The sequence below is a fragment of the Rubrivivax benzoatilyticus JA2 = ATCC BAA-35 genome (assembly GCF_000190375.1).
In the GTDB taxonomy this organism is placed as follows: domain Bacteria; phylum Pseudomonadota; class Gammaproteobacteria; order Burkholderiales; family Burkholderiaceae_C; genus Rubrivivax; species Rubrivivax benzoatilyticus.
In genome coordinates this window covers 1-45,580 of record NZ_AEWG01000068.1, presented here as the reverse complement: position 1 = coordinate 45,580, position 45,580 = coordinate 1, and the positions used below count along the sequence as shown (strand labels likewise).

The 45,580-nt window shown below is 71.1% G+C and carries 43 protein-coding genes; 18 read left to right on the top strand and 25 right to left on the bottom strand.

Annotated elements, in window-relative coordinates:
- The 4 genes from mrdA to RBXJA2T_RS07600 all read right to left on the bottom strand — a co-directional run.
- Positions 1 to 1,962 (bottom strand): penicillin-binding protein 2 (gene mrdA, locus RBXJA2T_RS07615; protein ID WP_009856761.1); only part of this gene is annotated, 1,962 nt, incomplete at its 3' end.
- Entirely contained in the window at positions 1,959 to 2,480 is a 522-nt protein-coding gene (gene mreD / locus RBXJA2T_RS07610) for a rod shape-determining protein MreD (protein ID WP_009856760.1), read from the bottom strand. The genes mreD and mrdA, both read right to left, overlap by 4 nt.
- Entirely contained in the window at positions 2,477 to 3,394 is a 918-nt protein-coding gene (mreC, locus tag RBXJA2T_RS07605; protein ID WP_009856759.1) for a rod shape-determining protein MreC, read from the bottom strand. The genes mreD and mreC overlap by 4 nt, the downstream gene beginning before the upstream one ends.
- A gap of 86 nt (positions 3,395 to 3,480) precedes the next feature.
- Complete coding sequence (locus RBXJA2T_RS07600) at positions 3,481 to 4,524, bottom strand: rod shape-determining protein (RefSeq protein ID WP_009856758.1); 1,044 nt, start codon at positions 4,522 to 4,524, stop codon at positions 3,481 to 3,483.
- A 175-nt stretch (positions 4,525 to 4,699) separates the two neighbouring features.
- Here RBXJA2T_RS07600 and gatC point away from each other — a divergent pair, with 175 nt between their 5' ends.
- Genes gatC through gatB form a run of 3 tightly spaced genes read left to right on the top strand, consistent with a single transcriptional unit; the run spans position 4,700 to position 7,939 of the window.
- Positions 4,700 to 4,999, top strand: a complete 300-nt coding sequence (gene gatC, locus RBXJA2T_RS07595) for an Asp-tRNA(Asn)/Glu-tRNA(Gln) amidotransferase subunit GatC (protein ID WP_009856757.1) — start codon at positions 4,700 to 4,702, stop codon at positions 4,997 to 4,999.
- Complete coding sequence (gene gatA / locus RBXJA2T_RS07590) at positions 4,996 to 6,483, top strand: Asp-tRNA(Asn)/Glu-tRNA(Gln) amidotransferase subunit GatA (RefSeq protein ID WP_009856756.1); 1,488 nt, start codon at positions 4,996 to 4,998, stop codon at positions 6,481 to 6,483. Before gatC ends, gatA begins: the two co-directional genes overlap by 4 nt.
- 4 nt (positions 6,484 to 6,487) lie before the next feature.
- Entirely contained in the window at positions 6,488 to 7,939 is a 1,452-nt protein-coding gene (gene gatB, locus RBXJA2T_RS07585; protein WP_009856755.1) for an Asp-tRNA(Asn)/Glu-tRNA(Gln) amidotransferase subunit GatB, read from the top strand.
- A 48-nt stretch (positions 7,940 to 7,987) separates the two neighbouring features.
- On the opposite strand, the gene RBXJA2T_RS07580 is transcribed toward gatB, so the two are convergent.
- Together RBXJA2T_RS07580 and pyrE are read right to left on the bottom strand one after the other, a co-directional pair.
- Positions 7,988 to 8,689, bottom strand: a complete 702-nt coding sequence (locus tag RBXJA2T_RS07580; RefSeq protein WP_009856754.1) for a DUF4124 domain-containing protein — start codon at positions 8,687 to 8,689, stop codon at positions 7,988 to 7,990.
- Positions 8,690 to 9,361 (bottom strand): orotate phosphoribosyltransferase, encoded by a 672-nt coding sequence (pyrE, locus tag RBXJA2T_RS07575; RefSeq protein ID WP_138938810.1) that lies wholly within the window; start codon positions 9,359 to 9,361, stop codon positions 8,690 to 8,692.
- A gap of 12 nt (positions 9,362 to 9,373) precedes the next feature.
- Between pyrE and RBXJA2T_RS07570 the strand changes: the two genes are divergently transcribed.
- On the top strand, positions 9,374 to 10,159 hold the full coding sequence (locus RBXJA2T_RS07570) for an exodeoxyribonuclease III (protein ID WP_029718393.1): 786 nt from the start codon (positions 9,374 to 9,376) through the stop codon (positions 10,157 to 10,159).
- A gap of 276 nt (positions 10,160 to 10,435) precedes the next feature.
- Positions 10,436 to 11,098 carry a helix-turn-helix transcriptional regulator gene (locus RBXJA2T_RS07565; protein WP_230247138.1) on the top strand — a complete coding sequence of 221 codons (663 nt, stop codon included), beginning with the start codon at positions 10,436 to 10,438 and terminating at the stop codon, positions 11,096 to 11,098.
- Between the two features lie 13 nt (positions 11,099 to 11,111).
- Here the strand turns inward: RBXJA2T_RS07565 and RBXJA2T_RS07560 are convergent, their stop codons facing one another.
- Both RBXJA2T_RS07560 and RBXJA2T_RS07555 read right to left on the bottom strand, forming a co-directional pair.
- Positions 11,112 to 12,038, bottom strand: coding sequence for a M48 family metallopeptidase (locus tag RBXJA2T_RS07560; RefSeq protein ID WP_009856750.1), 927 nt, complete (start codon positions 12,036 to 12,038; stop codon positions 11,112 to 11,114).
- Positions 12,039 to 12,103: 65 nt separating this feature from the next.
- Positions 12,104 to 13,681: an AmpG family muropeptide MFS transporter gene (locus tag RBXJA2T_RS07555; protein ID WP_009856749.1), complete on the bottom strand. Its 1,578-nt coding sequence runs from the start codon at positions 13,679 to 13,681 to the stop codon at positions 12,104 to 12,106.
- Between the two features lie 66 nt (positions 13,682 to 13,747).
- Between RBXJA2T_RS07555 and trxC the strand changes: the two genes are divergently transcribed.
- Positions 13,748 to 14,182 (top strand): thioredoxin TrxC, encoded by a 435-nt coding sequence (trxC, locus tag RBXJA2T_RS07550; protein ID WP_009856748.1) that lies wholly within the window; start codon positions 13,748 to 13,750, stop codon positions 14,180 to 14,182.
- Between the two features lie 10 nt (positions 14,183 to 14,192).
- Here trxC and RBXJA2T_RS07545 read toward each other — a convergent pair whose 3' ends face one another.
- The 3 genes from RBXJA2T_RS07545 to RBXJA2T_RS07535 all read right to left on the bottom strand — a co-directional run bounded on the left by RBXJA2T_RS07545 (position 14,193) and on the right by RBXJA2T_RS07535 (position 18,866).
- Entirely contained in the window at positions 14,193 to 14,966 is a 774-nt protein-coding gene (locus RBXJA2T_RS07545; protein ID WP_009856747.1) for an N-acyl amino acid synthase FeeM domain-containing protein, read from the bottom strand.
- Positions 14,967 to 15,199: 233 nt separating this feature from the next.
- On the bottom strand, positions 15,200 to 17,035 hold the full coding sequence (locus RBXJA2T_RS07540) for an ABC transporter substrate-binding protein (protein ID WP_009856746.1): 1,836 nt from the start codon (positions 17,033 to 17,035) through the stop codon (positions 15,200 to 15,202).
- Positions 17,036 to 17,048: 13 nt separating this feature from the next.
- Positions 17,049 to 18,866, bottom strand: coding sequence for an ABC transporter substrate-binding protein (locus tag RBXJA2T_RS07535; RefSeq protein ID WP_009856745.1), 1,818 nt, complete (start codon positions 18,864 to 18,866; stop codon positions 17,049 to 17,051).
- A gap of 258 nt (positions 18,867 to 19,124) precedes the next feature.
- On the opposite strand from RBXJA2T_RS07535, the gene RBXJA2T_RS07530 reads away from it, so the two are divergent.
- Genes RBXJA2T_RS07530 through RBXJA2T_RS07520 form a run of 3 tightly spaced genes read left to right on the top strand, consistent with a single transcriptional unit; the run spans position 19,125 to position 22,809 of the window.
- Complete coding sequence (locus tag RBXJA2T_RS07530; protein WP_029718395.1) at positions 19,125 to 20,063, top strand: ABC transporter permease; 939 nt, start codon at positions 19,125 to 19,127, stop codon at positions 20,061 to 20,063.
- Between the two features lie 8 nt (positions 20,064 to 20,071).
- Positions 20,072 to 21,115 (top strand): ABC transporter permease, encoded by a 1,044-nt coding sequence (locus tag RBXJA2T_RS07525; protein WP_009856743.1) that lies wholly within the window; start codon positions 20,072 to 20,074, stop codon positions 21,113 to 21,115.
- Between the two features lie 26 nt (positions 21,116 to 21,141).
- Positions 21,142 to 22,809, top strand: coding sequence for an ABC transporter ATP-binding protein (locus RBXJA2T_RS07520; protein WP_029718396.1), 1,668 nt, complete (start codon positions 21,142 to 21,144; stop codon positions 22,807 to 22,809).
- A 3-nt stretch (positions 22,810 to 22,812) separates the two neighbouring features.
- Here the strand turns inward: RBXJA2T_RS07520 and RBXJA2T_RS07515 are convergent, their stop codons facing one another.
- Positions 22,813 to 23,283, bottom strand: a complete 471-nt coding sequence (locus RBXJA2T_RS07515) for an SET domain-containing protein (protein ID WP_009856741.1) — start codon at positions 23,281 to 23,283, stop codon at positions 22,813 to 22,815.
- Between the two features lie 65 nt (positions 23,284 to 23,348).
- Here RBXJA2T_RS07515 and mnmA point away from each other — a divergent pair, with 65 nt between their 5' ends.
- From mnmA to RBXJA2T_RS07490, 5 genes are read left to right on the top strand one after another with little or no spacing between them, the layout of a single operon-like run.
- Positions 23,349 to 24,440 carry a tRNA 2-thiouridine(34) synthase MnmA gene (gene mnmA / locus RBXJA2T_RS07510; protein WP_009856740.1) on the top strand — a complete coding sequence of 364 codons (1,092 nt, stop codon included), beginning with the start codon at positions 23,349 to 23,351 and terminating at the stop codon, positions 24,438 to 24,440.
- A gap of 23 nt (positions 24,441 to 24,463) precedes the next feature.
- Positions 24,464 to 25,684 carry an efflux RND transporter periplasmic adaptor subunit gene (locus RBXJA2T_RS07505; RefSeq protein ID WP_237704863.1) on the top strand — a complete coding sequence of 407 codons (1,221 nt, stop codon included), beginning with the start codon at positions 24,464 to 24,466 and terminating at the stop codon, positions 25,682 to 25,684.
- Positions 25,681 to 26,376 (top strand): ABC transporter ATP-binding protein, encoded by a 696-nt coding sequence (locus tag RBXJA2T_RS07500; protein ID WP_009856738.1) that lies wholly within the window; start codon positions 25,681 to 25,683, stop codon positions 26,374 to 26,376. Before RBXJA2T_RS07505 ends, RBXJA2T_RS07500 begins: the two co-directional genes overlap by 4 nt.
- 13 nt (positions 26,377 to 26,389) lie before the next feature.
- Positions 26,390 to 27,547 carry an ABC transporter permease gene (locus tag RBXJA2T_RS07495; protein WP_009856737.1) on the top strand — a complete coding sequence of 386 codons (1,158 nt, stop codon included), beginning with the start codon at positions 26,390 to 26,392 and terminating at the stop codon, positions 27,545 to 27,547.
- 6 nt (positions 27,548 to 27,553) lie between these two features.
- Complete coding sequence (locus RBXJA2T_RS07490) at positions 27,554 to 28,723, top strand: ABC transporter permease (RefSeq protein ID WP_009856736.1); 1,170 nt, start codon at positions 27,554 to 27,556, stop codon at positions 28,721 to 28,723.
- Here RBXJA2T_RS07490 and RBXJA2T_RS07485 read toward each other — a convergent pair whose 3' ends face one another.
- From RBXJA2T_RS07485 to RBXJA2T_RS07470, 4 genes are all read right to left on the bottom strand, one after another.
- Complete coding sequence (locus tag RBXJA2T_RS07485) at positions 28,724 to 30,424, bottom strand: AMP-binding protein (protein WP_029718397.1); 1,701 nt, start codon at positions 30,422 to 30,424, stop codon at positions 28,724 to 28,726. It lies immediately after the preceding gene.
- A 142-nt stretch (positions 30,425 to 30,566) separates the two neighbouring features.
- Positions 30,567 to 31,391 carry an HDOD domain-containing protein gene (locus tag RBXJA2T_RS07480; protein WP_009856734.1) on the bottom strand — a complete coding sequence of 275 codons (825 nt, stop codon included), beginning with the start codon at positions 31,389 to 31,391 and terminating at the stop codon, positions 30,567 to 30,569.
- Between the two features lie 339 nt (positions 31,392 to 31,730).
- A complete protein-coding gene (locus RBXJA2T_RS07475) occupies positions 31,731 to 33,344 on the bottom strand; it encodes a GMC family oxidoreductase (protein WP_037289912.1) in 1,614 nt (537 codons plus the stop codon).
- A gap of 72 nt (positions 33,345 to 33,416) precedes the next feature.
- Positions 33,417 to 34,055: a MarC family protein gene (locus RBXJA2T_RS07470; protein ID WP_009856732.1), complete on the bottom strand. Its 639-nt coding sequence runs from the start codon at positions 34,053 to 34,055 to the stop codon at positions 33,417 to 33,419.
- A gap of 336 nt (positions 34,056 to 34,391) precedes the next feature.
- Between RBXJA2T_RS07470 and rbp the strand changes: the two genes are divergently transcribed.
- Positions 34,392 to 34,868 carry an RNA-binding regulator gene (rbp, locus tag RBXJA2T_RS07465; RefSeq protein WP_029718398.1) on the top strand — a complete coding sequence of 159 codons (477 nt, stop codon included), beginning with the start codon at positions 34,392 to 34,394 and terminating at the stop codon, positions 34,866 to 34,868.
- Positions 34,869 to 35,041: 173 nt separating this feature from the next.
- Here rbp and RBXJA2T_RS07460 read toward each other — a convergent pair whose 3' ends face one another.
- The 4 genes from RBXJA2T_RS07460 to RBXJA2T_RS07445 are packed head-to-tail and all read right to left on the bottom strand — an operon-like array spanning position 35,042 to position 38,077.
- Positions 35,042 to 35,821 carry an SDR family oxidoreductase gene (locus RBXJA2T_RS07460; RefSeq protein WP_009856730.1) on the bottom strand — a complete coding sequence of 260 codons (780 nt, stop codon included), beginning with the start codon at positions 35,819 to 35,821 and terminating at the stop codon, positions 35,042 to 35,044.
- The gene (lptC, locus tag RBXJA2T_RS07455) at positions 35,818 to 36,510 is read right to left on the bottom strand and encodes an LPS export ABC transporter periplasmic protein LptC (RefSeq protein WP_009856729.1); all 693 of its coding nucleotides are present in this window, start codon (positions 36,508 to 36,510) and stop codon (positions 35,818 to 35,820) included. Before lptC ends, RBXJA2T_RS07460 begins: the two co-directional genes overlap by 4 nt.
- A gap of 6 nt (positions 36,511 to 36,516) precedes the next feature.
- The gene (locus tag RBXJA2T_RS07450) at positions 36,517 to 37,086 is read right to left on the bottom strand and encodes a KdsC family phosphatase (protein ID WP_009856728.1); all 570 of its coding nucleotides are present in this window, start codon (positions 37,084 to 37,086) and stop codon (positions 36,517 to 36,519) included.
- 1 nt (position 37,087) lies between these two features.
- On the bottom strand, positions 37,088 to 38,077 hold the full coding sequence (locus RBXJA2T_RS07445) for a KpsF/GutQ family sugar-phosphate isomerase (protein ID WP_009856727.1): 990 nt from the start codon (positions 38,075 to 38,077) through the stop codon (positions 37,088 to 37,090).
- Between the two features lie 37 nt (positions 38,078 to 38,114).
- Here RBXJA2T_RS07445 and RBXJA2T_RS07440 point away from each other — a divergent pair, with 37 nt between their 5' ends.
- The gene (locus RBXJA2T_RS07440; RefSeq protein ID WP_009856726.1) at positions 38,115 to 40,115 is read left to right on the top strand and encodes a monovalent cation:proton antiporter family protein; all 2,001 of its coding nucleotides are present in this window, start codon (positions 38,115 to 38,117) and stop codon (positions 40,113 to 40,115) included.
- 104 nt (positions 40,116 to 40,219) lie between these two features.
- Entirely contained in the window at positions 40,220 to 40,759 is a 540-nt protein-coding gene (locus RBXJA2T_RS07435) for an adenine phosphoribosyltransferase (RefSeq protein ID WP_009856725.1), read from the top strand.
- 107 nt (positions 40,760 to 40,866) lie between these two features.
- On the opposite strand, the gene mnmE is transcribed toward RBXJA2T_RS07435, so the two are convergent.
- The 5 genes from mnmE to rpmH form a co-directional block, all read right to left on the bottom strand.
- The gene (gene mnmE, locus RBXJA2T_RS07430) at positions 40,867 to 42,231 is read right to left on the bottom strand and encodes a tRNA uridine-5-carboxymethylaminomethyl(34) synthesis GTPase MnmE (protein WP_029718400.1); all 1,365 of its coding nucleotides are present in this window, start codon (positions 42,229 to 42,231) and stop codon (positions 40,867 to 40,869) included.
- A gap of 85 nt (positions 42,232 to 42,316) precedes the next feature.
- Entirely contained in the window at positions 42,317 to 43,975 is a 1,659-nt protein-coding gene (gene yidC, locus RBXJA2T_RS07425) for a membrane protein insertase YidC (protein WP_009856723.1), read from the bottom strand.
- Positions 43,976 to 43,984: 9 nt separating this feature from the next.
- A complete protein-coding gene (gene yidD, locus RBXJA2T_RS07420; RefSeq protein ID WP_009856722.1) occupies positions 43,985 to 44,287 on the bottom strand; it encodes a membrane protein insertion efficiency factor YidD in 303 nt (100 codons plus the stop codon).
- 1 nt (position 44,288) lies between these two features.
- Complete coding sequence (locus tag RBXJA2T_RS07415; RefSeq protein WP_029718401.1) at positions 44,289 to 44,744, bottom strand: ribonuclease P protein component; 456 nt, start codon at positions 44,742 to 44,744, stop codon at positions 44,289 to 44,291.
- 117 nt (positions 44,745 to 44,861) lie between these two features.
- Complete coding sequence (gene rpmH, locus RBXJA2T_RS07410) at positions 44,862 to 44,996, bottom strand: 50S ribosomal protein L34 (RefSeq protein ID WP_006299042.1); 135 nt, start codon at positions 44,994 to 44,996, stop codon at positions 44,862 to 44,864.
- A 212-nt stretch (positions 44,997 to 45,208) separates the two neighbouring features.
- Here rpmH and RBXJA2T_RS07405 point away from each other — a divergent pair.
- The coding region (locus RBXJA2T_RS07405; protein ID WP_009856720.1) for a DnaA N-terminal domain-containing protein at positions 45,209 to 45,580 on the top strand (372 nt) is incomplete at its 3' end.

The following is a 45,580-nucleotide window of genomic DNA, read 5'->3' as shown; positions in this document are numbered from 1 at the left end:
GATCGGGCCCTGGCCGGGCAGCGGCACGTCCTCGGCGCGCCGCGGCGTGCCGAGCGGCGCGCCGGAGCGGCCGCTGCGCACCGCGGCCAGGTCCTCCTCGCTCGGGTACTGGCCGAGCAGCAGGTAGTCGATGACGCGCCGCGCGATCGGCGCCGCCGACGCGGCACCGAAGCCGGCGTTCTCGACGATCACCGCCAGCACCACACGCGGCGCCTCCATCGGCGCCACCGCGGTGTACAGCGCGTGGTCGCGCTTGTGCTCCTCGAGCTTGGCGGCGTTGTACTTCTCGTTGGAGCGGATCGTCACCGCCTGCGCCGTGCCGGTCTTGCCGCCGCTGGTGTACGGCGCCCCGGCGAAGGCGCCGGCGCCGGTGCCCTCCAGCACCACGCCCTGCAGCGCGCGCATCACCACGGCGACGTTCTCGGGCTTGAGCGCCAGCGGCTCGCGCGGCTGGGCGGCGACCTGGCGCCGTTCGCGCGTGATGACGTCCTCGACCTCGCGCACCAGGTGCGGCGTGTAGCGCTGGCCGCCGGAGGCCAGCGTGGCCATCGCGTTGGCGATCTGCAGCATCGTGAAGTGGTTGTAGCCCTGGCCGATGCCCAGCGAGATCGTCTCGCCGGCGTACCAGCGCTGCTGGTCGGCGCGCTTGTAGGCGCGGCGCTTCCAGTCGGTGGACGGCAGCACGCCGGTGACCTCGCCCTCGAGGTCGATGCCGGTGCGCTGGCCGAAGCCGAACGGCGCCATCAGGTCGTGGATCAGGTCCACGCCCATCTCGTTGGCCAGCGAATAGAAGTAGACGTTGCTGGACTTGACGATCGCGCGGTGCATGTCCACCGGCCCGAGCGCGATGTCGCCGTGGCTGCGGAAGGTGTGGTTGCCGAAGGTCCAGCTGGCGTTGTCCTGGATGACCGTCGAGGCGCTGCGTTTGCCCGACTGCAGCGCGGCCATCGCCATGAACGGCTTGTAGGTCGAGCCCGGCGGGTAGGTGCCGCGCAGCGCGCGGTTGAGCAGCGGCCGGTCGATGCTCTCGTTGAGCTCGCGCCAGCTCTCGACGTCGATGCCGTCGACGAACAGGTTGGGGTCGAAGCTCGGCTTGCTGACGAAGGCCAGGATCTCGCCGTTGCGCGGGTCGATCGCGACGAGTGCGCCGCGGCGCTCGCCGAACAGCTGCTCGACCAGCGCCTGCAGCTTGATGTCGATGGACAGCACGAGCTTGTTGCCCGGCGTCGGCGGGTGGCTGGCCAGGCGGCGCACGGCGCGGCCGTTGGCGCTGGTCTCCACCTCCTCGAAGCCGGTGGTGCCGTGCAGCTCGCGCTCGTAGCTCTGCTCCAGGCCGAGCTTGCCGATGTACTCGGTGCCGCGGTAGTTGTCCTGCTGCTCCTCGGGCCAGTCGGACATCGCCTTCTTCTCGGCCTGGTTGATGCGGCCGATGTAGCCCAGCAGGTGGCCGCCGACCTCGCCCAGCGGGTACTGGCGGAACAGCCGCGCCTTGACGTCCACGCCCGGGAAGCGGAAGCGCTGGGCCAGGAACCGCGCCACCTCCTCGTCGCTGAGCTTGGTGCGGATCGGCAGCGACTCGAAGCCCTTGCTCTCCTCGAGCTGGCGCTTGAAGCGGCGGCGGTCGCGGGGCTGGATCTCGACGTGCTCGGCGATGCGGTCGATCAGCTCGTCGAGCTCGACGTCGCCGATGCGCGACGGCGTGATCTCCAGCGTGTAGGCCGAGTAGTTGGTGGCCAGCACGACGCCGTTGCGGTCGACGATCAGGCCGCGGTTGGGCACGGTCGGCACGACGGCGATGCGGTTGTTCTCGGCCTGCGTCGCCAGCTCGTCGTGGCGCACCACCTGCAGGTACACCAGGCGCGCGGCGAGCAGGCCGAAAGCGACGAGAACAAAGGCCGCGGCGGCGATCAGCCGGGCACGGAAACGCCCGAGTTCGAGCTCGAGGTCCTTGATCTCGGTCACAGCGGCCGATTCTCGTCCGGATCCGGCGCGCGGCGCTGCGGCGCCAGCAGCACGATCGTGACGAGCGGCCAGACGAGGGCCTCGATCACCGGCGCCAGGAACATCCACCAGCCGGGGAACATGCCGCCGGCGGCCAGGCGCACGACGAGCGCGACGAGGTGGGCGGCGAAGAACAGCGGCGCGATCTGCAGCGCCTGCTCGACGACCCCGAACCACAGCAGCCGGCGATGCACGAGGGTCGCGGCATAAGCCAGCAGCGAGTACGCCAGCGCGTGCTGGCCGAGCAGCGCGCCCTGGTGCACGTCCAGCAGCAGGCCGAAGAAGAAGCCGACGCCGACACCGACGCGGCGCGGCTGGTGCACGGCCCAGAACACCAGCACCACGGCGAGCAGGTCCGGGATCGCCGGGTGGCGCCCGAACGGCAGCAGCATGAAGGCGAAGGCCAGCAGCAGCGTCAGCGCGATGAAGAAGGGGTTGACCGGCAGCAGCAGCTGGTCGGAGCCGCGGGGCATGATCATCGGCGGCCGCTCCCCTTGCGCCGCGCGACCTCGGGCGCCGCCGGCGCCGGCTCGGGCCGCGGCGGCAGCATCGCCGCCAGCGGCTCCAGCACCAGCACGTGGCGCACGCCGTCGCTGCCCGCCGCCGGCGCCAGCGTGATGCGCGCGAAGCCCGATTCCGAGCGCCGTTCGACCGCCACCACCTTGGCCACCGGCAGGCCCGGCGGGTAGACGCCGTCCATGCCGCTGGTCTGCAGCTCGTCGCCGGCGCGCACGTCGTCGTTGGCCGAGGTGAAGCGCAGCTCCATGCCGCCGGCGACGCCGAAGGCGGCGCCGCGCTGCTGGGTGCGCACGTTGAGCACCGGGATCGCGGCGTCCTTGTCGACGAGCAGCGTGACCTCGGAGGTCAGCGCGAAGACGCGCGTGACCTGGCCGAGCACGCCGTGCTGGTTGACGACCGGCGAGCCGGCGACCACGCCCTGGGCCTGGCCGCGGTCGATGACGACCTTGCGCGAGTACGGGTCGGCAGCGTCGTACAGCACCTCGGCGGCCTGCGAGCGCACCGCCAGCGCCGGCTTCAGGTCCAGCAGCGCGCGCAGCCGGGCGTTCTCGGCGGCCAGCGCGCCGGCACGCGCCAGCTGGTCGGCGCTGAGCGCCAGCTGCGCCTGCGCCTCGCGCTCGGCGGCGCGTGCGGCCTCCAGGCCGCGCAGGTAGTCGGCGCCGCCGAAAACCAGTTCGACCGGCACCGCCAGCGCCCGCTGCACCGGCAGCAGCACGATGGCGATCGCCTCGCGCACCGGATCGGCAATGCGCAGCCGCACGTCGGCGACCATCAGGAAGAAGGCCAGCGCGGAGAAGAAGACGAGCTTGGTCAGCGCCGGGGTGCCCTGGCGGAAGAAGGGCGGCGGCGTGCGGTCGAGCGTACCCAGCGGCATGTCGGCTCGCGGCGGGTCAGGACAGGCGGCGCGCGCCCAACGGCCGGCCGGCCGTGCGGGGACACGCGTCGCAGGGGTTCACGCCGTCACTCGGACGTGAAGATGCTTCCCAGGCGCTCCATGCGCTCCAGCGCCATCCCGCAACCGCGCACGACGCAGGTCAGCGGGTCTTCGGCGACGAGCACCGGCAGGCCGGTTTCCTCGGCGAGCAGGCGGTCCAGGTCGCGCAGCAGCGCGCCGCCGCCGGTGAGCATCATGCCGCGCTCGGCGATGTCGGCACCGAGTTCCGGCGGCGTCTGCTCGAGCGCGTTCTTCACCGCGCTGACCATCTGGTTCAGCGGGTCGGTCAGCGCCTCGAGGATCTCGTTGGAGCTGATCGTGAAGCTGCGCGGCACGCCTTCGGAGAGGTTGCGGCCCTTGACCTCCATCTCCTTGACCTCGGAGCCGGGGAAGGCGCTGCCGATGTTCTTCTTGATCGCTTCCGCCGTCGGCTCGCCGATCAGCATGCCGTAGTTGCGGCGGATGTAGTTGATGATCGACTCGTCGAACTTGTCGCCGCCGACGCGGATCGAGCCCTTGTAGACCATGCCGCCGAGCGAGATCACGCCGACTTCGGTCGTGCCGCCGCCGATGTCGACGACCATCGAGCCCGAGGCCTCGGACACCGGCAGGCCGGCGCCGATGGCTGCGGCCATCGGTTCCTCGATCAGGTAGACGTCCGAGGCGCCGGCGCCCAGCGCCGACTCGCGGATCGCGCGGCGCTCGACCTGGGTCGAACCGCAGGGCACGCAGATGATGATCCGGGGGCTGGGCCGTGTCATCGACCGCGGATGCACCATCTTGATGAACTGCTTCAACATCTGTTCGGTCACCGTGAAGTCGGCGATGACGCCGTCCTTCATGGGCCGGATGGCCTCGATGTTGCCGGGCACCTTGCCGAGCATGGCCTTGGCTTCGGCACCGACGGCCTGGATGGTTTTCTTGCCATTCGGGCCACCTTCGTGGCGGATGGCGACGACGGACGGCTCGTCGAGCACGATCCCCTTGCCGCGCACGTAGATCAGCGTGTTGGCGGTGCCGAGGTCGATCGCGAGGTCCGTCGAGAAATAGCGACGCAGGGAGGCGAACATGTGGGGAGACGGCGGTCGGGAGGCGGCTGGATCGAAAGGCGGGGCCTTGGCGCCTGGAGCGCGGGCGACGCGGTCGCACGGCCGGCTACCGACGAGGCATGTGGGGTAACCATAGATAATACCTGATCACCCCCCGCGCTTGCCCTTGGGCAAGCGCCCATTTGCACCTGTTTCCATGGCCCTCACACCGCAGGACGTGAGCCGCATCGCGCATCTGGCGCGGCTCGAGCTTCAGCCCGACGAAGAGCAGCGCATGCTCGCGCAGCTCAACGACTTCTTCGGCATCGTCGAGAAGATGAGCGCGGTCGACACCAGCGGCGTCGAGCCGCTGTACACGCCGCTGTCGGCGGTGCAGGACGTCGCGCTGCGCCTGCGCGAGGACCGCGTCACCGAGAGCAACGAGCGCGAGGCCAACCAGCGCAGCGCCCCGGCCGTCGAGGACGGCCTGTTCCTCGTGCCGAAGGTGATCGAATGAGCGCCGCACTGCACCGGCTGGGCGTCGCCGAAACCGCCCGCGCGCTGCGCGCCAAGCAGTTCTCCAGCGTCGAACTCGTGCAGGCGCTGCTGGCGCGCGCCGACGCGCATCGTTCGCTCGGCGCCTTCCTGGCGGTCGACGCCGACGGTGCGCTGGCCGCCGCGCGCGCCGCCGACGCCGCGCTCGCCGCCGGCAACGCCCCGGCGCTCGCGGGCGTGCCGATCGCCCACAAGGACATCTTCGTCACGACGGACCAGCCGAGCACCGCCGGCTCGAAGATGCTGGCCGGCTACCGCAGCCCCTTCGATGCCACCGTCGTCGCGCGGCTGAAGGCCGCCGGCACGGTGACGCTGGGCAAGCTCAACTGCGACGAGTTCGCGATGGGCTCGGCCAACGAGAACTCCGCCTTCGGCGTGGTGCAGAACCCCTGGGACACGACGCGTGTGCCCGGCGGCTCGTCGGGCGGCTCGGCCGCGGCGGTGGCCGCGCGCCTGGTGGCCGCCGCCACCGGCACCGACACCGGCGGCTCGATCCGCCAGCCGTCCAGCTTCTGCGGCATCACCGGCATCAAGCCGACCTACGGCGTCTGCTCGCGCTACGGCATGATCGCCTTCGCCTCCAGCCTGGACCAGGCCGGCCCGATGGCGCGTTCGGCCGAGGACTGCGCGCTGCTGCTGTCGGCGATGAGCGGATTCGACGAACGCGACGCCACGAGCGCCGAACGCCCGCCGCAGGACTATCACGCCCAGATGCTCGCCGCGCGCGAGGGCGCCAGCGCCACGCGCCCGCTGGCCGGCCTGCGCATCGGCCTGCCGCGCGAGTTCTTCCCCGAAGGCCTGTCGGCCGACGTCGCCGCCGCCGTGCGCGGCGCGCTCGCCGAGCTGGAGAAGCTGGGCGCGACGCTGGTCGACGTCAGCCTGCCGCGCACCGAGCTGTCGATCCCGGTCTACTACATCATCGCGCCGGCCGAGGCGAGCTCGAACCTGTCGCGCTTCGACGGCGTGAAGTTCGGCCACCGTGCAGCCCAGTACACCGACCTGCTCGACATGTACAAGAAGACGCGGGCGGAGGGCTTCGGGCCCGAGGTCAAGCGCCGCATCATGATCGGCACCTACGTGCTGAGCCACGGCTACTACGACGCCTACTACCTGCAGGCGCAGAAGCTGCGCCGCATGATCGCCGACGACTTCCAGGCCGCCTTCCGCGACTGCGACCTGATCGCCGGCCCGGTGGCGCCGACCGTCGCCTGGCAGCTCGGCGAGCAGGGCGACCCGCTGCAGGCCTACCTGGCCGACATCTTCACGCTGCCGGCCAGCCTGGCCGGCCTGCCGGGCATGAGCGTGCCGGCCGGCACCGGCGCCCACGGCCTGCCGGTCGGCCTGCAGCTCGTCGGCAACTACTTCGACGAAGGCCGATTGCTGCACGCCGCCCACGCGCTGCAGCAAGCGACCGACTTCCACACCCGCGCCCCGGCCGGGTTCTGACGCGATGGCGACCTTCCCCCTCATCCGCGGCTACGAAGTCGTCATCGGCTTCGAGACCCACGCCCAGCTCTCCACCGAGAGCAAGATCTTCAGCGGCGCCTCGACACGTTTCGGCGCCGAGCCCAACACCCAGGCCTGCCCGGTCGACCTGGCGCTGCCCGGCACGCTGCCGGTGGCCAACCGCGGCGCCGTCGAACGCGCGATCCGCTTCGGCCTGGCCGTCGGCGCCAAGGTCGCGCCGCTGTCGATCTTCGCGCGCAAGAACTACTTCTACCCCGACCTGCCCAAGGGCTACCAGATCAGCCAGTACGAGATCCCGGTGGTGCAGGGCGGCAGCGTGTCCTTCCTGCTCGACGGCGAGAAGCGTTCGGTGCGGCTGACCCGCGCCCACCTCGAGGAAGACGCCGGCAAGAGCCTGCACGAGGACTACCACGGCCAGTCGGGCATCGACCTGAACCGCGCCGGCACGCCGCTGCTGGAGATCGTCTCCGAGCCCGACCTGCGCAGCTCGGCCGAAGCGGTGGAATACGCCAAGGCGCTGCACGCGCTCGTCGTCTGGCTGGGCATCTGCGACGGCAACATGCAGGAAGGCAGCTTCCGCTGCGACGCCAACGTCTCGGTGCGCCGCCCCGGCGAGCCTTTCGGCACGCGCCGCGAGATCAAGAACCTCAACAGCTTCCGCTTCCTGCAGCAGGCCATCGACTTCGAGGTCCAGTGGCAGATCGACCGGCTGGAAGACGGCCTGGCGATCGAGCAGGCCACGGTGCTGTTCAACCCCGACACCGGCGAGACGCGGGCGATGCGCAGCAAGGAAGACGCGCACGACTACCGCTACTTCCCCGACCCCGACCTGCCGCCGCTGGTCATCGCGCCCGACTGGGTTGAGCGGGTGCGCGCCGCGATGCCCGAGCTGCCGGCGGTGATGGCCGAACGTTTCCAGCGCGACGACGGCCTGCCGGCCTACGACGCGGCGATGATGACCCAGAGCCTGGCCTTCGCGCGCTACTACGAAGCGGCGCGCGACGGCTGCGGCCAGCCCAAGCTGGTCGCCAACTGGCTGATGGGCGAGGTCAGCAAGCGGCTGAACGCCGAGGGCGGGGCGATCGACGCCGCGCCGGTGGGCCCGCAGACGCTGGCCGCGCTGATCGGCCGCATCGCCGACGGCACGGTGTCCAACAACGGCGCGCGCCAGGTCTTCGACGCGCTGTGGAACGGCGAGGCTAGCGACGTCGACGCGGTCATCGAGGCCAAGGGCCTCAAGCAGATGAACGACAGCGGCGCGCTGGAGAAGATCGTCGACGAGGTGCTGGCCGCCAACACCAAGTCGGTCGAGGAATTCCGCGCCGGCAAGGACAAGGCCTTCAACGCGCTCGTCGGCCAGGTCATGAAGGCCAGCAAGGGCAAGGCCAACCCGGCCCAGGCCAGCGAGCTGCTGCGCCGCAAGCTCGGCGGCTGAGCCGGACTCGGCAGGCATGGGGCGCCTTCCGGCACCCCATGTCCAGGCTCAGCGCGCCGCGGCCGATGCCGGCTCGGCCGGCATCGGGCCCAGCGTGCCGGGCCGGGCGCCGGCCCACAGCCGGCGCAGGCGCTCCAGTTCGGCGTCGTACAGCCGGTTCACGCGCACCAGCTCGGCTTCCTGGTTGGCCATCGCCGTGCGCTGCGCCTCGGTGGCGGCGTCATTGGCGTCCAGCGACTGGCGCAGCTTGGGCGGCAGAGGGCGTGCGGGATAGAACTCGGCCTCTTCGGTCAGCGGCTTGCGCTCGGCGGCGAGCATCGCCAGCCGCTGCTCGGAAGCCCGGATCGCCACCCGCACGGTGTCCAGCGCGGCCTCGCGCGCACGCCGGTGCGCTTCCTCGTTGGGGTAGCGCGCCATCAGGTTGCGGTCGCGGCGCACCGCGTCGGCCTGGGCAGCGCGCGCCTCGGCCGCACGGCGCTCGCGTGCCTCGATCTCGGCACGCTCGTCGGCCGTCGGCGTCGGCGGCACGACGCGGCGCAGCGAGCCGTCGCGGTTGAGCAGCCGCTGCTCCTTGGCGATGCACTCCGGGATCGGGCGGTCCGAGGTGATCTTGCGGCCGGCGTCGTCGACGCAGGTGTAGATGCCCTCGGCCGGACGCCCCCCCTGTGCCGCCAGCACCGAGCCGGCCAGCAGCGCGGCGCCGGTCAGCGCGAGGCCGCGAGTGGAAGCGAGACGCCCGGCCCTGGCCATTCAGACCCCGTAGCGCTCGCGATAGGCCTGCACGGCCGGCGCGTACTGCTCGAGCGCGGGGTCGGCGCCGGAGCGCAGGTAGGCCAGCAGGTCGGCCAGGGTCGCGATCGCGACCACGTCCAGCCCGAGCTGCGAGCGCACCGACTGCACGGCCGAGAGTTCGGCGTCGCGCCCGTCGGCGTCGGTCGCCTTCTCCTGGCGGTCGAGCGCGATCGCGACGCCGCAGGGCGTCGCGCCGGCGGCGCGGATCATCGCGATCGACTCGCGCACCGAGGTGCCGGCGGAGATCACGTCGTCGACGATCAGCACGCGCCCGGCAACCGGCGCGCCGACCAGCGTGCCGCCTTCGCCGTGGTCCTTGGCTTCCTTGCGGTTGTAGGCGAAAGGCAGGTTGCGGCCTTCGCGCGCCAGCTCGATGGCGATCGCCGCGGCCAGCGTGATGCCCTTGTAGGCCGGGCCGAAGAGCATGTCGAACTCGAGCCCGCTGGCCACCAGACGGCGTGCATAGAATGAAGCGAGACGGCCCAGCCTGGCGCCGTCGTTGAACAGCCCGGCATTGAAGAAGTAGGGCGACAGCCGCCCGGCCTTCGTGCGGAACTCGCCGAAGCGCAGCACGCCGGCCTCGACCGAGAACTTCACGAATTCTTGCGCCAGGGCGTCGGGGGCGTTCATGGAGGTCATCCCTTGGGTTTTCGACTGGTCACGCTCAACCTGAACGGCATCCGTTCGGCCGCGAGCAAAGGATTTCTCGACTGGGCCGAGGCAGCGGCCGCCGATTGTATGGGGGTGCAGGAGGTCAAGGCGCAAGCCGCCGACGTGGCTGGACGCTTCGAACGGGTGGGCGGCCTCGACGGCCACTTCCACTTCGCGCAGAAGAAGGGCTACTCCGGGGTCGGGCTGTACACGCGCCACGAGCCCAGCGACGTCGTCGTCGGCTTCGACGGCGGCGAGTTCGACGCCGAGGGCCGCTGGATCGAGCTGCGCTTCGACAAGCCCGGGCGCAAGCTGTCGATCATCAGCTGCTACTTCCCCAGCGGCTCCAGCGGCGAGGAGCGCCAGGCCGCCAAGTACCGCTTCCTCGACCTGCTGCAGCCGCACCTGATGGCGCTGAAGGCCGAGCGCGAGTTCATCCTCGTCGGCGACGTCAACATCGCGCACAAGGAAATCGACCTGAAGAACTGGCGCGGCAACCAGAAGAACAGCGGCTTCCTGCCCGAGGAGCGGGCCTGGATGACGCGGCTGCTCGACAGCGGCGTCGTCGACGTCTTCCGCCGCCTCAACCCGCAGCCCGAGCAGTACACGTGGTGGAGCAACCGCGGCCAGGCCTGGGCGAAGAACGTCGGCTGGCGGCTGGACTACCACCTGGCCACGCCGGCGCTCGCCGAGACCGCGCGGCGCGAACAGATCTTCCTGGCGCAGCGCTTCTCGGACCACGCGCCGCTGACGATCGACTACGACTTCTGCCTCTGATCGGCGCCGCTGGCGCTCGTTCAAGTCAGTGTCGCAGGGCCCGCGACACGACACAGGTCAAACAAAGGCGATTGACCAACGGCAGAATGGCCGCGCGACAAGAGGCGGGAAGCAGGGCCGCAGAGCCTGCAAGCATGACCCGCCCGGGACGCACATTTCCTCGGGAGGAAGTCACCGCCTGCCCGCCCTCGTTTGGACGACCGACGAAAGGCGATGACCATGCTCGACCGGCAGCCTGCTGCACGCTCCGCAACGCCCGCTCTGTTGCCGCGCTCGATGACCGAGCGCACCCCGACCGGCGGCTGGGCCCGCTGCCTGGGCCTGATGCTCGACGAGATCGACTACGGCCTCGTGCTGATCGACGCCGCCGGCATCGTGCGCTGGCGCAACCACCGCGCGCTGAGCGAACTCGACGACAGCCACCCGCTGCAGATCACCGCCGGGCGCATCGGGGCGGTGCTGCCCGAAGACGCCGCGCGACTGGCCACCGCGGTCTCCGACTCCATGCAGCGCGGCACGCGCGAGATGCTGACGCTGGGCGCCAGCGGCGAGCGCGTCACGCTGGCGGTCGTGCCGCTGGCGGCCGACGCGCTCGACGGCCAGCCGGCGACGATGCTGCTGTTGTGCAAGCGCCAGGTCTGCGAGGACCTCTCGGTGCGCGGCTTCGCGCGCGCGCACCGGCTGACGCCGGCCGAGACGCGGGTGCTCGAGGCCCTGTGCGCCGGCGTGGCGCCGCAGAAGTTCGCCGAGCACCAGGGCGTGCGCATCTCCACGGTGCGCACCCAGATCGGCAGCATCCGCGAGAAGACCGGCGCACGCAGCATCCGCGCGCTGGTGCGCATGGTCGCGCTGCTGCCGCCGATGGTGCCGGCGCTGCGCGGCGTGGTCTTCGAGCCGATGGAACGCTGGCCGCGAGACCGCGCGTCGGACGGCGCCTGACGGCGCGGCGCGCCTAGGCGCGCGCCGGCGGGCCGAAGTTGCGCGCCGGCTTGGCGGCGCGCTCGTACAGCGGCATCACCTTGGGCAGCTTGGACTGGATGTCGGCGATGCGCGTCGGCCCCGAAGGGTGCGTCGACATGAACTCCGGCGGCGCGTTCTTGTTCGCCTGGATCATCTTGTTCCACAGCGAGACGCCGGCGCGCGGGTCGTAGCCCGAACGCGCCGCCAGGTCCATGCCGACGATGTCGGCCTCGGACTCGTCCTCGCGGCTGAACTTCAGCGTCAGCAGCTGGCCGCCCATGTTGAGCAGCGTGTCGCCGGTCTGGCCCAGGCCGAGCAGCGCGCTGAGCACCCCGGCACCGATGCGCGTGGCCGCGGTCTTGCCCATGCGCTCGCGGGCGTGCTCGCGCAGGGCGTGCGCGACTTCGTGGCCCATGATCGTCGCGACCTCGTCGTCGCTGAGCTGCAGCTCCTTGAGGATGCCGAGATAGAAGGCGATCTTGCCGCCCGGCATGCAGAAGGCGTTGAGCTGCTTGCTGCCGATGAGGTTGATCTCCCACTTCCAGTTCGCGGCGCGCCGGTTCCAGGGCTGGGCGTACGGGACGATGCGGTCGGCGATGGCCCGCAGGCGCACCAGCTGCGGGTGGTCGGCCGGCGCCAGCGCCTTGGCCGCGCGCGCCTCGCGCAGCATCTGCTCGTACTGCTGGGCGGCGGCCTTCTCGACGTCCTCGGCCGGCACCAGCTTGGCGAACTTCGACTCGCCGCCGACGTCGCCACGAACGCCGTCCTGGGCCATCGCCGGGCCGGCGAGCGCAGCGCCGGCGCCGGCTGCCAGCGCTGTCGTGAACAGGCGCCGGCGGTGCAGCGCGCAGCTGCAGCCCATCGCGTGCAGCATCGGGGGCAGGTCGATCCGGGCGTCGGTTTCGAAGGTGTTCGGCATGGCGTGTCGGACCCGGTCGCCAGCGCCGGGGTTCCGTCGGCGGATTCTAGGAGCGCGGGCCCGGCTCAGTCGTCGGCGGGCACCGGCGCGGCGGGATCGAACTCCAGCGCGCGCACGCTGTCGCGCAGCCAGACCAGCATCACCAGCGCCGGCGCCGCAAGCACCGTGCTGAGGATGAAGAAGGTCGGCCAGCCGATGCTCTCGGCCAGCACGCCGGCCAGCGGGCCGACCCAGACGCGGCCGACCGCGGCGAAGGCCGACAGCAGCGCGTACTGCGTCGCCGTGAAACGCTGGTTGCACAGGCTCATCAGGAAGGCGACGAAAGCCGCCGTGCCCATGCCGCCGGAGATGTTCTCGAAAGCGACCACCATCAGCAGCCCACCGTCGACCGGCGTCGGCTGCGCCAGGCGCACGAAGCCCCAGTCGAAGGCCGGAATCAGCAGCCCGGGCATCGCGCCCTTGCCGTGCACCGCCAGCCACCAGAAGCCGAGGTTGCTCGCCATCTGCAGCACGCCGAAGACGAGCAGCGAGCGCCACAGGCCCAGGCGCAGCATCAGCGCGCCGCCGACGAGCGCGCCGGCGATCGTCAGCCACAGCCCGATCAGCTTGTTGACGACGCCGACCTCGGCCGAGCCGAAGGCCATCGCCTTCAGCAGGAACGGCGTCATCAGCGAGCCGGCGAAGGCGTCGCCGAGCTTGTAGAGCACGATGAACAGCAGGAAGGCCGCGGCGCCGCGCTGCGAGAAGTAGCTGCGCAGGCCGCCGAGCAGGGTCTCGAAGCGCGCCGCGCGCGCCGCCCAGGCAGCCAGCGGCAACGTGAACGCCAGGCCCATCATCAACACGGCCAGCTCGAGCCAGCGCGTCTGCAGTGCCGGCGCCATCGAACTCGCAGCCAGAACGCCACCGAACAGCGCCTGCGCCACGCCGGCGCCGAAGCGGTCGGTCAGCATCGCGCCGGCGGCCACCGCGGCGAGCACGGCGAAGAAGCCGACGAGGTCGTTGCGCGCCAGCGTGGCCTGGCGCGGCGCGGTCTTCAGCCGCGGCAGCGCCAGCGCCGACAGCACCGCCAGCGCCGCCATCAGGCCGGCCATCAGGCGGTAGACCTCGGGCCAGGACCAGCCGCCGCCCTGGGCGGGGTCGGTCCAGATCAGCGCGATGCCGCCGGACAGGATCATCGCCAGGCGGTAGCCCATCACGTTCAGCGACGCGCCCAGGCCGCGCTCGCGGTGCTGCAGCAGGTCGGTGCGGTAGGCGTCGATGACGACGTCCTGCGAGGCCGAGACGAAGGCCACCAGCACCGCCAGCAGCGCGAAGGCGCGGATCGAGTCCGACGGCGAGGTCGTCGACAGCGCGAACAGCACGCCGGCCAGCGCGAGTTGCGTCAGCACCAGCCAGCCGCGCCGCCGCCCCAGGCCGGGCAGCTCGAAGCGGTCCATCAGCGGCGCCCACAGGAACTTGAAGGTGTAGGGCAGGCCGACGAGGCTGAGAAAGCCGATCGTCGCCAGGTCGATGCCGTCGACCGTCAGCCAGGCCTGCATCGCCTGGCCGGTCAGCGCCAGCGGCAGGCCCGAGGCGAACCCGAGCAGGGTGACGACGGCGAGGCGGTGCAGCGCGGCGGCGCGCTGCGCCAGCGAAGAAGGCATCGGCGGATTCTAGGAGGCGGCCACGCCGCCCTTGACGTCGCGGCAGGCCGTCCTCATCTGACGGAGATGGATCACCCGCTGCACCTGCGCTGCCCGCATTGCGAGGCCATGAACCGCCTGCCCGCCGCCCGCCTGGGCGAGGCGCCGAACTGCGGCCGCTGCGGCCGTCCGCTGCTCGACGGGCGCCCGGTCGAACTGGGCGACGCCGAGTTCGACGCCGCGGTCGGCTCGAGCACCGTGCCGGTGCTGGTGGACTTCTGGGCACCGTGGTGCGGCCCGTGCCGGGCGATGGCGCCGGCCTTCGAGCAGGCCGGCCGAGCACTCGCCGGGCGCGCCCTGCTGGTCAAGGTCAACAGCGACGACAACCCGCAGCTCTCGACGCGCTTCGGCATCCGCAGCATCCCGACGCTGATCCGGCTGGAGAACGGGCGCGAGACGCACCGCCACAGCGGCGCGATCCCGGCACAGGCCATCCAGCAGTTCGCGCGCGCGGCGGCCTGAGGCCGCGATCTCAGTTGATGCTCGCGGAAGCGGGCGTCTGCGCGGTCATCAGGCGGGCGATGATGCCCGTCTCCTCGCGCGGCGAGAACGCGTAGGGGTAGAGCGAGCGCTCGTCGGCGTCGAGGTCGACACGGCCGCCGAAGGCCTCGATCTGGTCGCGGATGTAAGCGAAGTCGATCGTCAGCAGCACCGCCGGCGCGTTGACGAAACGGTTCAGGCGCTCCTCGCCGATGACGCGTGCGCCGAGCATGCGCTCGTAGTAGCGCACGTGGCGGGGGTTCACCTCCATCACCAGCGCGTCGTAGCCGCGGATGCGGTGGGCGACGATGTAGGCGACGTGGAACAGCGCCGCCAGCACCCGTTTGCTGCCGGAGATCGGGTCGATCGCCAGCTTGGTGAACTCGCAGACCCGGACGCCGTCGCGGCGCAGGGCCTCCATCTCGGCCGGGAACGCGTCCTCCGCGCTCAGGCCCTCGGCGCTGTCGAGCGCGACGGTGATCGTGCCGATGGTGTCGTCGTTCTCGGTGGCCGACAGCGTGATGCGGTTGGTGGTCTGGTCGCTGGGCAGCGACACGGCGTGGTAGCCGCGCCAGGCGTAACGCTGCTTGAGCAGCGAGTTCGCGCTCTGGCGGCAGACGTAGGAGTCGGCGGAGCGGATTCTGAACACCCGCTCCGGCACGTCCACCGCTGGTGCCCGGGCGGGCAGCGCCCGCCCTTCCGACACCGGGCGCCGCACGGCGCGCTGACCGCCGATCGGCGCGACGATGATCGTGTCAGTCGTCATGAATGGTCTCTTTGGATCCCGATTGCGGTGCGAGTCTGCCCAAGCGCACCCGCCGCGACTGTGAGAAAGGTTTACCAGTCTGCCCGAGGATCGTGAGCTCACTCACGAATGCGCCCCAAAGTTGTAACAGCGGGTTTACAGCGCGAGTTTTGTGGCGTATCGCGAAACATTTGGCGTCGCACCGACGCACCAACGCCGTAAGCGTTTGTATCGGGCCGGGATCCGGGACGGCGTCAGTCGACCTTCACGCCGGCGGCCGCGCGCATTGCCGGGTCTAGGTCGACGAGGTGCCACCATTCGCTCCAGAACACCGGGCGGCGGAAACCGCTGACCCAGGGCTGCCACATGTCGGTGCTGACGCGGTGCACCGACGGCTTGTACGGCATGTAGGCCACCGACAGGATCTTGGCCTGGCGGAAGAGCTCGTCGCGTTCGGGGCCGTCGGGCAGCGCCGACATGCGGTCGTACAGCGCGTCGAAAGCCGGCAGGCTGAAGCGCGCGAGGTTCTGGCCGCCGGCCTGCGGGCCGTGCAGGCGGTCGAAAGCGCTCTGGCCGTCACGCCCCGAGGCCGACGAGCCCAGCGTCCAGATCTGCAGCTTGCCGGCACGCGCCAGCTTCAGCTGTTCGGGCCACTGGCCGGTCTGGAAGGTCGTGCGGATGCCGATCGCCTCCATGTTCTTGCGCCAGAGCTCGTCGAACTGGCGGCTGATCTGCGTCGGCTGGGTGGCGTAGACCAGCACCAGCGGCTTGCCGTCGGGCAGCTCGCGCCAGCCGTCGCCGTCGCGGTCGACGTAGCCGTACATGTCCAGCAGCGCACGCGCGCGCGCCGGGTCGTAGTCGCCGGCCTCGCTCTTGAACTTCGGGTCGTAGCCGGTCGTGTGCGGCACCACCTGCGACTGCGCCGGGATCGCCTGGCCCTTGCGCACGACGCGGATCTCGCGCTCGACGTCCATCGCCAGCGAGAGCGCCCGGCGCAGTGCCACCTTCTCCGGCGTGTAGCCGCCGACCACCGGGTCCTCCATGTTGAAGTAGGTGATCCCGATGTCGGCGTTGACCTGCTGCGCCGCCAGGATGCCCTTGCGTTCGAGGTTGGGCGCGACGTGGCCGTTGGGCATCGCGACGTTGACGAAGGACCCCGGCACCGAGCCGTACTGCCCGGCCAGCATGTCGATCTGGCCGTTGAGGAAGGCCAGCCAGCGCGGCTGCTCCTCCTCGATGATCGAGATGCGCACCTCGTCGATCATCGGGATGCGCCGGCCCTTGAGGCGCGCCAGGATGGCCTGGCCTTCGGCGTCATCGGCCGCCGGCTCGGCGTCGTAGTGCATCTCGCGGAAGTCCGGGTTGCGCTCGAGCACGATCAGCGAGCTGCGTCGCCACTGCTTGAGCTTGAACGGGCCGGTGCCCACCGGATGCTCGGCGATCTTGTCGCCGTAGAACTCGACGACCTCGCGCGCGATGCCGCCCAGCAGGTCCGACGCCGTCAGGTTCTCCAGGAAACGCGGCGACGGTTCGGATAGCGTGAAGCGGATCGTGTGGCGGTCCAGCGCGCGGATGCCCGGGATCACGTGGTCGTAGTCGAAACGCTTCTTCTGCGCCACGACCTCACGCCGGTACTCGGCGAGGCCGGCGATGTTGAAGGTCTCGACCCAGCTCCAGAGCTGGCTGCGGTTGGCCGGGTCGGCGGTGCGCAGGAAGGCGTAGACGTAGTCCTGCGCCACCAGCTCGCGCTTCTTGCCCTTGAAGGCCGGATCGTCGGCGTAGTAGATGCCGGGCTGCAGCTTCACCGTCCAGACCTTGTAGTCGGCCGAGACCTCGGGCATGCCGGCGGCCGTCAGCGGGCGGATCTTCACCGGCCGCGCGAGGTGGTCGTAGCGGTACAGCGCCTCGAAGATGTGCGGCGTGACGGTGCGCGAGTACAGGTCGCTGATCTGCGACGGGTCGAAGCCGGTCTCGGCCGTCGTGAACGCGACGCGCAGGATCTTGCGGCCGCCATCGGCCGCGGGTTCGGCGGCGTGCACGGCGGTGGTGCAGGCCAGCAGCACGCCGGCCAGGAAAGAGAAAAGCTTCATCGTCTCGGCAGATTCATGACCCGCGGCGCGGCTGCGCCGCCGGGTCGATGTCGACGTACTTCCAGAACTCGCGCACGAAGATGTTGCGGCTGTAGCCGCCCACCCACGGGTGCGCAAGGTCGGTCCAGATGCGGTGCACGTGCACCTTGTAGGGCATGTAGGCGATCATCAGCTTCTTGGCCGCGTCCATCGCCTCCTGGCGCTGGGGCCCGTCGGGCAGCAGCGACTGCTTCTCGTACAGCGCGTTGAAGGCCGGCAGGTCGAAGCGCGCGTGGTTGGACTGGCCCCGGTTGGGGCCGTAGCCCAGCGCGAGGAAGGTGTCGCCGTCGGGCTGGCCAGCGCTCCAGCCGACGCCCCACATCATCAGCTTGCCGGCGCGCGAGGCCTTCAGCTGCTCGGGCCACTTGGCGGTCTTGAACACGATGCGGATGCCGATCGCGTCCATGTTCTTCTTCCACAGCTCGTTGAGCTTGCGGCTCTGCTGGTCGGGCTGCGTCGAGTACTCCAGCACCAGCGGGCTGCCGTCGGGCTGGTCGCGCCAGCCGTCGCCGTCGCGGTCGATCCAGCCGTGCATGTCCAGCAGCGCCTTGGCGCGCGCCGGGTCGTAGTCGCCCATCTCGCTCTTGTAGGCCGGGTCGTAGCCCCAGGCCTCCGGGCCGATCGGCGACTGCGCGGGAATGGCCTGGCCGCCACGCACGAGGCGGATCTCGCGTTCGACGTCGATGGCCAGCGCGATCGCGCGGCGCAGCGCGACCTTGTGCGGCTCGTAACCCCCGACCACCGGGTGCTCCATGCCGAAATACGAGACCGCGACGTCCGAACGCGGGTAACGCAGCATCAGCACGCCACGCTTGGCGAGATTGGGCGCGAGTTCGTTGTTCGGGAACGCGACGCCGGCAAACTCCGCCGGCACGTTCTCGGCGATGTCCTGCTCCTCGTTCAGGAACGACAGCCAGCGTGGCTGCGGCTCCTCGATGATCGAGATCTGCACCCGGTCGACGAGCGGCAGGCGCCGGCCCTTGAACTCCCGCGCGACGGCCTGCAGGCGTTCGTCGCCCGCGGGGGCCTCTTCGTCGTAGAGCACGCTGCGGTAGCCGGGGTTGCGGTCGAGCTCGATGCGCGAACTGCGTTTCCAGGCGCCGAGCTTGAACGGCCCGGTGCCGACCGGGTGTTCGCCGATGCGGTCGCCGTAGAACTCGACGACCTCGCGCGCCAGTGCGCCGGTGAACGACGAGTCGGCGAAGTTGTAGAGGAATCGCGGCGACGGATCGGCGAGCTTCACCTGGAAGGTGTAGCGGTCCAGCGTGCGCAGGCCCTCGACCGGGCGGTCGTAGTCGAAGGGCTTGCGCTCCTTGATGGCACGCGCGCGCAACTCGGACAGCCCCAGCAGCTTGGCGCCCTCGAGCAGGTAGAGGTTGCCGCTCTTCCAGCGCGGGTCGTAATGGCGCTTGATCGAGTAGACGTAGTCCTCGGCGACCAGCTCGCGCTTGCGGCCCTTGAACGCCGGGTCGTCGGCGAAGTAGATGCCGGGCTTGATGCGGAAGGTGAAGCTGCGGAAGTCGGCCGACACCTCGGGCATCGCGGCGGCGGTGTTCGGCCGCATGCGCACCGGGCGCGCGAGGAAGGCGAACTCCAGCGGCGCCTCGAAGATGCCCGAGACGACGGTGCGCGAGTACAGGTCGGTGATCGCCGCCGGGTCGAAGCTGGTCTCGGCGATCGGGAACGCGTAGCGCAGCGTCTTCGGCGCGGGGCCGTCCGTCTGCGCCACGCCGGCGACGGCCGTCGCCAGGAGGCAGGCGGCCAGCGCAGCGGACCGGAGCAGGCGTTTCATCGGGCAGGTGTTTGGTTACGAAAGCGGCGGAGTCTACGGCTCACGGGCCGCTTGCGGAGGCTCGCCGCCCCCGCGCGACGGCGGGGATCCGGCCGGCTCGCAAGCTCCGTGCCCCGCGACGGCTGGCCCGCGTCCTGCTTGCCCCGCCCCGACGCGGGGGAATGACCCGGCGGCGGCGCTGGCGCGACGCCCCTACACTCGCGCATCCTGTAACACGGGCGCCGGCACGAGCGGCGCCCGCTTTTCGTCTATTCCCAGATGGCGGCTTACCTGATACGACGCCTGTGGCAGATGATCCCGACGCTTGCCGGGGTGGTGCTGCTGGTGTTCCTGCTGTTCAAGTTCTTCGGCGGTGATCCCGCGGAAATCCTGGGCGGCCTCAACGCGACCCCCGAGCAGATCGCGGCGATCCGCCAGGAGCTGGGCCTGGACCAGCCCTGGTCGACGCAGCTGTGGATCTTCGTGAAGTCGATCCTCACCTTCGACTGGGGCCACAGCTGGGCGACCAACGAGCCGGTGTCCAGCCTGTTCGCCAGCCGCCTGCCGGCGACGCTGACGGTGATGGTGCCGATCCTGATCCTCGACACGCTGCTGGCGCTGCCGATCGCGATGTGGGTGGCCTACCGCCGCGGCTCGCTGACCGACCGCACGATCATGGTCGTGACGACCGTCGCGCTGTCGATCAGCTTCCTGGTCTACGTGATCGTCGGCCAGTACTTCTTCGGTTTCCGCCTGGGCTGGTTCCCGGTGCAGGGCTGGAGCGACTCGACGCTGACCAACCTGCTGACCTACGCGCCGCTGCCGGTGCTGCTGGCGGTGGCCGTCGGCATCGCGCCGCAGACGCGCCTGTACCGCAGCTTCCTGCTCGACGAGCTCGGCCAGGACTACGTGCGCACCGCACGCGCCAAGGGCATGACCGAGGGCACGGTGCTGTTCAAGCACGTGCTGCGCAACGCGATGATCCCGATCCTGACGAACATCGGCCTGGCCCTGCCCAGCATCTTCGTCGGCTCCTTCCTGATCGAGGTCTTCTTCTCGATCCCCGGCCTGGGCCGCGAGGTCCTGCTGGCCGTCAACCGCAGCGACTACCCGGTGATCCAGGCGGTCACCGTGTACCTGGCCGTGCTGACGATGCTGATCAACCTGATGACCGACCTGATGTTCAAGGTCGTCGACCCGCGTGTGGTGCTGAAGTGAGTGCCGTCATGTCTTCCCCGGCCGCCGTCGACTCGGCCCAGCAACGCTCCGAAGGCGTCTGGCACGCCGCCTGGCGGCGCTTCAAGAGCGACCGCGTCGGCGTCGCCTCGCTGGTCGTCGTCGTCGCCTTCCTGCTGCTGATCCTGCTGTCCTGGGCCGGCGTCGTCGCCGGCGACTGGCAGCGCGAAGTGGGCGTGGCCAACGCGCCGCCGACCTTCATGGGCCCGGCCGAAGCCACCGAGAAGATGGCGATCGCCACGCCCAAGGGCCCGAACGTCGACCTGTCCGACGTCGACCCGCTGGCGCCGCGTTATGCCGAGTGGGCCGAACGCGCCGCCAAGCTCAAGACCGAGGAGACGCCCAAGGCCGAGACGCTGCCGCTGGGCGGCGACCGCCTGGGCCGCGACGTGCTCGAGAAGGCCGTCAAGGGCACGCAGATCTCGGTCTTCGTCGGCGTGCTGGCGGCCGTCGTCGCGACCTCGATCGGCACGCTGCTGGGCGCCTTCAGCGGCTTCTTCGGCGGCAAGATCGGCGACGCGCTGGAGTGGCTCTACAACGTCTTCGAGTCGGTGCCGGGCATCCTGCTGATCTTCGCCTTCGCCGCGGTGCTGGGACGGGGCATCGACACCGTCGTGCTGATCCTGGGCTTCACCGGCTGGACCGGCATGTACCGCCAGGTGCGCGCCGAGTTCATCAAGCACTCCAGCCGCGAGTACGTGCGCGCCGCCGAGGCCATCGGTGCCTCGCGCATGTCGCGCATGTTCCGCCACATCCTGCCCAACGTCAGCCACGTCGTGCTGGTGCGCATGGGGCTGCTGGTCGTCGGCTTCATCAAGGCCGAGGTCATCCTGTCCTACCTGGGCCTGGGCGTGCCGGTCGACCAGGTGAGCTGGGGCACGATGCTCGCCGAGGCGCAGAGCGACCTGATCCTGGGCTACTGGTGGCAGCTCGCCGCGGCCACCGGCTTCATGGCGGTGTTCGTCACCGCGTTCTCGCTGATGGCCGACGCCGCGCGCGACGCGCTCGACCCGAAGCTGCGGGGGCTGGAATGAGCACCGCGCACGACACCGTCCCGCCGATGACCCCGCTGCTTTCCATCCAGGACCTCAAGGTCGAGTTCCGCATGGGCCAGGGCCAGCGCGCCCAGGCCGTCAAGGGCATCTCCTTCGACGTGCCCGAGAACACCACCGTCGCGCTGGTCGGCGAGTCGGGCTCGGGCAAGAGCGTCACCGCGATGTCGGTGCTGAACCTGCTGCCCGAGAACGCCGAGCGCAGCGGCCGCATCCTGTGGCGCGAGCGCGATCTGCTGAAGAGTTCGCTGAGCGAGTTGCAGGCCCTGCGCGGCAAGGAGATCGCCTGCGTCTTCCAGGACCCGATGAGCTCGCTGAACCCGGTGTTCAACGTCGGCCAGCAGCTCGCCGAACCGCTGATGCGCCACCTGGGGCTGACGCGCCGCCAGGCCTGGGCGCGCGCCGAGGAGCTGCTCGGCGAGGTCGGCATCCCCGAGCCCAAGCGCCGCCTGCAGGCCTACCCGCACGAGATGTCCGGCGGCCAGCAGCAGCGCGTGATGATCGCGATGGCGCTGGCCTGCGAGCCCAAGCTGCTGATCGCCGACGAGCCGACCACGGCGCTGGACGTGACGATCCAGCGCCAGGTGCTGGAGCTGCTGGGCAAGCTGCGCGAGCGCCACCGCATGAGCCTGCTGTTCATCAGCCACGACCTGGGCGTGGTCGGCGAGATCGCCGACCGCGTCGTCGTGATGCGCCACGGCGCGATCCGCGAGAGCGGCCCGGTGGCGCAGATCTTCGCCGCGCCGCAGGACGCCTACACCAAGGCGCTGCTCGCCTGCCGCCCGGCGCTGGACACCAACCCGGGCCGGCTGATGGTCATCGACGACCACATCGCCGGCCGTGGCGCGGCCGCCGCCGCCCAGGCCAAGGACCCCGAGGCGCCGGTGGTGCTGGAGGTGCGCTCGCTGGCCAAGAGCTTCTGGCTCAAGGAAGGCCTGTTCGGCAAACGCGAGTTCAAGGCGGTGCGCGACGTCAACTTCCAGCTGCGCCGCGGCCACACGCTGGGCGTGGTCGGCGAGTCGGGCTCGGGCAAGACGACGATGGGGCTGACGCTGCTGCGCCTGCACGAGCCGACCGGCGGCGAAGTCATCTTCGACGGCAAGAACCTGCTGAAGCTGAGCGACCGCGAGCGCCAGCTGATGCGCCGGCGCATCCAGATCGTCTTCCAGAACCCGTACGCGAGCCTCAACCCGCGCTTCACGATCGGCCAGGCGCTGATCGAGCCGATGACGATCCACGGCATCGGCGCCGACACCGCCGAGCGCGAGCAGCGTGCGCGCACGCTGCTGGAGAAGGTGGGCCTGGACGGCCGCGCCTTCGGCAAGTACCCGCACGAGTTCTCCGGCGGCCAGCGCCAGCGGGTCGCGATCGCACGCTGCCTGACGCTCGAGCCCGAGGTGCTGGTGCTCGACGAGGCCGTCTCGGCACTGGACGTCAGCGTGCAGGCCCAGGTGCTGAACCTGCTGAAGGACCTGCAGGACGAGCTCGGCTTGGCCTACGTCTTCATCAGCCACGACCTGTCGGTGGTGCGCTTCATCAGCGACGAGGTGATGGTGATGAAGGACGGCCAGGTGGTCGAGCAGGCGAGCGCCGAGCAGATCCTGCTGGCGCCGCAGCAGGACTACACGAAGCGGCTGCTGGCAGCCATCCCGCGCGGCTACCGCCCCGCAGCCTGAGGGTCAGCCGCGCCGGCGCGCCTTCTTCCGGGGCGGCGGCGCGGCCATCGTGCCGCGGCAGCGCGGCGCGCCGCAGCAGCACTCGAAGTCGGCCGGGTCCTCGTCGCCGATGTCCAGCGAGTAGTCGATGAACAGCTCCTCGCCGGCACGGATGGCGCGCCGGGCCTCGATGGCGATCTGCAGCGTGCCGTCTTCGTCCTCCACCTCGTAGGCCGCGCAGTTGGGCGCGCACGAGTGGTTGAAGTGGCGCGTGCCGTTGCCGCCTTCGCGGCCGTCGATCATCGAGCCGTCGGACAGGCCGAAGAAGTAGGTCAGCGCGTTGTCCCAGTCCAGGCGCTCGATCTCGGCGGCGCTCCAGCGCCGGCCGGCGTAGAGACCCAGGCGCTCGCCGCGGCGCAGGTCGCGCGTGGCGAAGGCGCCGAGGCCGTGCACGTGGCTGTCGCGGACCTCGAACGGAGCGTCGGCATCGTTCATCGGCGCGCATTGTGCCCGGCACCAGCGCAAGGCAGGCTCTGCGGGCGCCGCGGATAATCCGCCGCATGCAGGGCAAGCGTCGCGTGGTGGTGGGCTTGAGCGGCGGCGTCGACTCCGCGGTCAGCGCCTGGCTGCTCAAGCAGCAGGGGTACGAGGTCGTCGGCCTCTTCATGAAGAACTGGGAGGACGACGACGACAGCGAGTACTGCTCGTCGCGCCAGGACTTCCTCGACGCCGCGGCGGTGGCCGACGTCATCGGCATCGACCTCGAACACGTCAACTTCGCCGCCGAGTACAAGGACCGCGTCTTCGCCGAGTTCCTGCGCGAATACAGCGCCGGCCGCACGCCCAACCCCGACGTGCTGTGCAACGCCGAGATCAAGTTCAAGGCCTTCCTCGACCACGCGATGCGCCTGGGCGCCGAGCGCATCGCCACCGGCCACTACGCCCGCGTGCGCGAGCGCGACGGCCGCTTCGAGCTGCTGAAGGGCCTGGACCCGGCCAAGGACCAGAGCTACTTCCTGCACCGCCTGAACCAGGCGCAGCTGGCGCGCACGATGTTCCCGGTCGGCGAGCTGCCCAAGACCGAGGTGCGCCGCATCGCCGCCGAGATCGGCCTGCCGAACGCGAAGAAGAAGGACTCGACCGGCATCTGCTTCATCGGCGAGCGCCCGTTCCGCGAGTTCCTCAACCGCTACCTGGCGCAGGCGCCGGGCGACATCGAGGACGAACGCGGCCGCGTCGTCGGCCGCCACGTCGGCCTGAGCTTCTACACGCTGGGCCAGCGCCAGGGCCTGGGCATCGGCGGCCTGAAGTCCGGCGGCGGCGAACACGCGCCCTGGTACGTGGCACGCAAGGAACTCGAGCGCAACGTGCTGCGTGTCGTGCAGGGCCACGACCACCCCTGGCTGCTGTCGCGCACGCTCGCCGCCGGCGACTGCGCCTGGGTCGCCGGCACGCCGCCGGCCGACGGCGCGCTGGCCGCCAAGACACGCTACCGCCAGGCCGACGCGGCCTGCACGCTGCGCCGCGACGGCGAGGCCGTCGTGCTCTCGTTCGCCGAACCGCAGTGGGCCGTCACACCCGGCCAGTCGGCCGTGGTCTACGACGGCGAGGTCTGCCTCGGCGGCGGCGTCATCGAATCGTCCGAACCCTGAGTCGGGCCACCGGCCTGCACACCATGAGCGAACCCCAAGCCCCGGCCCGCCCGATGCTCCCGCCGCTGGCCGCCGCGCGCGGCGCGGCTCCCCGGCGGCGCGGCCGGCGCTGGATCTGGCTGGGCGTTGTCGGCCTCGCCGCGGCACTCGCTGTCGCCGCCTGGAGCCGGCGTGCGCCCGAGGTGCAGGCCACTGGCGTCGCCAGCGCCTATCCGTCGGCACGTTTCGCCGAACTCAGCGCCTCGGGTTACGTCGTCGCCCAGCGCCGCGCCGCGGTGGCCAGCAAGGCCACCGGCCGGCTGGTCGAGCTGGCGGTGCGCGAAGGCAGCGTCGTCAAGGCCGGCGACCTGATCGCGCGCATCGACGCCGCCGACGTGCTGCCGACGGTCATCGCCGCCGAAGCCGGCGTGCGCCAGGCCGAAGCCGCGCGCCGCCAGGCCGCCGTCGAGCTCGACAACGCGCGTGCCGACCTGGAACGCACGCTGGGGCTCAAGGACCAGGGCTTCGTCTCGCCGCAGGCCGTCGACGCGGCGCACCGCCGCACCGACGCCGCCGCCGCCGCGCTGGCCGCCGCCGACGCCGCCATCGCCCAGTCGCGCGCGCAGCTCAACGTGCAGCGTGTCGCGCGCGACAACACCGAGATCCGTGCGCCCTTCGACGGCGTCGTGCTGGTCAAGAACGCCAACGTCGGCGACCTGATCACGCCGCTGTCCAGCGCCACCGGCGCGCTCGGCGCCGTGGTCACGATGGCCGACATGTCGACGCTGGAGGTCGAGGCCGACGTGTCGGAGGCCAACGTCGGCCGCATCCGCATCGACCAGCCGGTGGAGATCGCGCTCGACGCGCTGCCCGACAGACGGTTCGCCGGCAGCGTCGCGCGCATCGTGCCCACCGTCGACCGCGCCAAGGCGACGGTGATGACCAAGATCCGCTTCGAGCAGCTGGACCCGCGCATCCTGCCGGAGATGGCGGCGCGCGTCGTCTTCCTGTCGCAGGCCGCGACCGAGGCCGACCGCCAGCCTGTGATGGCGCTCAACCCCAAGGCCGTCGTCGAGCGCGACGGCCGCCGCGTCGTGCTGCGCATCGGCGCCGACGATCGCCTGGAGGCCGTGCCGGTGAGCGTCGGCCGCACGCTGGGCGACGTCGTCGAGATCGCGCCCGGCACGCTGAAACCCGGCGAGCGTGTCGTGCTCGCGCCCGCCGACACGCTGGCCGCCGGCACGCGCGTGACGGTGGCCAAGTGAACACGCCGCCGCTGATCCGCATCCAGGGCCTGCGCAAGACCTACCGCCGCGGCGAGCAGGACATCCCGGTGCTCGAAGGCATCGACCTGGACGTGCACGCCGGCGAGTTCGTCGCGCTGATGGGGCCCAGCGGCTCGGGCAAGAGCACGCTGCTGAACCTGGTGGCCGGCATCGACCAGCCGAGCGCCGGCACGATCGAGATCGCCGGCACCGATATCGCGACGCTCGACGAAGGCCAGCTCGCCGACTGGCGCGCCGCCAACGTCGGCTTCATCTTCCAGTTCTACAACCTGCTGCCGGTGCTGACCGCGGCCGAGAACGTCGAGCTGCCGCTGCTGCTGACCAACCTCACGGCACGCGAGCGCCGCGAGCGCGTCGCCCAGGCGCTGGCGCTGGTGTCGCTGGCCGACCGCGCCGGGCACTATCCGAACGAGCTGTCCGGCGGCCAGCAGCAGCGCGTGGCGATCGCGCGCGCGCTGGTCGGCGACCCGACGCTGATCGTCGCCGACGAGCCCACCGGCGACCTCGACCGCCACACCGGCGAGGAGGTGCTGTCGCTGCTGGAGCAACTCGTCGCCGAACTCGGCAAGACCATCGTCATGGTCACCCACGACCCCAAGGCCGCGGCGCGGGCGCACCGCCTGGTGCACCTGGAAAAGGGCGTGCTGGTCGACGAGGCCGAGGCCGGCTGAACGGGGCGACGCGGTGTTCCTGCTGCGCCTGCTGCTGAAGAACGCGTTCCGCCACCGGCTGCGCACGTTGCTGACCATCGTCGGCCTGATGGTCGCGGTCTGCGCCTTCGGGCTGCTGCGCACCATCGTCGACGCCTGGTACGCCGGCGCCAACGCGAGTTCCAGCACGCGGCTCATCGTGCGCAGCGCGACCTCGCTGACGGTGCCGCTGCCGCTGGCCTATGCCGAGCGGCTGCGCGCCGTCGACGGGGTCACCGCGGTCAGCTGGTCGAACTGGTTCGGCGGCGTCTACATCACCGAGCGCAACTTCTTCCCGCAGTTCGCCGTCGACGGCGCGAGCTACCTGCCGCTGTACCCGGAGTTCGTCGTCGATGACGCCGAGCGCACGGCCTGGCTGCGCGACCGCCGCGGCGTGCTCGTCGGCCGCGTGCTGGCGGCCAAGTACGGCTGGCAGGTCGGCGACACGGTGCCGCTGCGCGGCACGATCTACAGCGGCACCTGGAACTTCACGATCCGCGGCATCTACCGCGGCGCCGACCCCGGCGTCGACGAGAACCAGATGCTGATGCACTGGGGCTACATCAACGAGATCCAGCGCCAGCGGTTCGCCGGCCGCGGCGACTCGGTCGGCGTGTTCGTCGTCGGCATCCGCGACCCGAACGACGCCGCGCTCGTCGGCCAGCGCATCGACACGATGTTCCGCAACTCGCTGGCCGAGACGCTGACCGAGACCGAGAAGGCCTTCCAGCTCGGTTTCGTGTCGATGAGCGAGGCCATCCTCGTGGCGCTGCAGGCGGTGAGCCTGATCGTCATCGTCATCATCATGGCGGTGATGGCCAACACGATGGCGATGACGGCGCGCGAGCGCCTGGCCGAGTACGCGACGCTGAAGGCGCTGGGCTTCCCGCCGGAGTTCGTCGTCAAGCTGCTGTTCGGCGAGAGCCTGCTGATCGCCGCGATCGGCGGCGTGCTCGGCGTGCTGGTGACGCTGCCGCTGGCCTCGGCCTTCGCCAACGCCGTCGGCACGCTGTTCCCGGTGTTCCGCGTTGCGCCGGAGACGATCGCGCTGCAGCTGCTGGCGGCGCTGGTCGTCGGCGTCGCTGCGGCGGCCTGGCCGGCCTGGCGCTCGAGCCGCATCGACATCGTCGACGGCTTGAGACACGTGGCCTGAGAGCCGATGCGCCGCGCCGTCCCGCTCGCCTACATCGCACGCAACCTCTGGGTGCGGCGCGTGACGACGGCGCTCACCGCCGGCGGCATGGCGCTGGTGGTCTTCGTCTTCGCCACCGTGCTGATGATGACCGAGGGCATCCGCGCGACGCTGGTGGCCACCGGGCAGGCGGACAACGTCGTCGTGCTGCGCAAGGGCTCCACGGCCGAGATCACCAGCGCGATCGCGCGTGAGCAGGCCGGCGTCATCGAGAGCCTGCCCGGCATCGCCACCGACGCCGCCGGCCAGCCGCTGGTCAGCCGCGAGCCGGTGGTGCTGAACAGCCTGGTCAAGCGCAACGGCAAACCCGGCAACGTGACGCTGCGCGGCACCTCGGCCGACGGGCTGGCGCTGCGGCCGCAGGTGCGCATCGTCGAAGGCCGCTTCTTCCGCCCCGGCAGCGCCGAGATCGTCGTCGGCCGCGCGGTCGCGCGTGGCTACGACGGCGTCGCCCCGGGCTCGACGCTGCGTTTCGCCGGCCGCGACTGGACCGTCGTCGGCATCCTCGACGCCGGCAAGACCGGCTTCGACTCGGAGATCTGGGGCGACGCCGAACAGCTGATGCAGGGCTTCCGGCGCCTCGCGTACTCCAGCGTCATCTTCCGCCTCGCTGACCCGGCGGCCTTCGAGCGGGTGCGCGCGCGCCTGGAAGACGACCCGCGGCTGACGCTGGAAGCCAAACCCGAGATCCGCTTCTACGCCGAGCAGAGCGAGCAGCTCGCCAACTTCATCAGCATCCTGGGCACGGCGCTGGCGCTGATCTTCTCCACCGGCGCGATCGTCGGCGCGGCGATCACGATGTTCGGCGCGGTGGCCTCGCGTGTCGGCGAGATCGGCACCCTGCGCGCGCTGGGGTTCCGCCGCGAGGCGGTGCTGGTAGCCTTTCTCGGCGAGTCGCTGCTGCTGGCCTTCGTCGGCGGCGTCTTCGGGCTGGCGGCGGCGAGCCTGATGCAGTTCGTCGACGTCTCGACGACCAACTTCGCGACCTTCTCCGAACTCGCCTTCCAGTTCCGCCTGACGCCGGCCATCGGCGCCAAGGCGATCGGCTTCGCGCTGGCGATGGGGCTGATCGGCGGCTTCGTGCCGGCCTGGCGCGCGGCTCGGCTGAAGATCGTCGACTGCCTGCGCGCCGCCTGATCAGGCGCCGTCGTACCAGACGACCGGCCGGCCGCCGGCGGTCCAGTCTTCGTAGCGGCGCGCGAACAGCGCCTCGATGCGGCCGCGCTTGACCTTGAAGGTCGGCGTGACGAGGTCGTTGGCCACCGTCCAGGCGTCACGCATCGCGACCAGGCAGACCAGGCGCTCGTGCGGGTCGAGCAGCGAGTTCACCGTCGCCAGATGGTCGGCCAGCGAACGCTCCAGCGCCGCGCGGCCTTCGGCGTCGTCGGCCTGCGCCGCGGCGGCCGGGTTCAACATCACCAGGCCCAGCGGCTGGTGCAGGTGGGCGCCGCTGACGCAGCAGGCTTCGACCGCCGGGTGCATCACCAGCTTGTCCTCGATCGGCGCCGGCGCGACGTACTTGCCCTTGCTGGTCTTGAACAGGTCCTTCACGCGGCCGGTGATGCGCAGGTTGCCGCCGTCGTCGAGCTCGCCCTGGTCGCCGGTGTGCAGCCAGCCGTCGGCGGTGAAGGCTTCGCGCGTCAGCTCGGGCTCACGGTAGTAGCCGGTCATCAGCGCCGGGCAGCGCATCTGGATCTCGCCGCTTTGCGGATCCAGCCGCGACTGCACGCCGTCGTAGGGCAGGCCCACGGTGCCGGGGCGTGGGTGGCCGGGCAGCGTGGCGTGGCTGATGCCGCAGTTCTCGGTCATGCCGTAGACCTCGACGACGTCCAGCCCCAGGCGCGCGTACCAGCGCAGCAGGTCGGGCGGCATCGGCGCGGCACCGCCGGCGGCGAAGCGGCAGGCGTCCAGCCCCAGGCCTTCCAGCACCTTGCGCCGCACGATGCGGCCCAGGCCGGGCACGGCGAGCATCGTGTTCAGCTTGGACGGCGGCATCTTCGCGTGAACGCCCTGCTGGAACTTGAGCCACAGCCGCGGCACCGAGAAGAAAACCGTCGGCCGCGCGCGGCGCAGGTCCTCGGCGAAGGTCTCCAGCGTGTCGGCGAAATAGACGCGCATGCCGCTGGCGAGCTGCCCGTGTTCGACCAGCGTGCGCTCGGCGACGTGCGACAGCGGCAGGTAGCTCAGCATGCGCGCGTCGGCATCCAGCCCGCCGATGCGCCGCAGCCCCGACTGCAGCGCCCAGGCGAAGTGCGAGAAGCGGTGCATCACGCCCTTGGGCGCGCCGGTCGTGCCCGAGGTGTACATCACGGTGCAGAGCTCGTCGCCGGGGCGCACCGGCTCGCCGGCCAGCGGCGAGTTGGCGGCGACGATGTCGTCCCAGCGCGGCGCGCCGCTGGCCGGGCCCAGCGGCAGCTCGACGCAGGGCAGGCCCTCGGGCACGCCGGCCTTCATCTCGTGCCACGTGTCCAGCTTGCCGACGAAGAGCAGGCGCGCGCCGCTGTGTTCCAGCACCTGGCGCACGGTGGCCGCGGCCAGCGTCGGGTACAGCGGCACCGAGACGTGGCCGGCCATCCAGATCGCCCAGTCGGCCATCAGCCAGTGCGCGCTGTTCTTGCCGAGGATGGCGATGCACGAGCCATGCGGCAGGCCGAGCGAGACGAGGTGCGCCGCCATGCGCCGCGCCTGGCCGACAGCCTCGGCCCAGGAGATGTCGCGCAGCGTGCCGCCGCCGGGCTGGGTGAAGGCGATGCGCCCGGGCGCGGTCTTCTCCCAGTGCCACAGGCGCTGCAGCGCGAGCGCATCGTCGGGCACGGTGTCGGGGATCGTCTCGGACATGGCGGCCACCCGCGGGCCGCGAAGGGGCCCGGACGCGGCCAGACTAGCGGCCGCTTCGTCCGGCTGACTCAGGGCTTACGACGAGGCCCGGCCAATGCGAGTGCACGTCACCCCGCGAACACGTGACCGGGACGACCCGCAGTCAGCGCCCGTGGCTCAGCGCGTCGGCGAGCTGTTCCTGCACCTGGCGCACGCTGCGCAGCGCCAGCGTGACGTCGAGTTCGGCCAGCGGCGCGATCGTCGCGGTGACCTCGTCGACGGTTTCGGGTTCGTTGATCAGCGCGTGCGCGATCACCGAGACGGCACCGATGGCGCGCCGGTTGGGCGGCATCTGCGGCGGGAACTCCAGGCCGAACTGCAGCAGCACGTGGTGGCGCACGCAGGCCACCGCGGCCTGGCCCAGGCCCCAGCTTTCGCACAGCGCGGCGCCCAGCGCGTCGTGGCTGACGCCGAAGCCGGCGTGCTCGAGCGTCAGCAGTTCGGTGTCCGAGCGTGCGGCGCGCAGCATCGCCCGGTAGTGATCCGGCGCGTGGCGGAACAGCACCGCCTTGCCGCATTCCTCGAACAGCCCGGCCGAGTGCGCGGCCCAGGCGTCGAGCGAGAGCTTGTGCGCGATGCGCCCCATCACCAGGCCGCGGCTGGCGGCGCGCGCCCACAGGGGATCGAGCTCGGCCGCCGGCGGGAAGGCGGCGCGCAGGCCGATCTCGAAGGTGATGGCCGCGATCTCGCGCATGCCCAGGTACGTGATCGCCTGCTGCACGCTCTGCACGCGCCCGCGCAGGCCGTAGAGCGACGAGTTCACCGCCTTCAGCACCGCGGCGGCCAGCGCCATGTCGGCTTCGATCAGCGAGGCGGCGGCGGTGAGGTTGACCTCCTCCTCGGCGAGCAGCAGCGAGAGCTTGACGAGCGCCTCGGGTTGCGCCGGGATGTCGATCTCCAGCGTTCGCAGTTCGGCGTTGACGGACATGGGCGGCTCGGAGGATGCAGGTGAAGCGAAGGCAGAACCCGCACATCGTAGACCCCGGGGCCGGGCGGCATCGGCACAACAGCGGGTGCATGACCGGGCTTCTCCGCCGCACCCGGCACCAGAAAGCGAAAAAGGGCGCCACCGGATCCGGTGGCGCCCCTTCGTGCGTCGTGGCCGTCAGCTCGACACCGCCATGTTCGTTTGATGTGCGGCGGCGCCAAGCTGGGCGTCTGTTTGTCTCCTCGACTCCCCGCCTGCCGCACCGGGCCCTCTGTAGAGGCCCCGACGCGGCGCGAGTGGGAACAATGTAGCGGTGCGTTTCAGCTCGGACATCGGGACTTACCCGCCGCCCGCGATCCACTCCGCTGCACGTTCGGCGATCATCAGGGTCGGAGAATTGGTGTTGCCGCTGGTAATCGTCGGCATCACGCTGGCATCGGCGATGCGCAGCCCCGCCAGGCCGCGCACCCGCAGGCGCGCGTCGACGACCGCGCCGGGATCGTCGTCCCGCCCCATGCGACACGTTCCCACGGGATGGAAGATCGTCGTGCCGATGTCACCGGCCAGACGGGCCAGTTCCTCGTCGCTCCGGTACTGCGGGCCGGGTTTGATCTCACGCGGGCGGTAACGCGCCAGGGCCGGCATCGCGGCGATGCGGCGCGTCAGCCGCAGCGAGTCGGCGGCGACCTGGCGGTCCTCGGCGGTCGACAGGTAGTGGGGCGCGATGCGCGGCGCGTCCTCGGGCCGCGGCGACGCCAGCCGGACCTCGCCGCGTGCGCTGGGGTTCAGGTTGCAGACGCTGGCGGTGAAGGCGTCGAAGCGGTGCAGCGGCTCGCCGAAGGCGTCCAGCGAAAGCGGCTGCACGTGGTACTCGATGTTCGGCGCCGCGTAGGCCGGCGACGAGCGCGTGAACGCGCCCAGCTGCGACGGCGCCATGCTCATCGGGCCGCTGCGCCGCAGCGCGTACTCGGCGGCGATGCGCGCCTTGCCCAGCATGCTGGCCGACAGCGTATTCAGCGTGCGTGTGCCGTCGACGGCGTAGACCGCGCGGATCTGCAGATGGTCCTGCAGGTTGGCACCGACACCGGGCAGTTCGTGCCGCGTCTCGATGCCCAGCGGCTGCAGCCAGTCGCCACGGCCGATGCCCGAGAGCTGCAGGATCTGCGGCGTGCCGATGGCACCGGCGGCGAGCACCACTTCCTGACGGGCATGAACCACCAGCGGCTCGCCGCCGCCGAGCGGGCGCACCTCGATGCCGGTCGCACGGCCGCCGTCGAGCAGCACGCGGGTCACCGTCGCGCCGGTCCAGACCTGCAGGTTGTCGCGCCCGAGCGCCGGGCGCAGAAAGGCCTTGCTGGTGTTCCAGCGGATGCCCGAACGCTGGTTGACCTCGAAGTAGCCGACGCCTTCGTTGTCGCCGCGGTTGAAGTCCTCGGTCGGCGGGATGCCGGCTTCGCGCGCCGCGGCGGCGAAGGCGTCGAGGATGTCCCAGCGCAGGCGCTGACGTTCGACCCGCCACTCGCCGCCGTGGCCGTGCAGCGCGTCGCCGCCGCGCCAGTGGTCCTCGTGGCGGCGGAAGTACGGCAGGCAGTGCTCCCAGCGCCAGTTGGCGTCGCCCGTCGCCGCGGCCCAGCCGTCGTAGTCGCGTGCCTGGCCGCGCATGTAGATCATGCCGTTGATGCTGGAGCAGCCGCCCAGCACCTTGCCGCGCGGGTAGCGCAGGCTGCGGCCGTTGAGCCCGGCGTCGGGTTCGGTCTGGTAGAGCCAGTCGGTGCGCGGGTTGCCGATGCAATAGAGGTAGCCGACCGGGATGTGGATCCAGTGGTAGTCGTCGCGGCCGCCGGCCTCGACGAGCAGCACGCGGCGCGTGCGCCCGGCCGACAGCCGGTTGGCGAGCAGGCAGCCGGCGGTGCCGCCGCCGACGATGACGACGTCGTACTCGGCGGCGCTCACCACGTGGCCGACGGCCAGGAACGGGCGGGGGTCATGGGTGTCTCCTGTCGTTGTCGTGGGTGTCGCCGGGACTCAGGTCAGCGGGCTGGCGAGCACCGGGAAGAGCTTGAGCATGCCCTCGGCCATGATCTCCACGGCCAGCGCCGCGAGGATCAGGCCCATCAGCCGCGTCATCACGTTGATGCCGGTGCGGCCCAGCCAGCCGGCGATGCGCTCGGAGGCGGTGAAGGCCAGAAAGGTCGCGACGCCGACCACGACGCCGTAGCCGACGAGCACCGCCAGCTGCCACCAGTGCCGGGTGCGCTCGGCGTAGATGACCATCGTCGAGATCGTCGCCGGGCCGGTGAGCAGCGGGATCGTCAGCGGCACCACCGCGATGCTGGCACCGGCGTCGACACGCTGGTCACCCTCGCTGACGTCGGCGGGCTTGGTCTCGGCGGGCTGGGCGTTGAGCATGGCGACCGCGCTGAGCATCAGCAGCAGGCCGCCGCCGACCTGGAACGAGGCGATCGAGATGCCGAAAAACTCGATGATCTTCAGCCCCGCCAGCGCGCTGGTGGCGATGACGACGAAGGCCGTGAAGGCGCTGATGCGGATCGTGCGCCGGCGTTGCTCGGGGGAGAAGTTCTGCGTGAAATGGATGAAAAAGGGAACGACGCCGAGCGGGTTGACGATCGCGAGCAAGGCGATCAGCGGCTTGAGGAGATCCATTGCGGCGATGGTAGCGGGCTGCCTCGCCTTGCCGCTTCAGGACAGGCCCGGTCTTGCGGACGCCGCGGCCGTGCGCCAGCCCGCGCGTCGACGCACGAAGCGGGCGCCGAGGGGCCCGATCAACGCCGAGGTATCAAATTAGGGGGCACAACCCCGGATTTCGGGTTTGCCTGGGGGGTCGAAAACAACATTTGACGGCCGCCCTCTTTACAGGCCGCGGCCGGCGGCACCCATAATAGGCCGGTCTGTGTCTGGTAGCCGCGCCTTTGAAATGAATGGTTCACGCAAGGGTAGAAGCTCCGCATGGCTCCTTGGTTCTAGATAGAGGGCTTCTCTGTGGGTAACAAACTGTACGTCGGCAACCTTGCGTATTCGGTGCGCGACGACTCTCTGCAACAAGCGTTCGCGCAATTCGGCACCGTCACGTCCGCCAAGGTGATGATGGACCGCGAAACCGGCCGCTCGAAGGGCTTCGGCTTCGTCGAGATGGGCTCGGACGCCGAGGCGCAAGCCGCGATCAACGGCATGAACGGCCAGTCCCTGGAAGGCCGCGCGGTGGTGGTCAACGAGGCCCGTCCTCGTGAAGACCGTCCGGGCGGCTTCCGCAGCGGCGGTGGCGGCGGCTACGGCGGTGGCGGCAGCTACGGCGGCGGTGGTGGCGGCGGCTACGGCGGTGGCGGCGGTGGCCGCAGCCCCTACGGCGGTGGCGGCGGTGGCCGTGGCCCCTACGGCGGTGGCAATCGCGGCGGCAGCGGCGGTGGCTACGGTGGTGGTGGTGGCGGCTACGGCGGCGGTGGCCGCGGCGGCTACTGATCCAGTGCCGGTTGGCCCGGGCATCGCGTCCGGGCCGCACTGATCAAAAAGAAGGGCGGCGGGCCGACAGGTCCGGCGCCTTTTTTCGTCTGCCGGCATCGCGCGCCGGGCGCGCGGCAGTGAGCCTCTCAGGCGAGTCAGGTCTTGGGCCGCGCCGGCCTCGGAGCCCGCCGTCAGTGCTCGCCGCGGCGGGGCTTGCGGCCGCGGCCGGCGAACACGGCGTCGAACAGCGCGTTGGGAAGAAGGCGCAGCAGTTTGGCGACCACGCCCATCTGCCAGGGGATCACGCGATAGCTGATCCCGGCCGAAATCGCACGAAACGCGCGTTCGGCGAACTCGTCCGCAGGCAGCAGGAAGGGCATGGAGTACGGATTTCGCGCCGTCAGCGGCGTCGCGACATACCCGGGCAGGAGCGTCACGACTTTCACGCCGCTGTCACGGCACTCGCCTCGCAGGCTTTCGCAGTAGGCGACGACGGCAGCCTTGCTCGCGCAGTAGGCCCCGTGCCCTGGCAGCCCACGGATCGCCGCCACGCTGGCGATGCCGACGAGGGTGCCGGCACCTCGCTCGCGCATTGCGGCGACGAAGGGATGGAAGGTGGCGGCCAGCCCGACGTTGTTGATGGCGAGCGTCTCGCGCAGGACCTCCAGATCGTCGCGGATCGCCGTGTCCATGCCGACGCTGATGCCGGCATTGGCGATGACGACGTCCGGCAGGCCCTGGGTCTCGATGCACTGGCGCCCGACGGCGGCCATGGCGTCGATGTCGGCCACGTCGGCACGGTAGACCGCCGCCTGCTCCGGCCCCAGGCCCTGCGCCGCGAGCCAGGCGCGAACCTCGTCGACACGCCGCGCCACCAGCGCCAGCCGCCAGCCGGCACGCGCGTAACGCAGCGCCAGCGCCTGGCCGATGCCGCTGGACGCCCCGGTGATGAAAACCAGCGGCGCGCTCATCGCGACGCTCGCGGCGGGAACACGCCGCGCATCGGGCCGCTGAGGTCGAGCTTGCGCAGGCCGTGGTCGTACTCCAGCCCCCGCGCCTCGAAGACCGCGCCGTCGGGCGCCGTCACGCGCACCGGCAGGTGGCTGCGCACCCGCTCGCTGACGAGGAAGGCATGCAGGAAGTCGCCGTCCATGCGGATGGTCTGGCCGTTGGCGTCGGTGGTGGTGACGTGCGCGGCGCCCAGCAACTGGACTTCACTGGCGTCGCCCGTGGCAAGCGCCCGCCGGGCGTCGGCCAGCGTGACGCGGCCGTCGGGCGTGACGGCGCGGATGCGCACGCGGTCCACCTCGATCTGGTCGGTGGCGGGGTAGTGGCGCAGTTGCGCGCCTTCGATGCGCACCTTCAGCCGGCCATCGGCAGCAAAACGCTCGAGCGCGAAGTCGTTCATCGTGTAGTCGGGTTCCTGGCGCACCGCCTGCTCCGCGGACACGCGAGGCGCCGACGGCGTGTTCTTCACCAGCCACCAGGTCGCCAGGGCCAGCGCAGCCATCAGCAGCAGAGGGAGGTAGGCCGAGACGGCGTCGCGCACACGCAGCGCCCAAGGCACGCGTGGCGGCGGCGCGTCGCCCGGCCGGCGCGGCCCCGGGCCGACGCTGATCGGCACCTCGGGCAGGTCGGGCAGGTGCAGCTCGACGCTCATCGCCGCTCAGGCCGTGTCCAGCGAGGTCAGATGGCCGCGCAGCAGCGCCTCGTAGCGCCCGCAGGCGACGAGCAGCAGGTCGCAGAACTCGCGTGCCGCGCCATGGCCGCCGGCAGCCGTGGTGACGTGGTGCGCCACGGCCTTGACCTCGACGTGCGCATTGGCCGGGGCGCAGGCGAAGCCGGCACGCACCAGCAGCGGCAGGTCGGGCCAGTCGTCGCCGATCGCGGCCAGTTCGTCCCAGCTCCAGCCGCGGCGCGCCAGCAGCGCCGCCGCAGCGGCCAGCTTGTCGTGCACGCCGTAGACGGCTTCGGTCAGCCCCAGGTCGGCGACGCGGCGGCGCACCGCCGGCGAGTCGCGCCCGGTGATGACCACCGGCTCGATGCCCGCCTGGCGCAGCAGCTTCAGGCCGTGGCCGTCCAGCGTCGAGAACGCCTTGACGCTCTCGCCGTCGGCGCCGATGTAGATGCGGCCGTCGGTCAGCACGCCGTCGACGTCGAAGATCGCGGCCTTCAGGCCGGCGGCACCACCTTGCGCCTTCAGCAGCAGCTCGGGGGCGAACTGGATCGCCGCCATCTCAGATGACCTTCGCGCGCATCAGGTCGTTGGAGTTCAGCGCGCCGACCAGCCGGCCCTCGGCGTCGACCGCGAGCACGCTGGTGATGCGGTGCTGCTCCATCAGGCCGGCGGCGTCGACGGCCAGCGCGTCCTCGGCGATCAGCCTGGGGCCGGCGTGCATGACGTCGCCGGCAGTGAGGTCGCGCAGGTCGGCGCCGCGTTCGATGAGCCGGCGCAGGTCGCCGTCGGTGAAGATGCCGACCGGCCGGCCGTCGGCATCGACGAGCGCGGTGAAACCCAGGCCCTTGCGCGTCATCTCGCGCAGCACGTCGGCGAAGCTGGCGCCGGCGTCCACGCGCGGCACGGCGTCGCCGCTGCGCATCAGGTCGCGCACGTGCATCAGCAGCTTGCGGCCCAGGCTGCCGCCCGGGTGCGAGCGCGCGAAGTCCTCCTCGCGGAAGCCGCGCGCGTCGAGCAGCGCCACGGCGAGCGCGTCGCCGAGCGCGATCTGCGCCGTCGTGCTGGCCGTCGGCGCCAGGTTCAGCGGACAGGCCTCCTGGTCGACGGCGCAGGAGAGCACGTGGTCGGAATGGCGCGCCAGCGTCGAGCCCGGCTTGCCGGTCATGCCGATGATCGTCACGCCGAGGCGGCGCAGGGCCGGCAGGATGGCGGCGAGCTCGTCGACCTCGCCGCTGTTGCTGATCGCGAGCACGACGTCGCCGGCGATCAGCATGCCCAGGTCGCCGTGGCTGGCTTCCGCCGGGTGGACGAAGAAAGCCGGCGTGCCGGTGGACGCCAGCGTCGCGGCGATCTTGCGGCCGACGTGGCCGCTCTTGCCCATGCCCATCACGACCACGCGGCCGCGGCATTCGAGCATCGCCTGCACCGCGGCCGGGAAGCCTTCGCGCTGGCGTTCGGCCAGGCCGAGCAGCGCACGCGCCTCGATCTCGAAGGTGCGGGCGGCCAGTTCGAGCGCACGCTGGGGGTCGAAGGGGCGCGGCGAGGTCATGGGGCGTGCGGGGTCGAATAGGATCGAAGGATTCTAGATGGCCACCACCCTCGAACTCGTCCTGCTGTACCTCGTCGCCGCGGTGCTGGGGGTCGTGGTCTGCCGTTCGCTGAAGCTGCCGCCGATGCTGGGCTATCTGGTGGTCGGCGTGCTGATCGGCCCCAACGCGCTGGCGCTCGCCCAGGACAGCGCCGGCGTGAAGTACCTCGCCGAGTTCGGCGTCGTCTTCCTGATGTTCGTGATCGGGCTGGAGTTCAACCTGCCCAAGCTGCGCAGCATGCGCACCGTGGTCTTCGGCCTCGGGCTGTCGCAGGTCGCGCTGACGATGATCGGCACGCTGGCCGGCCACCTGCTGCTGGCAGCGCTGTACCAGCGCCTGACCGGCGACCCGTGGCGCATGTCCTGGCAGGGCGCGGTGGTGCTCGGCGGGGCGATCGCGATGTCGTCGACGGCCATCGTCGTCAAGCTGATGGCCGAGCGCCTGGAGCTCGAGAGCGAACACGGCCGGCGCGTGATGGGCATCCTGCTGTTCCAGGATCTGGCGGTGGTGCCGCTGCTGGTGCTGATCCCGGCGCTGAACTCCAGCGGCGAGCAGCTGCTGGTGTCGCTCGGCTGGGCCGTGCTGAAGGCCGCCGGGCTGCTGGCCGTGCTGCTGGTCGGCGGCCAGAAGGTGATGCGCTGGTGGCTGACGCTGGTGGCGCGGCGCAAGAGCGACGAGCTGTTCATCCTGAACCTGCTGCTCGTCACGCTGGGCCTGGCGTGGCTGACAGAACACGCCGGGCTGTCGCTGGCGCTGGGGGCCTTCGTCGCCGGCATGCTGGTCGCGGAGACCGAATACAAGCACCAGGTCGAGACCGACATCCGGCCCTTCCACGACGTGCTGCTGGGGCTGTTCTTCATCACCATCGGGATGAAGCTGGACTGGCGCCCGGTGCTCGACCAGTGGCCGCTGGTGCTGCTGCTGACCACCGTGCCGGTGGCCGCCAAGTTCGCGCTCGTCGCGGCGCTGGCGCGCGGCTTCCGCACCGCGCCGGGCGTCGCGCTGCGCACCGGCCTGTACCTGGCACAGGCCGGCGAGTTCGGCTTCGTGCTGCTGACGCTGGGCGCCGAGCGCGGCCTCGTCGACGCCGAGTGGATGAGCCCGATCCTGGCCAGCATGGTGCTGTCGATGCTGGCAACGCCGTTCATCATCATGCACGCCGACCGCATCGTGATGAAGCTCGCCGCCAGCGACTGGCTGATGCAGTCGGTGCAGCTGACCTCGATCGCCAAGCGCGCGATCCGCACCGAGAAGCACGTGATCATCTGCGGCTACGGCCGCAGCGGCCAGAACCTGGCGCGCATGCTGGACACCCAGCACATCCCGTACATGGCGCTGGACCTGGACCCGGACCGCGTGCGCCAGGCCGCCGCCGCCGGGCAGAGCGTGGTCTTCGGCGACGCGGCGCGGCTGCAGAGCCTGATGGCCGCCGGGCTGGCGCGCGCCAACGCCGTCGTCGTCAGCTACCCCGACACGCCGTCGGCGCTGAAGATCCTGCGCCTGGTGCACGAACACGCACCGGCGGTGCCGGTGATCGTGCGCACCATCGACGACTCCGACCTGGAGACGCTGCGCGCGGCCGGCGCCACCGAGGTCGTGCCCGAGGCCATCGAAGGCTCGCTGATGCTGGCCAGCCACGCACTGGCGCTGGTCGGCGTGCCGATGCGCACCGTCATCCGTCTGGCGCGCGACGCGCGCGATGCCCGCTACAGCCTGCTGCGCGGCTACTTCCACGGCGCCGACGACGACACCGCCGGCGACCTGCAGCAGGAGCGCCTGGCCACCGTCACGCTGCCGCCGGCGGCGGCGGCGATCGGCGAACGTCTGGCCGACCTGGCGCTGGGTGCGCTGGAGGTCGGCGTGATCTCGGTCCGGCGGGCGTCGGGCCCGCCGGGCAAGCCGGCCGACGACACCGTGCTCGGCGCCGGCGACACGCTGGTGCTCTCCGGGCTGCCGGAGGCGCTGGCACGGGCCGAACAGCGGCTGCTGCGCGGCTGACGTCTCCTGCACCCGACGCCGGCCACCGCTGGCTCTTGCTCCAAGTCAATCGCCATCGCGGCGGCGAGCGGCCGGCCGCGGGGCCGCGCCTATCATCCCGCGCCATGAGCCCGGAGCAATACATCAAGACCCACATCCGGACGGTGCCCGACTGGCCGGAACCGGGCGTGCAATTCCGCGACATCACGCCGCTGCTGTCGAACCCGCGCGTCTTCCGCGTGCTGATCGACCAGTTCGTGCACCGCTACTTCGACGTGCGCCCGTCGGCGATCGCCGGGCTGGACGCACGCGGCTTCATCATCGGTTCGGTGCTGGCCTACGAGCTGAACATCGGCTTCGTGCCGATCCGCAAGAAGGGCAAGCTGCCGTTCACGACGGTCGAGGAGAGCTACGAGCTGGAGTACGGCTCGGCCACCGTCGAGATCCACACCGATGCCGTCAAGCGCGGCGACCGCGTCGTGCTGATCGACGACCTGATCGCCACCGGCGGCACGATGATGGCCGGCCGCAAGCTGCTCGAGCGCCTGGGTGCCGAGGTCATCGAAGGCGCGGCCATCGTCGACCTGCCCGAGCTGCACGGCTCGCAGCGGCTGCGCGACTCCGGGCTGCCGCTGTTCACGCTGGTGAGCTTCGAGGGCCACTGAGCCGATCGCGGGCATCGCCCGCAAGCGACCCCCGACGCCCGCCTGCGCGGGCGTCTGCGTTTTGGGTTCGAGCTGCGGGCCGGGGAGCCGGGGAGGCCCGCGGCGAGTCACTTGCCGATGCAGAACCGCCCGAAGATCTCGCCCAGCAGATCCTCGGTGCCGAACTCGCCGGTGATCTCGCCCAGCGCCTGGTGCGACAGGCGCAGTTCCTCGGCCAGCAGGTCCAGCGCGGCGTCGCGCTGCGCGGCGTGGGCCTGGGCCAGGTGCAGGTGGGCCAGCGTGCGCTGCAGCGCGTCGACATGGCGCGCACGCGCGATGAACACGCCGTCGGGCTGGGCCTGCCAGCCGGCTCGGCGCAGCAGCTCGCGGCGCAGCGTCTCCAGCCCGGTGCCGGCCTTGGCCGACAGCACGACGCCGTCGCCCGCCACCTGGGCGGCGGCGTCGGCCTTGTTGTGCACGTGCAGCACGTCGGCGCCCTGCAGGCGCGTGGCGATCTCGGCTTCGGCGGCCTCGTAGGCGGCGTCGCCGCGGCGCGTCAGGTCGTGCACGAAGAGCACGGCGTCGGCACCTTCGATGGCTTCCCAGCTGCGGCCGATGCCGATGCGCTCGACCTCGTCGGCAGCGTGCTCGCGCAGGCCCGCGGTGTCGACGACATGCAGCGGCACGCCCTCGATCTGGATCGTCTCGGCGACACGGTCGCGTGTCGTGCCGGGGATCGGCGTGACGATCGCCAGCTCGGCACCGGCCAGCGCGTTGAGCAGCGAGCTCTTGCCGACGTTGGGCTGGCCGGCGATGACGACGCGCATGCCTTCGCGCAGCAGCGCGCCCTGGCGCGCGCGCGCCAGCGCGGCGCCGATCGCGGCTTCGATGGCGTCCAGGCGTTCGCGCGCCCGCGCCTTCTCGAGGAAGTCGATCTCCTCCTCGGGGAAGTCCAGCGTCGCCTCGACCAGCGCACGCAGCTCGACGATGCGTCCGGCCAGCGTGTGGATCTCGGCCGAGAACGCGCCGTCCAGCGAACGCGCCGCAGAACGCGCGGCGGCCTCGGTGCTGGCGTCGATCAGGTCGGCCACGGCCTCGGCCTGGGCGAGGTCGATCTTGTCGTTGAGGAAGGCGCGTTCGGTGAACTCGCCGGCGCGCGCCAGCCGCAGGCCGATGCCGGCGCCGGCTTCGAGCACACGCGCCAGCAGCAGCTGCAGCAGCACCGGGCCGCCGTGGGCCTGCAGCTCGAGCACGTCCTCGCCGGTGTAGGAGTTGGGCGCCGGGAAGTGGATCGCCAGGCCGCGGTCGAGCACCGAGCCGTCGGCGGCGGTGAAGGGCAGCAGCGTCGCTGCGCGCGGTGCCAGCGCGCGCCCGAACAGCGCCTGCACCAGCGGCGCGAGATCGGGGCCGGAGGCGCGCACGATGCCCACCGCGCCGCGGCCGGCGGCGGTGGCGACGGCGGCGATGGGATCACGCAATCGGGCGAGCGACATCGGGCGATTGTCTCCGTCGAGAAGGGCGAAGCCCCCGCGGCTCGCACCGGCGGGGGCTTCGGGTCTGGCGGGCTTCAGCCGGCCGTCAGGCCACGCCGAGCTTCTTGTTGATGTACCACTGCTGCGCGATCGACAGCACGTTGTTCGTCAGCCAGTACAGCACCAGGCCGGCCGGGAAGAAGAAGAACATGACGCCGAACGCCAGCGGCATGAACCACATCAGCCGGGCTTGCATCGGATCGGGCGGCTTGGCCCCCAGCGCCACCTGGACCAGCGACGAGGCGGTCATCAGGATCGGCAGGATGAACCACGGGTCCTTGGCCGACAGGTCGGTGATCCAGCCGATCCACGGCGCGTTGCGCATCTCGACGCTGGACAGCAGCACCCAGTACAGCGCGATGAAGAACGGCATCTGGATCAGGATCGGCAGGCAGCCGCCCAGCGGGTTGACCTTCTCCTCGCGGTAGATGCGCATCATCTCCTGCTGCATCTGCTGCGGCTTGTCCTTGTAGCGCTCGCGCATCTCCATGACACGCGGGTTGATGGCACGCATCTTGGCCATCGACTTGTAGGCGCTGGCGTTGAGCCAGTAGAAGGCGATCTTCAGCAGCACCACGAGCGCGACGATCGCCCAGCCCCAGTTGCCGATCGCCGAGTTCAGCTTGTCGAGCAGCCAGAACAGCGGCTTGGACAGCGGCATCAGCCAGCCGTAGTCCTTCAGGTACTCGAGGCCCGGGGCCAGCGCGGCCAGCGAGGTCTCGAGCTGCGGGCCGACGAAGAGCTGCGACTCCAGCGCCTTGCTGGCACCGGGCGCGACCTCGCCCATCGGCAGCACCATCGCGATGGTGTACAGGTTGTCGCCGATCTTGGCCGTGCGGAACTCGCGCTGGCCTTCGGCGTTGACGATCCAGGCCGACGCGAAGTAGTGCTGGACCATCGCGATCCAGCCGTCGTTGGCGGTCTTGTCGTGGCCGGCGTCGTTCTTGGCGATGTCCTTGAAGTCGATCTTCTTGTACTTGCTGGTCGACGTGAACATCGCCGGCCCGGTGAAGGTCGAGTAGAAGTGCGACTCGCCCTCGGGCGCGTTGCCGTCGCGCGCGAGCTGCAGGTACAGCTGCGGCGTGACCGGCGTGCTGCCCTCGTTGACGAACTCGTGGCGCACGCCGACGGCGTAGTCGCCGCGCTTGAAGGTGTAGGTCTTGACCAGCCGGCGGCCGTCCAGCGGCGCGGTCTCGAAACGCAGCGTCAGCGAGTCCTGGCCGTCGGCCAGCGTGCGCGCCCCCGGGGCGACCGTCATCGGCGTCAGGTGCGTCGGCAGCGCCACGCCGGCCTGGCCGGTGATCAGGCCGGTCTGCGCGACGTACTCGCGCGCGGCGACACGGTCCAGCAGGACCACGTTCTGGTCCGGGTGGTTGGCATCGCGGTAGTTCAGCAGCTCCAGGCGCACGAGCTGGCCGCCGATGCTGTCGAACGTGGCCTTGACGAGATCGGTCGTGACGACGACCTGCTCGCCGCCGGCGGGTGCCGCGGGCTGGGGCACGGCGCCGGCCGGCGTCTGCACGGCGGAGGCCGTCGGCACGCCGGCGGACGCGGCGCTGCCGGGCGCGGACGCGGCCGTCGCGGCCGGACGGGCCGGGCCGCCGAACAGCGACGGTTGGCCGTTGTGCTTGTTCCACGCGTCCCACAACAGGAACAGCGAGGTGACGAAGACCACCCAGAGGATGGTGCGGCGGATGTCGGTCATAGGCTCGGTCTACTGGGCATCGTCCGCACCGGGGCGGACGAGCCGGGTGAACAGTCCCCGCGCGGGGTTCGGAAAGCGCTCGGGCACGGGATCGCAGCCGCCGTCGCACCAGGGATGGCAACGCAGCAATCGCCAGACCGTCAGCGCGCTGCCGCGGGCGGCGCCATGGCGGTCCAGCGCGTCCAGCGCGTACTGGGAACAAGTGGGCTCGAAGCGGCAGGCGTTGCCCAGCCAGGGCTTGAGCAGCAGGCGATAGCCGCGCACCAGCAGCACCAGCAGGTGCCGCGGCAGGTGCACGAGCTCGGCGACCATCTCAGCTGCGCCGCGCGCGGCCGAAGAGCTGCTCGAGCTCGGCGCGTGCGGCCTGGCGCAGCGCGTCGGACGCCGCCGAAGGGAACTGCGCCACAGCGAAGGGCGCGCGCAGGCGCACCACCCACAGGCCGGGCGGCAGGACGTCGGCGTGCCGCGCCATCGCGGCGCGGATCTGGCGCTTGAGCAGCACGCGCGTGACCGAACGGCGAGCGTGCCGCTTGGGCACGACGCTGCCGAGCCAGCACCCTTCGGGAGCCGGCCGCGCCGAGTCATCCACAGGCTGCGCACCAGCATGTGCGTCGCCTGTGGACAACTTTGATTCCGCGGTGTGCAGCCGCTGCCAGCGGGACGCACAAGGCCCACCGCTCACGTGGTGAACGGCGAAGTGAGCGCTTCGCGATCGGCTGGGCGTCGCGAGCACGCGCTCGAAGTCGGCCTTCTGCACGATCGGCTTCACGTTCGGTTGCACGAGCGGGCGGACCGGACGCTGCGCGGAGCCTCGACAGGCGGTTCGGGCCGCATGAAGCCGGCGCGCGGCACGTCGACGTGCCGGGCCAGAGCGGCCCGTCTCACCTTAGACGGCGAGGCGCTTGCGGCCCTTGGCGCGACGCGCGTTGATGACGGCACGGCCGCCACGCGTCTTCATGCGCACGAGAAAGCCGTGGGTGCGGGCACGGCGGATCTTGGACGGCTGGTAGGTGCGCTTCATGGTGGAGAACTCTCTCTTACCCTGGGTGAGAAATTCGGAAAACCCTCGATTACAGCAAGAAAAGCGTGTCGCGTCAATCAGTTAGATCGGATGTCCCCAGGTTGTGCTCCAAGGGATGGCGCGACACCGCCCGACGGCGATCTGTGGATAACTGGGTTGAAGTGGCGCCGTCGGCACGTAGAATGCGCCCCTTGCATGACAAGATTTCCACAATGACCGTAGACCTCTGGCAGCGCGGTTGCGAGCGCCTCGCGACCGAACTGCCCGAACATCAGTTCAACACCTGGATCCGGCCGCTGCCGCCGGCCCAGCTCAGCCGGGACGAGGCGGACGCCGCGATCGTGTCGGTGCGGGTGCCCAACCGCTTCAAGCTCGACTGGATCCGCGCCCAGTACGCCGGCCGCATCGAGTCGGTGCTCAGTGACCTGGCGGGCAAGCCGGTGCGCCTGGAGCTGACGCTGGCACCGCGCGCCGAGACGCCGACGCCCGCGCCGCTGCGCGCCAGCAACGGCTACGCCCACGCGACGGTGCCCGCGCCGATGGCGGCGCCGGCCGCTGCCGCCGCGGCCGCGGCGATCGCCTCC

Bases quoted from the DNA above. Each gene is read 5' to 3' on its own strand.
- RBXJA2T_RS07565 (WP_230247138.1), top strand. From the start codon at position 10,436: ATGACCGAGCGCACCCCGACCGGCGGCTGGGCCCGCTGCCTGGGCCTG.
- rpmH (WP_006299042.1), bottom strand. From the start codon at position 44,996: ATGAAGCGCACCTACCAGCCGTCCAAGATCCGCCGTGCCCGCACCCAC.
- RBXJA2T_RS07525 (WP_009856743.1), top strand. From the start codon at position 20,072: ATGTCTTCCCCGGCCGCCGTCGACTCGGCCCAGCAACGCTCCGAAGGC.
- mnmA (WP_009856740.1), top strand. From the start codon at position 23,349: ATGCAGGGCAAGCGTCGCGTGGTGGTGGGCTTGAGCGGCGGCGTCGAC.
- RBXJA2T_RS07435 (WP_009856725.1), top strand. From the start codon at position 40,220: ATGAGCCCGGAGCAATACATCAAGACCCACATCCGGACGGTGCCCGAC.
- gatA (WP_009856756.1), top strand. From the start codon at position 4,996: ATGAGCGCCGCACTGCACCGGCTGGGCGTCGCCGAAACCGCCCGCGCG.
- RBXJA2T_RS07520 (WP_029718396.1), top strand. From the start codon at position 21,142: ATGACCCCGCTGCTTTCCATCCAGGACCTCAAGGTCGAGTTCCGCATG.
- RBXJA2T_RS07460 (WP_009856730.1), bottom strand. From the start codon at position 35,821: ATGAGCGCGCCGCTGGTTTTCATCACCGGGGCGTCCAGCGGCATCGGC.
- mreD (WP_009856760.1), bottom strand. From the start codon at position 2,480: ATGATCATGCCCCGCGGCTCCGACCAGCTGCTGCTGCCGGTCAACCCC.
- trxC (WP_009856748.1), top strand. From the start codon at position 13,748: ATGGATCACCCGCTGCACCTGCGCTGCCCGCATTGCGAGGCCATGAAC.
- RBXJA2T_RS07505 (WP_237704863.1), top strand. From the start codon at position 24,464: ATGAGCGAACCCCAAGCCCCGGCCCGCCCGATGCTCCCGCCGCTGGCC.
- RBXJA2T_RS07580 (WP_009856754.1), bottom strand. From the start codon at position 8,689: ATGGCCAGGGCCGGGCGTCTCGCTTCCACTCGCGGCCTCGCGCTGACC.
- lptC (WP_009856729.1), bottom strand. From the start codon at position 36,510: ATGAGCGTCGAGCTGCACCTGCCCGACCTGCCCGAGGTGCCGATCAGC.
- RBXJA2T_RS07535 (WP_009856745.1), bottom strand. From the start codon at position 18,866: ATGAAACGCCTGCTCCGGTCCGCTGCGCTGGCCGCCTGCCTCCTGGCG.
- mnmE (WP_029718400.1), bottom strand. From the start codon at position 42,231: ATGTCGCTCGCCCGATTGCGTGATCCCATCGCCGCCGTCGCCACCGCC.
- RBXJA2T_RS07490 (WP_009856736.1), top strand. From the start codon at position 27,554: ATGCGCCGCGCCGTCCCGCTCGCCTACATCGCACGCAACCTCTGGGTG.
- RBXJA2T_RS07440 (WP_009856726.1), top strand. From the start codon at position 38,115: ATGGCCACCACCCTCGAACTCGTCCTGCTGTACCTCGTCGCCGCGGTG.
- gatC (WP_009856757.1), top strand. From the start codon at position 4,700: ATGGCCCTCACACCGCAGGACGTGAGCCGCATCGCGCATCTGGCGCGG.
- RBXJA2T_RS07600 (WP_009856758.1), bottom strand. From the start codon at position 4,524: ATGTTCGCCTCCCTGCGTCGCTATTTCTCGACGGACCTCGCGATCGAC.
- RBXJA2T_RS07445 (WP_009856727.1), bottom strand. From the start codon at position 38,077: ATGACCTCGCCGCGCCCCTTCGACCCCCAGCGTGCGCTCGAACTGGCC.
- RBXJA2T_RS07450 (WP_009856728.1), bottom strand. From the start codon at position 37,086: ATGGCGGCGATCCAGTTCGCCCCCGAGCTGCTGCTGAAGGCGCAAGGT.
- RBXJA2T_RS07545 (WP_009856747.1), bottom strand. From the start codon at position 14,966: ATGACGACTGACACGATCATCGTCGCGCCGATCGGCGGTCAGCGCGCC.
- RBXJA2T_RS07555 (WP_009856749.1), bottom strand. From the start codon at position 13,681: ATGCCTTCTTCGCTGGCGCAGCGCGCCGCCGCGCTGCACCGCCTCGCC.
- yidD (WP_009856722.1), bottom strand. From the start codon at position 44,287: ATGGTCGCCGAGCTCGTGCACCTGCCGCGGCACCTGCTGGTGCTGCTG.
- RBXJA2T_RS07530 (WP_029718395.1), top strand. From the start codon at position 19,125: ATGGCGGCTTACCTGATACGACGCCTGTGGCAGATGATCCCGACGCTT.
- RBXJA2T_RS07470 (WP_009856732.1), bottom strand. From the start codon at position 34,055: ATGGATCTCCTCAAGCCGCTGATCGCCTTGCTCGCGATCGTCAACCCG.
- RBXJA2T_RS07480 (WP_009856734.1), bottom strand. From the start codon at position 31,391: ATGTCCGTCAACGCCGAACTGCGAACGCTGGAGATCGACATCCCGGCG.
- RBXJA2T_RS07540 (WP_009856746.1), bottom strand. From the start codon at position 17,035: ATGAAGCTTTTCTCTTTCCTGGCCGGCGTGCTGCTGGCCTGCACCACC.
- RBXJA2T_RS07515 (WP_009856741.1), bottom strand. From the start codon at position 23,283: ATGAACGATGCCGACGCTCCGTTCGAGGTCCGCGACAGCCACGTGCAC.
- RBXJA2T_RS07485 (WP_029718397.1), bottom strand. From the start codon at position 30,424: ATGTCCGAGACGATCCCCGACACCGTGCCCGACGATGCGCTCGCGCTG.
- mreC (WP_009856759.1), bottom strand. From the start codon at position 3,394: ATGCCGCTGGGTACGCTCGACCGCACGCCGCCGCCCTTCTTCCGCCAG.
- gatB (WP_009856755.1), top strand. From the start codon at position 6,488: ATGGCGACCTTCCCCCTCATCCGCGGCTACGAAGTCGTCATCGGCTTC.
- RBXJA2T_RS07560 (WP_009856750.1), bottom strand. From the start codon at position 12,038: ATGCCGAACACCTTCGAAACCGACGCCCGGATCGACCTGCCCCCGATG.
- pyrE (WP_138938810.1), bottom strand. From the start codon at position 9,361: ATGAACGCCCCCGACGCCCTGGCGCAAGAATTCGTGAAGTTCTCGGTC.
- yidC (WP_009856723.1), bottom strand. From the start codon at position 43,975: ATGACCGACATCCGCCGCACCATCCTCTGGGTGGTCTTCGTCACCTCG.